Source organism: Flavobacterium sp. LK-23 (genome assembly GCF_058135255.1).
On sequence record NZ_JBYUVT010000009.1, the window covers coordinates 57,672 to 114,036 of the forward strand.

64 protein-coding genes (1 of these 64 running past the window's edge) are annotated in these 56,365 nt (G+C 33.3%); 55 read left to right on the forward strand and 9 right to left on the reverse strand.

All coding sequences use genetic code 11. The features are described from left to right. Positions 1 to 69: 69 nt before the first annotated feature. On the reverse strand, positions 70 to 600 hold the full coding sequence (locus AC3Y25_RS14605; RefSeq protein ID WP_489903226.1) for an outer membrane beta-barrel protein: 531 nt from the start codon (positions 598 to 600) through the stop codon (positions 70 to 72). Positions 601 to 914: 314 nt separating this feature from the next. Between AC3Y25_RS14605 and AC3Y25_RS14610 the strand changes: the two genes are divergently transcribed. Next, the gene (locus AC3Y25_RS14610) at positions 915 to 3,059 is read left to right on the forward strand and encodes a S46 family peptidase (protein ID WP_489903227.1); all 2,145 of its coding nucleotides are present in this window, start codon (positions 915 to 917) and stop codon (positions 3,057 to 3,059) included. Between the two features lie 200 nt (positions 3,060 to 3,259). Continuing rightward, positions 3,260 to 4,615, forward strand: a complete 1,356-nt coding sequence (locus AC3Y25_RS14615; RefSeq protein ID WP_489903228.1) for a UDP-N-acetylmuramate--L-alanine ligase — start codon at positions 3,260 to 3,262, stop codon at positions 4,613 to 4,615. A 92-nt stretch (positions 4,616 to 4,707) separates the two neighbouring features. Here AC3Y25_RS14615 and AC3Y25_RS14620 read toward each other — a convergent pair whose 3' ends face one another. Then, positions 4,708 to 5,337 (reverse strand): DUF1287 domain-containing protein, encoded by a 630-nt coding sequence (locus AC3Y25_RS14620; RefSeq protein WP_489903229.1) that lies wholly within the window; start codon positions 5,335 to 5,337, stop codon positions 4,708 to 4,710. 105 nt (positions 5,338 to 5,442) lie between these two features. On the opposite strand from AC3Y25_RS14620, the gene radC reads away from it, so the two are divergent. Genes radC through AC3Y25_RS14635 form a run of 3 tightly spaced genes read left to right on the forward strand, consistent with a single transcriptional unit; the run spans position 5,443 to position 7,574 of the window. Then, positions 5,443 to 6,132 carry a RadC family protein gene (gene radC, locus AC3Y25_RS14625; protein ID WP_428238888.1) on the forward strand — a complete coding sequence of 230 codons (690 nt, stop codon included), beginning with the start codon at positions 5,443 to 5,445 and terminating at the stop codon, positions 6,130 to 6,132. A 3-nt stretch (positions 6,133 to 6,135) separates the two neighbouring features. Continuing rightward, positions 6,136 to 6,822 carry a YjjG family noncanonical pyrimidine nucleotidase gene (locus AC3Y25_RS14630; RefSeq protein ID WP_489903230.1) on the forward strand — a complete coding sequence of 229 codons (687 nt, stop codon included), beginning with the start codon at positions 6,136 to 6,138 and terminating at the stop codon, positions 6,820 to 6,822. Next, complete coding sequence (locus AC3Y25_RS14635) at positions 6,822 to 7,574, forward strand: hypothetical protein (RefSeq protein WP_489903231.1); 753 nt, start codon at positions 6,822 to 6,824, stop codon at positions 7,572 to 7,574. The genes AC3Y25_RS14630 and AC3Y25_RS14635 overlap by 1 nt, the downstream gene beginning before the upstream one ends. Before the next feature lie 14 nt (positions 7,575 to 7,588). Here AC3Y25_RS14635 and AC3Y25_RS14640 read toward each other — a convergent pair whose 3' ends face one another. Continuing rightward, positions 7,589 to 8,866 (reverse strand): replication-associated recombination protein A, encoded by a 1,278-nt coding sequence (locus AC3Y25_RS14640; RefSeq protein ID WP_379798831.1) that lies wholly within the window; start codon positions 8,864 to 8,866, stop codon positions 7,589 to 7,591. Positions 8,867 to 9,042: 176 nt separating this feature from the next. On the opposite strand from AC3Y25_RS14640, the gene AC3Y25_RS14645 reads away from it, so the two are divergent. Both AC3Y25_RS14645 and AC3Y25_RS14650 read left to right on the forward strand, forming a co-directional pair. Then, on the forward strand, positions 9,043 to 9,807 hold the full coding sequence (locus AC3Y25_RS14645) for a rhomboid family intramembrane serine protease (RefSeq protein WP_489903232.1): 765 nt from the start codon (positions 9,043 to 9,045) through the stop codon (positions 9,805 to 9,807). Between the two features lie 57 nt (positions 9,808 to 9,864). Further along, positions 9,865 to 10,368, forward strand: a complete 504-nt coding sequence (locus tag AC3Y25_RS14650; RefSeq protein WP_489903233.1) for a hypothetical protein — start codon at positions 9,865 to 9,867, stop codon at positions 10,366 to 10,368. Here AC3Y25_RS14650 and AC3Y25_RS14655 read toward each other — a convergent pair whose 3' ends face one another. The 5 genes from AC3Y25_RS14655 to AC3Y25_RS14675 form a co-directional block, all read right to left on the reverse strand. Further along, entirely contained in the window at positions 10,369 to 11,172 is an 804-nt protein-coding gene (locus AC3Y25_RS14655; protein WP_489903234.1) for a DUF2490 domain-containing protein, read from the reverse strand. It lies immediately after the preceding gene. Positions 11,173 to 11,224: 52 nt separating this feature from the next. Further along, on the reverse strand, positions 11,225 to 11,959 hold the full coding sequence (gene rlmB, locus AC3Y25_RS14660) for a 23S rRNA (guanosine(2251)-2'-O)-methyltransferase RlmB (RefSeq protein WP_095931505.1): 735 nt from the start codon (positions 11,957 to 11,959) through the stop codon (positions 11,225 to 11,227). An 83-nt stretch (positions 11,960 to 12,042) separates the two neighbouring features. Continuing rightward, positions 12,043 to 13,482 carry a SusD/RagB family nutrient-binding outer membrane lipoprotein gene (locus AC3Y25_RS14665; RefSeq protein ID WP_489903235.1) on the reverse strand — a complete coding sequence of 480 codons (1,440 nt, stop codon included), beginning with the start codon at positions 13,480 to 13,482 and terminating at the stop codon, positions 12,043 to 12,045. A gap of 1 nt (position 13,483) precedes the next feature. Next, positions 13,484 to 16,714 (reverse strand): SusC/RagA family TonB-linked outer membrane protein, encoded by a 3,231-nt coding sequence (locus tag AC3Y25_RS14670; RefSeq protein WP_489903236.1) that lies wholly within the window; start codon positions 16,712 to 16,714, stop codon positions 13,484 to 13,486. An 84-nt stretch (positions 16,715 to 16,798) separates the two neighbouring features. Next, the gene (locus AC3Y25_RS14675; protein WP_489903237.1) at positions 16,799 to 18,499 is read right to left on the reverse strand and encodes a BamA/TamA family outer membrane protein; all 1,701 of its coding nucleotides are present in this window, start codon (positions 18,497 to 18,499) and stop codon (positions 16,799 to 16,801) included. A gap of 182 nt (positions 18,500 to 18,681) precedes the next feature. Between AC3Y25_RS14675 and rpsL the strand changes: the two genes are divergently transcribed. The 37 genes from rpsL to ctlX all read left to right on the forward strand — a co-directional run bounded on the left by rpsL (position 18,682) and on the right by ctlX (position 42,307). After that, positions 18,682 to 19,065, forward strand: coding sequence for a 30S ribosomal protein S12 (gene rpsL / locus AC3Y25_RS14680; protein WP_007136570.1), 384 nt, complete (start codon positions 18,682 to 18,684; stop codon positions 19,063 to 19,065). A gap of 24 nt (positions 19,066 to 19,089) precedes the next feature. Beyond that, positions 19,090 to 19,566, forward strand: coding sequence for a 30S ribosomal protein S7 (gene rpsG, locus AC3Y25_RS14685; RefSeq protein WP_026727879.1), 477 nt, complete (start codon positions 19,090 to 19,092; stop codon positions 19,564 to 19,566). A gap of 10 nt (positions 19,567 to 19,576) precedes the next feature. Further along, the gene (fusA, locus tag AC3Y25_RS14690) at positions 19,577 to 21,733 is read left to right on the forward strand and encodes an elongation factor G (RefSeq protein WP_111364460.1); all 2,157 of its coding nucleotides are present in this window, start codon (positions 19,577 to 19,579) and stop codon (positions 21,731 to 21,733) included. Between the two features lie 10 nt (positions 21,734 to 21,743). Then, a complete protein-coding gene (gene rpsJ / locus AC3Y25_RS14695) occupies positions 21,744 to 22,049 on the forward strand; it encodes a 30S ribosomal protein S10 (RefSeq protein ID WP_007803605.1) in 306 nt (101 codons plus the stop codon). A 404-nt stretch (positions 22,050 to 22,453) separates the two neighbouring features. Beyond that, positions 22,454 to 23,071 (forward strand): 50S ribosomal protein L3, encoded by a 618-nt coding sequence (gene rplC / locus AC3Y25_RS14700; RefSeq protein ID WP_095931500.1) that lies wholly within the window; start codon positions 22,454 to 22,456, stop codon positions 23,069 to 23,071. Continuing rightward, positions 23,071 to 23,700, forward strand: a complete 630-nt coding sequence (rplD, locus tag AC3Y25_RS14705; RefSeq protein ID WP_111379744.1) for a 50S ribosomal protein L4 — start codon at positions 23,071 to 23,073, stop codon at positions 23,698 to 23,700. Before rplC ends, rplD begins: the two co-directional genes overlap by 1 nt. A 7-nt stretch (positions 23,701 to 23,707) precedes the next feature. After that, positions 23,708 to 23,998 (forward strand): 50S ribosomal protein L23, encoded by a 291-nt coding sequence (gene rplW, locus AC3Y25_RS14710; protein WP_008464286.1) that lies wholly within the window; start codon positions 23,708 to 23,710, stop codon positions 23,996 to 23,998. A gap of 9 nt (positions 23,999 to 24,007) precedes the next feature. Next, a complete protein-coding gene (gene rplB, locus AC3Y25_RS14715) occupies positions 24,008 to 24,832 on the forward strand; it encodes a 50S ribosomal protein L2 (RefSeq protein ID WP_008464287.1) in 825 nt (274 codons plus the stop codon). A gap of 6 nt (positions 24,833 to 24,838) precedes the next feature. Beyond that, complete coding sequence (gene rpsS, locus AC3Y25_RS14720) at positions 24,839 to 25,117, forward strand: 30S ribosomal protein S19 (protein ID WP_008464288.1); 279 nt, start codon at positions 24,839 to 24,841, stop codon at positions 25,115 to 25,117. Positions 25,118 to 25,125: 8 nt separating this feature from the next. Next, a complete protein-coding gene (gene rplV, locus AC3Y25_RS14725; RefSeq protein ID WP_007803631.1) occupies positions 25,126 to 25,539 on the forward strand; it encodes a 50S ribosomal protein L22 in 414 nt (137 codons plus the stop codon). A gap of 5 nt (positions 25,540 to 25,544) precedes the next feature. Then, positions 25,545 to 26,303, forward strand: coding sequence for a 30S ribosomal protein S3 (gene rpsC, locus AC3Y25_RS14730; RefSeq protein ID WP_008464292.1), 759 nt, complete (start codon positions 25,545 to 25,547; stop codon positions 26,301 to 26,303). A gap of 19 nt (positions 26,304 to 26,322) precedes the next feature. Next, positions 26,323 to 26,748, forward strand: coding sequence for a 50S ribosomal protein L16 (gene rplP, locus AC3Y25_RS14735; protein ID WP_008464295.1), 426 nt, complete (start codon positions 26,323 to 26,325; stop codon positions 26,746 to 26,748). A gap of 12 nt (positions 26,749 to 26,760) precedes the next feature. Further along, entirely contained in the window at positions 26,761 to 26,952 is a 192-nt protein-coding gene (gene rpmC / locus AC3Y25_RS14740) for a 50S ribosomal protein L29 (RefSeq protein ID WP_008464297.1), read from the forward strand. Positions 26,953 to 26,969: 17 nt separating this feature from the next. Further along, positions 26,970 to 27,230, forward strand: a complete 261-nt coding sequence (gene rpsQ, locus AC3Y25_RS14745; protein ID WP_012022485.1) for a 30S ribosomal protein S17 — start codon at positions 26,970 to 26,972, stop codon at positions 27,228 to 27,230. A gap of 2 nt (positions 27,231 to 27,232) precedes the next feature. Next, positions 27,233 to 27,601: a 50S ribosomal protein L14 gene (gene rplN / locus AC3Y25_RS14750; protein ID WP_007803649.1), complete on the forward strand. Its 369-nt coding sequence runs from the start codon at positions 27,233 to 27,235 to the stop codon at positions 27,599 to 27,601. A gap of 11 nt (positions 27,602 to 27,612) precedes the next feature. Then, positions 27,613 to 27,927: a 50S ribosomal protein L24 gene (gene rplX, locus AC3Y25_RS14755; protein ID WP_026727873.1), complete on the forward strand. Its 315-nt coding sequence runs from the start codon at positions 27,613 to 27,615 to the stop codon at positions 27,925 to 27,927. 2 nt (positions 27,928 to 27,929) lie between these two features. Continuing rightward, positions 27,930 to 28,481, forward strand: coding sequence for a 50S ribosomal protein L5 (rplE, locus tag AC3Y25_RS14760; RefSeq protein ID WP_012022484.1), 552 nt, complete (start codon positions 27,930 to 27,932; stop codon positions 28,479 to 28,481). Positions 28,482 to 28,484: 3 nt separating this feature from the next. Next, entirely contained in the window at positions 28,485 to 28,754 is a 270-nt protein-coding gene (rpsN, locus tag AC3Y25_RS14765; RefSeq protein ID WP_489903238.1) for a 30S ribosomal protein S14, read from the forward strand. Between the two features lie 105 nt (positions 28,755 to 28,859). After that, positions 28,860 to 29,258, forward strand: coding sequence for a 30S ribosomal protein S8 (gene rpsH, locus AC3Y25_RS14770; RefSeq protein WP_008464306.1), 399 nt, complete (start codon positions 28,860 to 28,862; stop codon positions 29,256 to 29,258). Between the two features lie 19 nt (positions 29,259 to 29,277). Further along, entirely contained in the window at positions 29,278 to 29,820 is a 543-nt protein-coding gene (gene rplF, locus AC3Y25_RS14775) for a 50S ribosomal protein L6 (protein WP_248728271.1), read from the forward strand. Positions 29,821 to 29,831: 11 nt separating this feature from the next. Continuing rightward, positions 29,832 to 30,182, forward strand: coding sequence for a 50S ribosomal protein L18 (gene rplR / locus AC3Y25_RS14780; RefSeq protein ID WP_035650451.1), 351 nt, complete (start codon positions 29,832 to 29,834; stop codon positions 30,180 to 30,182). A 3-nt stretch (positions 30,183 to 30,185) separates the two neighbouring features. After that, entirely contained in the window at positions 30,186 to 30,710 is a 525-nt protein-coding gene (rpsE, locus tag AC3Y25_RS14785) for a 30S ribosomal protein S5 (RefSeq protein ID WP_085949269.1), read from the forward strand. Between the two features lie 11 nt (positions 30,711 to 30,721). Next, complete coding sequence (rpmD, locus tag AC3Y25_RS14790; protein WP_008464315.1) at positions 30,722 to 30,904, forward strand: 50S ribosomal protein L30; 183 nt, start codon at positions 30,722 to 30,724, stop codon at positions 30,902 to 30,904. An 11-nt stretch (positions 30,905 to 30,915) separates the two neighbouring features. Then, complete coding sequence (gene rplO / locus AC3Y25_RS14795; RefSeq protein WP_095931496.1) at positions 30,916 to 31,368, forward strand: 50S ribosomal protein L15; 453 nt, start codon at positions 30,916 to 30,918, stop codon at positions 31,366 to 31,368. 13 nt (positions 31,369 to 31,381) lie between these two features. Further along, positions 31,382 to 32,728 carry a preprotein translocase subunit SecY gene (gene secY / locus AC3Y25_RS14800; protein WP_007803669.1) on the forward strand — a complete coding sequence of 449 codons (1,347 nt, stop codon included), beginning with the start codon at positions 31,382 to 31,384 and terminating at the stop codon, positions 32,726 to 32,728. A 7-nt stretch (positions 32,729 to 32,735) separates the two neighbouring features. After that, a complete protein-coding gene (gene infA / locus AC3Y25_RS14805) occupies positions 32,736 to 32,951 on the forward strand; it encodes a translation initiation factor IF-1 (RefSeq protein WP_007136545.1) in 216 nt (71 codons plus the stop codon). A gap of 12 nt (positions 32,952 to 32,963) precedes the next feature. Next, a complete protein-coding gene (gene ykgO / locus AC3Y25_RS14810; protein WP_002987490.1) occupies positions 32,964 to 33,080 on the forward strand; it encodes a type B 50S ribosomal protein L36 in 117 nt (38 codons plus the stop codon). Between the two features lie 2 nt (positions 33,081 to 33,082). After that, on the forward strand, positions 33,083 to 33,457 hold the full coding sequence (gene rpsM / locus AC3Y25_RS14815; protein WP_008464322.1) for a 30S ribosomal protein S13: 375 nt from the start codon (positions 33,083 to 33,085) through the stop codon (positions 33,455 to 33,457). 8 nt (positions 33,458 to 33,465) lie between these two features. Next, a complete protein-coding gene (rpsK, locus tag AC3Y25_RS14820) occupies positions 33,466 to 33,849 on the forward strand; it encodes a 30S ribosomal protein S11 (protein ID WP_026727866.1) in 384 nt (127 codons plus the stop codon). Positions 33,850 to 33,940: 91 nt separating this feature from the next. Next, positions 33,941 to 34,546, forward strand: coding sequence for a 30S ribosomal protein S4 (gene rpsD / locus AC3Y25_RS14825; protein WP_008464326.1), 606 nt, complete (start codon positions 33,941 to 33,943; stop codon positions 34,544 to 34,546). A gap of 21 nt (positions 34,547 to 34,567) precedes the next feature. Then, the gene (locus AC3Y25_RS14830) at positions 34,568 to 35,560 is read left to right on the forward strand and encodes a DNA-directed RNA polymerase subunit alpha (protein ID WP_008464329.1); all 993 of its coding nucleotides are present in this window, start codon (positions 34,568 to 34,570) and stop codon (positions 35,558 to 35,560) included. Positions 35,561 to 35,622: 62 nt separating this feature from the next. Further along, complete coding sequence (gene rplQ / locus AC3Y25_RS14835; RefSeq protein WP_489903239.1) at positions 35,623 to 36,114, forward strand: 50S ribosomal protein L17; 492 nt, start codon at positions 35,623 to 35,625, stop codon at positions 36,112 to 36,114. 245 nt (positions 36,115 to 36,359) lie between these two features. Then, positions 36,360 to 37,469 carry a glutamine-hydrolyzing carbamoyl-phosphate synthase small subunit gene (gene carA, locus AC3Y25_RS14840; protein WP_489903240.1) on the forward strand — a complete coding sequence of 370 codons (1,110 nt, stop codon included), beginning with the start codon at positions 36,360 to 36,362 and terminating at the stop codon, positions 37,467 to 37,469. A 111-nt stretch (positions 37,470 to 37,580) separates the two neighbouring features. Beyond that, on the forward strand, positions 37,581 to 38,873 hold the full coding sequence (gene eno, locus AC3Y25_RS14845; protein ID WP_095931491.1) for a phosphopyruvate hydratase: 1,293 nt from the start codon (positions 37,581 to 37,583) through the stop codon (positions 38,871 to 38,873). A gap of 153 nt (positions 38,874 to 39,026) precedes the next feature. Further along, positions 39,027 to 40,304, forward strand: coding sequence for a citrate synthase (locus AC3Y25_RS14850; protein ID WP_095931490.1), 1,278 nt, complete (start codon positions 39,027 to 39,029; stop codon positions 40,302 to 40,304). A 62-nt stretch (positions 40,305 to 40,366) separates the two neighbouring features. Next, positions 40,367 to 41,281 (forward strand): dimethylarginine dimethylaminohydrolase family protein, encoded by a 915-nt coding sequence (locus AC3Y25_RS14855; RefSeq protein WP_489903241.1) that lies wholly within the window; start codon positions 40,367 to 40,369, stop codon positions 41,279 to 41,281. A 90-nt stretch (positions 41,282 to 41,371) separates the two neighbouring features. Then, positions 41,372 to 42,307, forward strand: a complete 936-nt coding sequence (ctlX, locus tag AC3Y25_RS14860) for a citrulline utilization hydrolase CtlX (protein WP_489903242.1) — start codon at positions 41,372 to 41,374, stop codon at positions 42,305 to 42,307. Positions 42,308 to 42,383: 76 nt separating this feature from the next. On the opposite strand, the gene AC3Y25_RS14865 is transcribed toward ctlX, so the two are convergent. Then, positions 42,384 to 43,010: a MarC family NAAT transporter gene (locus tag AC3Y25_RS14865; RefSeq protein ID WP_095931487.1), complete on the reverse strand. Its 627-nt coding sequence runs from the start codon at positions 43,008 to 43,010 to the stop codon at positions 42,384 to 42,386. Between the two features lie 153 nt (positions 43,011 to 43,163). On the opposite strand from AC3Y25_RS14865, the gene AC3Y25_RS14870 reads away from it, so the two are divergent. The 11 genes from AC3Y25_RS14870 to AC3Y25_RS14920 all read left to right on the forward strand — a co-directional run. Then, on the forward strand, positions 43,164 to 43,529 hold the full coding sequence (locus AC3Y25_RS14870) for a CoA-binding protein (RefSeq protein ID WP_379798809.1): 366 nt from the start codon (positions 43,164 to 43,166) through the stop codon (positions 43,527 to 43,529). A gap of 130 nt (positions 43,530 to 43,659) precedes the next feature. Further along, the gene (gene recR, locus AC3Y25_RS14875; RefSeq protein WP_489903243.1) at positions 43,660 to 44,280 is read left to right on the forward strand and encodes a recombination mediator RecR; all 621 of its coding nucleotides are present in this window, start codon (positions 43,660 to 43,662) and stop codon (positions 44,278 to 44,280) included. 71 nt (positions 44,281 to 44,351) lie between these two features. Next, entirely contained in the window at positions 44,352 to 45,143 is a 792-nt protein-coding gene (locus AC3Y25_RS14880) for a polysaccharide biosynthesis/export family protein (RefSeq protein WP_489903244.1), read from the forward strand. Positions 45,144 to 45,159: 16 nt separating this feature from the next. Continuing rightward, the gene (locus AC3Y25_RS14885; protein ID WP_489903245.1) at positions 45,160 to 47,607 is read left to right on the forward strand and encodes a polysaccharide biosynthesis tyrosine autokinase; all 2,448 of its coding nucleotides are present in this window, start codon (positions 45,160 to 45,162) and stop codon (positions 47,605 to 47,607) included. A gap of 9 nt (positions 47,608 to 47,616) precedes the next feature. After that, positions 47,617 to 48,600 (forward strand): SDR family oxidoreductase, encoded by a 984-nt coding sequence (locus tag AC3Y25_RS14890; protein ID WP_489903246.1) that lies wholly within the window; start codon positions 47,617 to 47,619, stop codon positions 48,598 to 48,600. 27 nt (positions 48,601 to 48,627) lie between these two features. Next, positions 48,628 to 50,019: a UDP-glucose 6-dehydrogenase gene (locus tag AC3Y25_RS14895; RefSeq protein WP_489903247.1), complete on the forward strand. Its 1,392-nt coding sequence runs from the start codon at positions 48,628 to 48,630 to the stop codon at positions 50,017 to 50,019. A 65-nt stretch (positions 50,020 to 50,084) separates the two neighbouring features. Continuing rightward, a complete protein-coding gene (locus AC3Y25_RS14900; RefSeq protein WP_489903248.1) occupies positions 50,085 to 50,549 on the forward strand; it encodes a UpxY family transcription antiterminator in 465 nt (154 codons plus the stop codon). Positions 50,550 to 50,835: 286 nt separating this feature from the next. After that, the gene (locus AC3Y25_RS14905; protein ID WP_489903249.1) at positions 50,836 to 52,122 is read left to right on the forward strand and encodes a nucleotide sugar dehydrogenase; all 1,287 of its coding nucleotides are present in this window, start codon (positions 50,836 to 50,838) and stop codon (positions 52,120 to 52,122) included. A 32-nt stretch (positions 52,123 to 52,154) separates the two neighbouring features. After that, positions 52,155 to 53,162 carry a mannose-1-phosphate guanylyltransferase gene (locus AC3Y25_RS14910; RefSeq protein ID WP_489903250.1) on the forward strand — a complete coding sequence of 336 codons (1,008 nt, stop codon included), beginning with the start codon at positions 52,155 to 52,157 and terminating at the stop codon, positions 53,160 to 53,162. Positions 53,163 to 53,178: 16 nt separating this feature from the next. Next, a complete protein-coding gene (rfbB, locus tag AC3Y25_RS14915) occupies positions 53,179 to 54,225 on the forward strand; it encodes a dTDP-glucose 4,6-dehydratase (protein ID WP_489903251.1) in 1,047 nt (348 codons plus the stop codon). A gap of 31 nt (positions 54,226 to 54,256) precedes the next feature. Further along, positions 54,257 to 56,365, forward strand: partial view of an SLBB domain-containing protein gene (locus AC3Y25_RS14920; protein ID WP_489903252.1) — the 5' portion only. Its footprint extends 387 nt past the window's final position; 2,109 of the gene's 2,496 nt are visible here — the first part of the coding sequence; it begins with the start codon at positions 54,257 to 54,259; its stop codon lies off the right edge, out of view.

Below are 56,365 nucleotides of genomic sequence, written 5' to 3' on the forward strand. Positions count from 1 at the left end.
TATTGTCGGGTTTTTACTTTTTGCACGAAAAAACAAAAAGTATTAAGATGGCTAAATCTTTACTTTTAATTATAATCCGAAGTTTTTAGAAATTCCGATGTTTAGAGTTTTTCCAAAGTTAAAACCAAAACGTTCTTGTCTTGGATCATTTTTTCCGTCAAGATTATCGTAATTGATTCCTCCAATAGAGAAATTCAAACCAAAACCATTTTTCATATTAATAAATAATCCTGGATCAAAACTTGCATACATTCCTTTTGCATTGTTTAGTGAAGTGTTTTGATATCCTGCACCTAAGTCTACATAAACAGAGAATAGTTCAGAAAGCGGAGTCGAGTAACGTACAAAACCACCAATTTTATATTTTTCAGTTGTGTCTGTCCCTTTTGTTTTTACGTTTGCAATAGAACCTTCAACTCCTGCTGTCCATTGGTCAGCAAACTGATATCCAACTTTTGGAGAAAATTCAAAATTTTCAAGTTTTGATTCTCCAATTTTCTCTGAGGAGAATCCAACATTTCCGCCTAATAGGATAGAGTTTTTCTGTGCACTTGCGATAGTTGTAAGTAATATTACAACTGCTACTAATAATTTTTTCATTTTAATTTCATTTTTATTTGGATGGCAAATGTAGGAGAAAACAATTTGTAAGAAAAGATTTAATTTATAATTTTAATTTTGAAAGTTTATTTTTATAAATAATGGTTTTAATTAAAGTTTAAAATCATTTTATCTAATCTTTTTATTATTTTTTGTGAAGTAACTTTTAAAATTTAAAGGTTATTCTTGTTTTGCTAAAATTGTGAATTTCGCAAAATCACCTTTTTGTTTTGTTTGTTATGTTTAGTTTAAGATTGTTTAGCTTATTTTTTTTGCGAAAATGAGTTATATTCGCATCACTTAAACAAAATAACATGAAAAAAGTAATTTTATTCTTGACCATGTGCCTTATGGCTTTCCCAATGAGAGCCGATGAAGGAATGTGGTTTTTGATGTTTATCGAAAGATTGAACCATAGAGATATGGAAAAAATGGGCTTGCAATTGACAGCCGAAGAAATTTACAGTATCAACAATCATAGCTTAAAAGATGCGATTGTACAATTCAATGGAGGCTGTACAGCTGAAATCGTTTCAAACAGCGGATTGGTATTGACTAATCACCACTGTGGATATAGCGCGATTGCAGAACTTTCAACTGCAGAACAAAATCATTTGAAAAATGGTTTTTGGGCAAAAAATCGTTCAGAAGAACTAAAGCCTAAATCTTTATACGTTCGTTTCTTTGTTCGTATGGATGATGTTTCAAAAAGAATCTTGTCTAAAGTAAATGATACTATGACAGAAACTGAAAGAAACAAAATCATTCAGCAAGAAATCGCTTTAATTGAAAAAGAAAACAGCGAAAACGGAAAATACACTGTTTCTGTTCGTCCTTTCTTTCAAGGAAATGAATATTACTATTTTGTTTATCAAGATTACACAGATGTACGTTTAGTTGGAACTCCTCCTGAAAGTGTTGGTAAATTTGGTGGAGATACAGACAACTGGGAATGGCCTCGTCAAACTGGAGATTTCTCTATGTTTAGAGTTTATGCAGATAAAGATGGAAATCCTGCAGCATATTCTAAAGACAATGTGCCATTGCAACCTAAACACCATTTGCCTGTAAGTTTAAAAGGAGTAAAAGAAAATGATTTTGCAATGATCTTAGGTTATCCAGGAAGAACAAACCGTTGGATGCCAGCTGGAGGAATTGAGCAAAACATTAAATATGCTTATCCTGCTTGGGTTGAAGGTGCAAAAACCGGAATGGATGTAATGAAAAAGTATATGGATAAAGATGCAACTGTTCGTTTACAGTATGCTTCTAAATATGCTTCAACTGCAAACTACTGGAAAAACCGTCAAGGTATGATCGATGCTTTAACAAAAGCTGGAACTGTTGATACAAAAGCAGAACAAGAAGATAAATTCTACGAGTGGGCAAGTAAACCTGCAAACAAAGAGAAATACGAAAATGTAATTCCGACTATAAACGATTATTACAGAGAAACAAACTTAAAAGCACGTCACGATAATTATTTGATGCAACTTTTACGTACTTCTAGTTATGCAACTGGACCTGCTAATTTAGGAAATGCATTAATTGCTTACTATAAAGAAAATGATGCTAAGAAAGCAGAAATGCTTCCTAAAATCAATGCAATGGTTGAAAGTATCTATGGTGAGTTTAATGCTCCGTTAGAAAAAGACATTTTGACAGCTCAATTGAATTTATACGCTTCAAAAGGTGCTGAATATGGTATTGCTTCAGAAATTGCAAAAATGAAAACAGCTAATAATGGTGACTTTACTGCAGATGTAGCAAAAGCAACTGAGATTAGTTATTTTACTAATAAAGAAAAAGTATTAGCATTTTTAGCTGATCCAAAACCATTAGCAATTGTGCACGATCCATTGTATATTATTTCTAATGATTTATTGACAAAATACCGTTCTAAAACAGACGATCAAGCAAAAGCAGATGATGGTTTTGCAACTGCTTACCGTAAATTGGTTGAAGGTTTAAGAGAATCTAAATTAAACGCAATTAAATATCCAGATGCAAACTCTACGTTGAGATTAACTTACGGAAAAGTTCGTGCTTTACCTGCAGATCCTCGTAACGATGCTAAAATCAATAACTATACTACAATGGAAAGTATGGTTAAAAAATACAAAGCAGGAGATCAGGAATTTGACTTGCCAGCTCGTTTATTAGAATTGAACAAGAAAAAAGATTTCGGACAGTATGCTGATAAAGCTGGTTATATGCCAGTAAACTTCTTAACTGATAATGATATCACTGGAGGAAATTCTGGTTCACCAGTTCTTAACGGAAAAGGAGAATTAATTGGAATTGCTTTTGACGGAAACATCGAAGCAATGGCTGGAGACGTAATTTTTGATCCTAAATTACAAAGAACGATCAACGTTGATATTCGTTACGTACTTTGGATTATTGACAAGTACGCTGGTGCTAAAAACATTATTGACGAATTGACGATTGCTAAATAATCTTTAGTTCTGATTTAAATATCAAACCCGACAGGATTTAAAAAACTTGTCGGGTTTTTTGTTGTCTTCTAATTAATTTATCTTTAAAACCAAATGATGGAATCTATAATTCCTTATTTTTGAAGAATAATTACACCGTTTTATTAGTTATTTGCTATTTCGATTAACCGATGAAACAGTTTAACGATTAAACATTTTAAATGAGAACACATTTCATCGCCATTGGCGGAAGCGCAATGCACAATCTGGCATTAGCATTACATAATAAAGGATATCAAGTTACGGGAAGTGACGATGCTATTTTTGAACCTTCAAAATCAAGATTAGAGAAAAAAGGAATTCTTCCTGCAGAATTGGGCTGGTTTCCAGAAAAAATCACTTCAGATATTGATGCGATTATTTTAGGAATGCACGCAAAAGCGGATAATCCTGAATTATTAAAAGCGCAAGAATTAGGATTAAAAATCTACTCTTATCCTGAATTTTTATACGAGCAATCTAAAAATAAAACGCGTGTTGTAATTGGTGGTTCTCATGGTAAAACAACGATTACTTCGATGATTTTGCATGTAATGCATTACCACAACATTGCGGTTGATTATATGGTAGGAGCACAATTGGAAGGTTTTGACACCATGGTGCATTTAACAGAAGAAAATGATTTTGTTGTTTTGGAAGGAGATGAATATTTATCTTCTCCAATTGACAGACGTCCGAAATTTCATTTATATCAGCCAAACATTGCTTTGATTTCTGGAATTGCTTGGGATCATATTAATGTTTTTCCAACGTATGAAAACTATGTCGAGCAGTTTGAGATCTTCATCGAAAAAATTACAAATGGTGGAATTTTAGTTTACAACGAAAATGATCCAGAAGTAAAACGCGTTTCTGAAGCAGCAACAAATCCGATTAGAAAAATCGCTTACTCAACTCCAGAATATGCTGTGAGTGATGGAGTGACTTTATTAAAAACTCCAGAGGGCGATATGCCGATTGAAGTTTTTGGTGCGCATAATTTAAATAACTTGGCAGGAGCAAAATGGATTTGCCAAAACATGGGTGTTGATGAAGCAGATTTCTACGAAGCAATTGCAAGCTTTAAAGGCGCTTCTAAGCGTTTAGAAAAAATTGCCGAAGGAAAAGGAAAAGTAGCTTATAAAGATTTTGCGCATTCGCCAAGTAAAGTGGCTGCGACAACAAAAGCGGTAAAAGAGCAATATCCAAATAGAACTTTAGTAGCTTGTTTAGAGTTGCATACGTATAGCAGTTTAAATGCTGAGTTCTTAAAAGAATATGAAGGCGCTCTAGAATATGCAGATGTTGCGGTTGTTTTTTATTCGCCAGATGCGGTGAAAATTAAACAACTGGAAGAAGTAACTTATGAGCAAATTGCAACTGCATTTAATAGAAAAGATTTAATTATTTATACCAATCCAGCTGAATTTAAAGAATACTTATTCGACTTAAATTTAGATAATTCTGCACTTTTATTAATGAGTTCAGGAAATTACGGAGGTTTAAATTTTGACGAAGTAAAAGGTTTGATTAATTAGAGAATTAGTCAATTTGAAAATTAGATAATGTGCCAATGCTTTTGTAGTTGGCACATTTTTTTTGAGTTTTAATAATCAAATTGGCACATTATCTAATTAGATTTCTCATATTTAAAATGTCCAACGATTTTATATTCGAATAAACAATCCTCTAAAACTTGTCCGCCGCCGACGTTATGAACAATTAAATTACGTTTTCCGTCAGCTGATTTTTTATTAGTTACAATTCCAATATGTGGCAATTTATCATTAATCATCCAGGTTACTAATTCACCAGTTTTATAGTCTTTTGCATTTTGTGTAACGGGTAATTTTGTGCCTTTTCTTTCAAAAAACACCTCTAAATTCGGAACTCTTCTATGATCAATATTAGTATCTGTTTTTGTCATTCCCCATTTTTGAAGATTTGGATAGAGTGAAAAATTTTCGATCATATCTTCATGAACTTCTTTTTGCAAATCGATATTTAGAACTCGATACGAGCGTATTACAACATCTGTACAAACTCCCTTGTCTTTTGGAACATCGCCATTTGGATAATCAATTTTGAAGTAAGATGGGTCATAATCTATTGATGGATCAATTATTGAAATTGCTGCTTGTGATAATTTTTCGCCAAAAGTTTTAGGTTCGGTAGAATTTGAAACAGCTACACTTTTGTTTTCTTTTTGGTGGCATGATAGAAAAAACAATAAAATAAAGCAGGAGATTAATGATTTCATTTTCAGATAATTTAGTTTTAAAGATACTAAAATTTAAAAACGTCCGACATTAATTGAGAGATTTTTCTTCTTTTTTAAATATCTTCGCTTCTTAAAATTATAATTATGGAAGTGGGACATTTTGCTATAAAAAATTGGTCTGATGATGACAAACCTCGCGAAAAATTAATGCTCAAAGGAAAAGAGGCTTTGAGTGATGCTGAATTATTAGCAATTTTAATTGGTTCAGGAAGTCGTAATGAATCTGCGGTTGCATTAAGTCAGCGTATTTTAGCTAGTGTTGGCGGATTAAATTCATTAGCAAAATTATCTATTGCTCAATTAATGAAATTTAAAGGAATAGGAGAGGCAAAGGCTGTTACAATTGTTGCTTCTTTAGAGCTATGCGCGCGTAGGAGATCAGAAAAAGCAGTTGAAATGACTAAAATTACTTCGAGTAAAAAGGTTTTCGATTTAATGCAGCCAGTAATAGGAGATTTGTCTCATGAAGAATTTTGGGTACTTTTTCTTAATAATTCCAACAACGTGATTTCAAAGGCTCAACTGAGTAAAGGGGGCATTGGCGGTACAACTGTTGATGTCAGATTGATTTTTAAATTGGCGTTTGAGAAATATGCTACAGCCTTGATTTTGTGCCACAATCATCCTTCTGGAAGTTTGATTCCTAGTGATGCCGATAAACAAATTACAAGAAAAATTCGCGAGGCAGGAAACAAGTTAGATGTTAAAGTTTTAGACCATATTATTATAACTGAATCAAAATATTATAGTTTTGTAGATGAAGGAATTTTTTAATACATGAACACCAATATTACCGACATCTTTTTTGATTTAGATCATACGCTTTGGGATTTTGATAAAAATTCAGAAATGGCTTTTGATCGAATTTTCAAAACTAAGTATCAAGAAATCGTTACTCAAGATTTTATTAAAGAATATATTCCGATCAATCAAGAATGTTGGAGATTGTATCAGAATGATAAAATTACACATCAGGAGCTTCGTTATAATCGTTTGAAGTTTTCATTTGATGCTTTGAATTATGTAATTTCAGAAGAGAATATTTTGGAAATTGCTAATGACTATATCGAGTTTCTTACCGACAACAATTATCTTTTTGATGGGGCAATTGAAGTTTTGGAATATTTAAAGCCTAAGTACAAACTTCATATTATAACAAACGGATTTGCTCAGGTTCAAGAAAAGAAAATCAATAATGCGTCACTTGGAGGATATTTCAGTACCATTACAAATTCGGAATTAGCTGGGGTTAAAAAGCCAAATAGTATTATATTTGATTATGCATTAAAATTAGCCAATACATCTAAAGAAAGCAGTATCATGATCGGAGATGATTTTGAAGCTGATGTAAATGGTGCTTTAAATGCTGGTATAGATGCTATTTTCTTTAATGAAAAGCGAGTAGACGTTTCCGAAAATTATAAACAAATTAACCATTTATTAGAACTAAAAAAATATTTATAATGATGAGAATTAAAATTTTACTTACTGCAATTTTATGTTCAGTTGTTGGATTTGCACAGTCTATTAATGATTACAAAGCTGTAATTATTCCTCTGAAATATGAGTTTATGAAGACGGATAATCAATATCGTTTGGCAACTTTAAGTAAACAAAATTTGACTAAAGGTGGTTTCGAAGCTTTTTATTCAAATGAACAACTTCCTGAGGGATATACAGACCGTTGCCAGGTTTTATATATGGATGTAATAAGAGATAATGCTTTCTTGGTAACTAAACTTATTATACAATTCAAGGATTGTTTTGGACAAGTAGTTTTTACTTCAGAAGCTGGAAAAAGTAGAGAGAAAGAATATGAAATAGCTTATAAAGAAGCATTAGACAATGCCTTTAAATCAGTTTATGCTTTGCACTATAAATATAGTGGAAATCCAGTTGCAAATTCAAAAACATCTGCTCCTGTAAAAGCTGCTTTGGCAACAACTGTAATTGCAACTCCAGTTGCTACTGCATCTTCGCCAGATTTGAAAGATCCAAATTTATTATATGCGCAACCAACAGAATCTGGTTACCAATTAATTGATAAAACACCAAAGGTAGTTATGAAGCTTCTTAAAACTTCTCAGCCAAATGTTTATATTGCTATAAAAGATAACGTTCAGGGTTCTTTAATCTTAAAAGAAGATGGACAATGGTACTTTGAATCTTATCAGAATGATAAATTAGTTTCAGAAAAAATTGTAGTTAAATTCTAAATACAAAATGCGGCTTAATAACCGTATTTATCTTTCCAACGGTTCTTTAAAAATTCGCGGGTACTGTTCTCTCTAGAATTGTTTCCAGGATTATAAAGAACCGTTTCTTTTATAGCATCTGGAAGGAATTCTTGTTCGGCAAAATTATTAGCATAATCATGCGAGTATTTGTATTCATCTCCGTATCCTAATTCTTTCATCAATTTAGTAGGAGCATTTCGCAAATGAATTGGAACAGGCAAATCGCCAGTCTGTTTTACCAGCTGTTGCGCATTACCAATTGCCATATAAGAAGCATTGCTTTTTGGCGAAGTGGCCAAATAAATTGCACATTGACTTAAAATGATACGGCTTTCTGGGTATCCAATTGTTGTAACAGCCTGAAAAGTATTATTGGCCATTATAAGAGCAGTTGGGTTAGCATTGCCAATATCTTCACTTGCCAAAATAAGCATTCTTCGGGCAATAAATTTTACCTCTTCTCCGCCTTCGATCATTCTTGCCAACCAATAAACGGCTCCGTTAGGGTCGCTACCGCGAATAGATTTAATAAACGCAGAAACAATGTCGTAGTGCTGTTCGCCAGTTTTGTCATAAAGAACGGTGTTTTGCTGTACCAGTTCAAAAACACGATCGTTGGTAATGGTAATTTCATCACCAGCCGAAGCATTAACTACAAGTTCAAATACATTTAAGAGTTTTCTTCCATCACCGCCAGAAATACGTAATAAAGCTTCTGTTTCTTTTAGATTTATTTTTTTTGTCAGCAAATAGGAATCGGTTCTCATTGCACGCTGCAAAAGAGCTTCTAAATCGGCTTTTGTAAATGCATTTAGTATGTAAACCTGGCAACGTGACAATAATGCAGGAATCACTTCAAAACTTGGGTTTTCGGTTGTCGCACCGACCAAAGTTATCCAGCCTTTTTCTACAGCGGCTAAAAGCGAATCTTGCTGTGATTTGCTAAATCTATGAATCTCATCGATAAAAAGAATAGGGTTTTTAGCAGTAAAAAGTCCACCACTTTGTTTTGCTTTTTCTATAACATCGCGAATATCTTTTACGCCAGAATTTATAGCGCTCAAAATATAAAAAGGTCTTTTGGATTCCTGAGCAATAATTTGAGCCAATGTTGTTTTACCTGTACCAGGAGGTCCCCAGAAAATTAATGAAGGAATGATTCCTTTTGAAATTTGCTGTGTTAATGAACCAGTTGGTCCAACCAAATGGTGTTGGCTTATATAATCTTCTAATTTCTGCGGACGAATACGCTCTGCTAAAGGTGCTTCCATAAATACAAAATTACTATTTTAAGATTTAAATTTCATTCATTCAAAAGTTAAAACAGTTTGTAGAGAGAACGATTGTTCTGATTTGAGACAATTTTTTATTTTGGAGTATGACAAATTATCAGTAAAATATTTTTGGATAGTTTTTTGAGTCCTGTTAATTGTTATTTTCTAAAAATATGAACGACACTAATTTTAGGTTTTCAAATTCGGTTATTGGACTTCCGATGTTTTTTGTCCTCTTTTTATGGATAGTATATTGGCTTCAGATCCGTTTTGATTTTGATTTTTATCGATACGGAATTTATCCTCGAGACTTGATTGGTTTACGTGGCGTTTTGTTCAGTCCATTTATTCATGAAAATTTAGATCATTTGTATAACAATAGTATTCCGCTTGTAATACTATTGGCAGCGATGCAGTTTTTTTATCCAAAACAGACATTAGGTGTTATAGGCTACGGCATTTTATTTTCAGGATTAATTACTTGGGTTGTTGGAAGAGAAAATTTTCATATTGGTGCCAGCGGATTAATTTATGTTTTAGTTAGTTTTATTTTCTTTAAAGGTATTCAGACTAAATATTATAGATTGGTGGCATTGTCTTTAACTGTTATTTTGCTTTATGGCGGAATGATATGGTATGTTTTTCCAGATGTTGATCAATCTATTTCTTGGGAAGGTCATTTGGCAGGTCTTATAACTGGTTTTGTTTTGAGTTTGTTTTATAAAGCACCCGAATATGCAAAGCCAATTGTTTACGATTGGCAGCGTCCAGATTTTGATCCGAGCAGTGATTCTTTTATGAAGCATTTTGATGAAAATGGAAATTTCGTTACTTTTTCCCATGAGGAGGAAGAGGATCAGATAGATTATTTTTCGTCTAGTCATCCAGTAAATTATGTTGTAGTTAGAAAAGCAGATCAAGAAGAAACCGATGAATAATTTTCTTTGAAATAAAAAAAGTAAATTTGTTAGAGTAACAATTTAATCTTGAGCATTATGAAAATGAAGTTTCTACTTTTGTTTTTTAGTTTTGTTTTTACTGGGAAAGGAATTGCTCAATGTGAAATAAAAAATAGGGTACAGGCAGATGGTAGTATGATTTACTATTTTGAGCCTGCAGTATTTTATACTACAAAATCAAAATCGTTGAAAATTAATATTGTTACAGATAAAGAGAATTATTTTGTTGCACTGCAGCCCACACCATTTCCTGAAAAGAAAGTTGGAAAAAAGATCAAAGATGATTTGATAATTCATCTAGCCAATAACAAAACCTATAAGCTAGCACATTACGATACACAATATCGACGTAACGATTCTATAATGCAAGTTCTCTATTTGATAGACAATAAAGATCTTGATGCGTTTTCTAATTACGAAGCTATTACTGCTGAAATCAATATGGAAGGAACTGAATTTGTGAGAAGCTATAACTTTAAGCTTCATAAAGATGCTATCATCGAACAGCTTAAATGTTTTTTAAAGAAAGAAGAAAATTAATTATTCTTCATCCTTCATTTCAGGATGCTTTTTGGCTTCGATTTTCTTCTTAAGGTTCCTGATAAGATTATTGAATGTTAGAGTAAGCGAGGCTGCATTGGTTGTTTGATTTCCGCTGTTTCTGGGAAGATATTCATTGCAATAGGTTAGTTCAACCTGAATGTCATCTGAAAATAGATATCCAGCTCCAATATTTAAACGATTCCGATCAAAGAAACTTTCACCTGTAACTTTTGCTCCAGATTTGAGATAAATCTCATCTGATGCAATTGCATATACAACACCGCTTCTTAATATTTTACTATTGATTGGTTGTATATATTTAATTTGCTGCCTATATCGAAAAACATTTTCATAATCATCATCTTCATTTCTCATATGACGGAATTCAGCACGCATTCTTGTGCTTAAAGTATATCCGGTTTTATGAAAGTAATAAATACCTTGAAGAGCAAATCGTGTTTCTGGAGATTCGAACTGACCTATTTCGGGAACATCTCTATTGTTGAAATAGGCGATGAAAGCAGAGAACTTCCATCTTGGAGAAAAGTAATAATGTCCCCAGCCTCTAATAGATCTTTGTATTGTATTCTCAAATAAGTTTGATGAAGATTCTGTTCCACTGTAGGCTGCTGCAAAATCTATTTCTGTTGCCCATTTTTTGCTTAAAGTTTGGTTGAACTGAATTTCATTCCAAAATTGATTGTACGTAGTATTTTGTCCGTAGCTGTTTGTAATTAGTAAAATTACAAACAGGCAGCGGAATATTGTAACTTTTGATTTTGAATTAGATTTTGAAAGCATTAATTAAAGGTATTTAATTATTTCATTCGCATCTTAATCTCTCAATGTGTTTTTAGGTTCTTTGGCGAACAGCTTCGTATAGAAAAGCGCCGCAGGCTACAGATACGTTTAGTGATCCAATTGTACCGAACATTGGCAATTTGGCTTTTTCGTCAACTATTTTTAAAACAGAAGGGTTTATTCCTCGATCTTCAGATCCCATAATAATAGCCAATGGTTCTGTTAGTGATATGTCGTATATGTTTTGATCTGTTTTTTCGGTTGCAGCAACTGTTTTTACTCCAGAACCTTGCAAGTAAAAGATCGCATCTTTTATATGTTCAACTTTGCAAATAGGTACATTGAATACCGCTCCAGCAGAAGTCTTAACTGTATCTCCATTAACGGGAGCTGAACCTGCTTTTTGTATAATAATTCCGTTTACACCAGTACATTCAGCTGTTCTAATAATAGCACCAAAATTTCTAGCGTCTGATACCTGATCTAATATTAGAAAAAGAGGCTTTTGACCTGACTCAATCGTAGATTCAACTAAATGTTCTAAATCAATAAAACCAATAGGAGAGATGGTTGCTACTGCACCTTGGTGATTATTTGGAGTAAGGCGGTTTAATTTTTCTACAGGTACATAAGAGAAGTTAACGTTTGCACGTTTCATTACTTTCATTAAATCCTTCATAAGCTCACCAGAAATGTCTTTCTGTATGAAAACTTTATCTACTTCTTTTCCTGCTTGAATTGCCTCTATGATGGCTCTAATGCCAAATATTTGATGTTCTTTTTCCATTGGACAAATATAGGTAATATGTTTATATAAAAAAACCGCCCTGAATTAACAGAGCGGTTTGATATAATTGTTTTTAGAATAAATTAGAATTTATCCCAGAAAACGTGAACTTTAAGTTTGTTTCCTCCAATTGCAGTAGAAGCAGCAGCCCAATTTGCATTGTTTACTGTTTGCTCGTTGATTGGATAAGTATAACGTTTTGGAATTTCTCCTTCAGCAGCAGCAACAGCGTTAGCAGGTGCAACTAAAGCAGGGAAATCTAATCTTCTGTAAGAGTTCCAAGATTCGAATGGTCTGTTGAAGAAAGCAATCCAAGCTTGTTTACCGATTTTTTCTTTGTAAGTTGCTCCTGGAGCAGTAGCATAAGCTACTTCTGGTTTAGCTAAGTAAGCAGCAGCTTCACTTGCAATTCCCCAGTTTTCGAAAGAAGCAGTGATCGCTCTGTTGTAGTAGTACTCAGCACTATTTCCAACAGCATATCCTCTTGCAGCAGCTTCAGCTAAGTAGAAGTTAGATTCAGTAGCCTCAGCTAACAGACCAGGAAAATTATCAGCTTTTAATTTGTCGCCAATAGCAGAGAAATTTTGGTAAATATTAGTTGGACCGTTAAGACCTCCTTTGTAAGATCCGTCAGGCATTGCATTGAAGTAGATAGCTCTTCTTGGATCTTGTAAAGTATTCATTGCATTAACAATAGTTTCAGAGGCAACGAAGTCATTACGATTACTAGCTACTAAGTTAGCGTAAATAGGATTAAACATTGGTGAGCCAGGGTAGTTGAATGATGCATTTTGAGTATTGTTTAAGATAACTCCTGCATTGTAAGCACTTTCTACAGTACTCTTAGAAAGAGCAGCATCAGCATCTGCTAAATTCAAACCAATTTTTAATTTCAAAGTATTAGCAAAAAGTTTCCATTTTGCTACATCACCTTTATAAATGAAGTCAGCTGCACCAAAAGAATCTGCGTTAGTATCTAAACTTGCAATTGCAGCATCTAATCTTGTGATTAATTTAGGGTAAATAGCAGCATCGTCTTCATATTTAGGCAATATTACTTCTTTTACCTTCAATGCGTCAGTGTAAGGAACATCTCCGTAAGTATCCACTAAAACTTGGAAAGTGTAAACTTGAAGAATCTCAATTAAAGCAATTTTATTTTTTTGTACAGCAGCATCACCACCTTCAGTTACAAGTACTTCTTTTGAAGTTTGTAAGTTACCTAATGTACTTCTGTATAGTGCATTCCAGTGTCCGTCTCCGATTCTTCTTGTTGTAATGTTGAATCTTGCTTCAGTGTTGTACTGAGTTGCAGCCCAATATTGAGATGCATATCTAAGAACGCTTAGGTTAACACTTGGAGTAACTAGTTGATCTGTCAGCTCTTTTTCAGCATTTGTGAAAAGCGTCTCAGAAGGTACGTCGTAAGATTTGTCCTTGTCATCATTATATGTAGGATCATCGCTTACACAGCTTGTCATAAATAATGACAATGCTGTTATTGAGAGGATTAATTTTTTCATCTTAGAAAGTCGCTTTAATATTAAATGAGTATACTTTTGTTGTTGGCATTACACCTGATTGAAAACCTTGAATGTTTCCAGATGATTGTCCAGCTTCTGGATCAGCATACGGTAAATTTTTGTGAATAATCCAAAGATTATTTCCTAATAAACTAAATGAGATTGATTTAGCCATTGTTTTGTCTAAGAATCTAGATGGTACATTATATGTGAAACCAACTTCTCTTAATTTTACGTAAGATGCATCGTAGATGAATTTTTTGTTTGGCTCAACTTCAACACCAAAACCAGCTCCTACCATGTTTGCAGGAATTCTATCTTGGTTTGGAGTACCATCTTCGTAAACACCGTCAAGGATAATACCACCACCATTAGCGATAGAGTTTCTTAATGGGTTTCCTAAGTCGTTAAGACCAGCGGTTTCTGGATAAAGACCTGTGTATTGTCCGTAAGCTTGATCTAGAGAGTAAACACTTCCTCCTTTTTTCATATCGATTAAGAAATTCAAAGAGAAATCTTTGTAATTAAATCTGTTAGAAAGACCTCCAATCCAGTCAGCTTGGATGTTTCCTATTACTTTATCAGTAGCGATTAAGTAGTAACCATCTTCGTCAACTGTTTTGTTTCCATTTGCATCATACACATAATCTGTTCCTCTCATTGTACCGTAAGGTTGACCAACAGTAGCATTTAAAGTAACTCCATTTTGCCATGAAGCTATTTGTAAGTTATCTCTTCCTTGGTTCAAAGAAACAACTTCGTTTCTGTTTCTAGACCAGTTTACACCAACTTGCCATTCGAAATCTTTAGTTTTAACTGGAGATCCGAATAAAGATACCTCGATACCTTTGTTTTGCATTTCTCCAGCATTAATTTGTGAAGTTGCATATCCTGTAGCTGTAGATTGTGGTACGTTGAAAATTTGATCTGTAGTGTTAGATTGATACAAAGAGACGTCAAAACTTAATCTGTTTTTGAACATTGCTGCCTCAACACCAAATTCCCAGCTTTTTAATTTTTCTGATCTTAAATTTTTAAAGTCAACAAAAGTAGAACTGTTTGCGAACATTAAGTTCCCACCAATTAATCCGTTATTAATTTTGGATCCAAGTAAACCAGGAGTAGGGTCATTACCTACAACTGCGTAGTTAGCTCTTAATTTCAAGTTGTTTAACCAATCTTGTTTGATTAACTCAGATACAATGAAACTTGTTCCAAGTGACCAGTAATCGTATTTATTATTGTTTTGTGGTAAAGCAGTAGATTGATCTCTTCTGTAAGACCCTTCAATAAACACAGTTCTGTTGTAATCAATAGATGCTTGTGTATAAAGACCTAATTTGTTGTAGTTAATTTCTTGCTCAATTGGGGCAAAAAATGACATAGAGTTAGCTAATGTAAACAATCCAGGAGCTACTAAACCACCAGTTGTTGATCCGTCAAATGAATCTGTATGTGATTTAATAAACGTTGATCCTCCTAAAATTTTTCCTGAAAATTTCTCAGAAATTTTTAAATCATAAGTTGCGATGAAATCGTAAGTTGTTTGTAAGAAACTTCTTGTGTATAATGAGTATCCAGAAGTTTCATCAAAAGCCTGTAAACCAAACTCTTCAGCGTGGCTTCCTTTTTCTTTTCTTAATTCTTGTCTGTCGTTAGAAGTATCTACAGTAACACGTCCTAAAACATTAAAGTTTTTTGTTATATCATAAGAGATATTAGCACCTGCAAGAACTCTAGTTCTGTCATCAGAAGAGAAGTTTTTGTAACGGTCAAAGTATGGGTTGTTCCAGTAAGCTGGGGAGAAATTTCCATTTAATGGATCATTCATGTTCCAAGTAACGTTTTGTCCGTTTACATTGTATGCGTCTTTTAATTCTCTAACATCAACGTTAGTTTGCCACCATTGTCTGAAACCAGTTAAGATGTTATCTCCATAACCTGTACTGTTTCTACCTACTGTAGATTGATCAGAGAATGTAAAGAATGCAGACGTTTTAATTTTGTCTGATAAGTTTCTTGTGAAACTACCATTAATAATGTTTCTGTTTAATCTACTGTTTGGTAAAATTCCAGATTCATTGTTGTTAGTGTAGCTAAAGTTGTAAGATCCTTTTTCATCACCACCGCTTAATCCGATATTGTTAACTGTGCTGAAAGATTTTTGGAAGAATTTACCAGGATCATTAGCAGCAGCAACCCATGGAGTAGCTTTACCATAATTAGCGTTACCTGGAGCAAAAGCAGTCCATTGGAACACGTTTAAACTTGGGTCGAAAGCATTACCGAAAGAAGAATCGGCTGTCATGTCAACAATTTGGTCTGGAATACCATCTCCGTTTACATCTGCTGTATAGAAACTATCATTTGGTGCAGCATAACCATTAGCTCCGTAACCTTTTTGGTATTTAATGAAAGTGTCTTTATCATAAGAACCCATAGAAGTTGTAGAACTGAAGCTTACTCCTAAAGCGCTGTTTTTCTTACCTTTTTTAGTAGTAATCATAATCGCACCATTCGCAGCCTGGCTACCATACAATGCAGTCGCAGCAGCACCTTTAAGTACTGTAATCGATTCGATGTTGTTTGGGTCAATATCAGAAGCAGAGTTACCAAAGTCAAAACCTTGTCTTCCGCTTTTTGCTGATGCTGAGTTTAAGTTATCATTGCTAATAGCAACACCATCAACAACCATTAATGCTTGGTTGTTTCCAGTTAAACTTTTTGATCCACGTAGTACGATGTTAGTAGATCCACCAAAGTTAGAGTTAGTTTTAACCTCTAAACCTGCAACTTTACCAGATAAGTTGTTTAGGAAGTTGTTTGTTGGTGTTGAGTTAACTGTTTTTTCATCCAGTTTTTGTGATGAGTAACCTAAAGATTTTTTCTCTCTTTTGATACCTAAAGCTGTTGTTACTACAACTGCTTCAAGTTCTTGTGCGTCACCTGATAATTTAACATTAACTACAGATGAGCTTGCAGCTACTTCTTGGGTTTTCATTCCAATGTAGCTAAATACCAAAACTTGGCTTGAAGATGCTTTAATAGAATATTTTCCATCAAAATCAGTTTGTGTTCCAGTTTTGCTTCCTTTCACTAATACACTTACCCCCGGTAAAGGCATACCTGTATTATCGGAAACTGTTCCTGAAACAGCTCTTTCTTGCGCAAATGTCAATTGCGCAACTAGTACTAATAAAAGCACTAAGAATCCATTGAACTTTAGTTTCATTTTTAAATATTTTGAATTAGTATCGCAAAACTCTTAATAATTTGTTAACTTTCCTAATAAAAAAAATATTTTTTTTGGTAAACCCTAAAATTTAACATTATAACATATGTTTACGATAGTGTTATATAATTGTATTTCCTGTTGATTTTGTTGTCCATTCGTGAGAATAATTCGTAAAATTCCGTTTTTTGTTTCTATTCCTACACCTATGCCGATTCCTATTAAATTCTTAATTTTTTTAGGATTTGAAATATTGGTTAAGTCTTGATATATAGCATAATCAGCTATAGAATGGATATATGCGCTTTTTGAAAACATATATCTGTATTCTGTAAGAAATGCAGAATAAAAATTTGCCTGTAGACTGTTTTCTGAAAATCCTCTGATTGAATTCATGCCTCCAAATCGAAATAATTCATTGGTAATATAATTTTTGCTGTCTAAATAGCAACTTTGAGAATTTATGTTAATGAAATTCTTGTTATTAAGTTCGAAATTGTACGCGGCATTTACATTTATATAAAATTGTTTGCTAGGATCTGCTGTTTCAAGATCATTATTTGTTTCTCTTTTTCCAAGGCCTATTATCGAACTTAAAAATGCTTTTCCAGGCATGAGGCTGTTATTGGAGTCCGTTTTTTTGTATTCGTATGTTGAAGTGAAGTAGGAATTGTTGAAATCACTAATAGTAGAATTATTGATGTTTTGAATATCGCTTGATTCGGTAGATTGGTAACCAAGGTAGATCTTGGAATTGTAATTTAAATAGTAGCCAAGATTGATGTCTGTTTTAGTGTTCTGAAATGTGCTGTCTTGTTTGAAGATGTTTAATTGTGCTTTTATTCCAAGTGGAGATTGAAACAGATAGGGGATTTCAAGTTTTGTGTTGAAGGTTTTTTGTTGGTTTCCGTCGCTTTTCCAATAAAGAGAAAATTTTTCGCCAGCTCGTAATATGTTTGTTAGTGAAATGTCCAAATAACCATTTAGAATTAACTTTTTGTTTTCGTCATTTGAAAAACCAATATATCCATCAAAATTGTTCGCTTTTCTTTTGTCAAGATAAATGTAGATTTTGGTCGAATCTGAAGTGAATAAGATTTCGGGATACTTGTGCTGTGAAACAAATTCAAAACTATTAATATCGTCATAAAGTTTTTTGACAGTTTCTTGATTAAAAGTTTTGTTTAGGTATTTTTTGTTTAATTGTTTAAGCGCTCCTTTTGGAAAATAGTCTTTCAGAGAAGGGTTTGTGTAATTTACAATAATTGAATTTAAGGTTCTTTTTTTTTCGGAATCGAAATTTAAATCAGCGTAAATTATTGAATTCTTTTTTTTAATGTTTTCAAGTTTGATTTTAGAAAATGCAAATCCTGCTTTTTCGTTGTCTGATATTTTTTGATTTAAGAAATTTTCAAGTTCTGTATAGGGTATTATTATGCTGTCTTTTGTTGTTGTTTTTGAGTGGTAAAAAAAACTATTTATACCTATATATATATGTATCTCTTTTATTCTAGTTTGCAAGTCTATTAAAACAGCATAAGTGCTGTCGTTTACCTTTTTGTTTTCTAATGTTTTAGCGTCTATATAGCCTTGTTTTGCTAGTTTGTTTGTTACTGTTGAAATTTCATTGTTTAGTGATTTTATGTTTGGATGTTTTTTTATGTAAAAAATGGAGTCAATAGTTTGATCTTGTTTTTTGTTTATTCCATTTATATTAAGGTAGAAAGATTGCGCAAAACAATTTGATGATAGGAGTAAAATGAGTATGTAATATAATTGTTTCAAAAGCAATTGTTTTGTTAGTTAAATGTAAAGCAAATATCTAATGTTTCTTTGTGAAATCATAGATATAAATAATGTTGTTGAAAATTAATGATTTAACGTTTGTATAGTGAAAATTATTTTATACATTTGCAACCCCGTAAAAAGCGGGAATTTAATAAACATAATAATTTTTAGTATTAATTATGCCAACAATTCAACAATTAGTAAGAACAGGAAGAACTCAGATCACTAAGAAGAGTAAATCGGTTGCTTTAGATTCTTGTCCTCAAAGAAGAGGGGTTTGTACGCGTGTTTACACTACTACACCAAAAAAACCAAACTCTGCAATGCGTAAAGTTGCGCGTGTACGTTTGACAAATGGTAATGAGGTGAATGCTTACATCCCAGGTGAAGGACATAACCTACAAGAGCACTCGATAGTATTAGTGCGAGGTGGAAGGGTAAAAGATTTACCAGGTGTTAGATATCATATCGTTCGTGGAGCTCTTGATACGTCAGGTGTTGCAGGAAGAACGCAAAGAAGATCTAAGTACGGTGCTAAACGCCCAAAAGAAGCAAAAAAGTAATTTAAAAACTTTTAAGAAAAAGACATGAGAAAAAGAGCGGCAAAGAAAAGACCACTTTTACCAGATCCAAGGTTTAATGACCAATTAGTTACACGTTTTGTGAACAACTTAATGTGGGATGGTAAGAAATCTACAGCTTTTAAAGTATTTTATGATGCAATTGATATCATCGAAACTAAAAAGCAAAATGATGAGAAAACTTCATTAGAGATCTGGAAAGATGCTTTAACTAACGTTATGCCTCACGTAGAAGTACGTAGCCGTAGAGTTGGTGGAGCTACATTCCAAATTCCAATGCAGATTCGTCCAGACAGAAAAATTTCTATGGCAATGAAGTGGTTAATACTTTATTCTAGAAGAAGAAATGAAAAATCTATGGCACAACGTTTAGCTTCTGAGTGTTTAGCTGCTGCTAAAGAAGAAGGTGCTGCGGTTAAGAAAAGAATGGATACTCACAAAATGGCAGAAGCTAATAAAGCATTCTCTCACTTTAGATTTTAATTCGTAAGAAATGGCTAGAGATTTAAAATATACAAGAAATATCGGAATCGCTGCTCACATTGATGCTGGTAAAACAACAACAACTGAGCGTATTCTTTTTTATACTGGAAAGTCACACAAAATTGGTGAGGTGCACGATGGTGCTGCAACAATGGACTGGATGGCTCAAGAGCAAGAAAGAGGTATTACAATTACTTCTGCTGCTACAACTTGTACTTGGAATTTTCCAACTGTACAAGGTAAGGTTATTCCAGAATCATTACCGTACCACTTTAATATTATTGATACTCCTGGGCACGTTGACTTTACTGTAGAGGTAAACCGTTCTTTACGTGTACTTGATGGTTTAGTTTTCTTATTTAGTGCGGTTGATGGTGTTGAGCCTCAATCAGAAACTAACTGGAGACTTGCTGATCAATATAGAGTTCCTCGTATGGGATTCGTAAATAAAATGGACCGTCAAGGTGCTAACTTCTTAGCTGTATGCGGACAGGTTAAAGATATGTTGAAATCGAATGCGGTTGCAATTACTTTGCCTATTGGTGATGAAGCAGATTTCAAAGGGATTGTTGACTTAGTTAAAAATCAAGCTATTGTATGGCATGATGAAACTCAAGGGGCTACTTTTGATATTGTTGACATTCCAGCTGATATGGTTGATGATGTAAAACATTACCGTTCTATCCTTATCGAAGAGATTGCAACTTATGATGAAAATCTTTTGGATAAATACATGGAAGATGAAAACTCTATTACAGAGGAAGAAATCAACAATGCTTTAAGAGCTGCAACTATCGATATGGCAATCATTCCTATGCTTGCTGGTTCTTCTTTCAAAAACAAAGGAGTTCAATTTATGTTAGATGCTGTTTGTAAGTATTTACCATCTCCATTAGATAAAGAAGGTATTGAAGGAATTCACCCTGACGATGCTGAATTATTAGAAGAAGATCAAACTAAAATCTTACGTCGTCCAGATGTAAAAGAGCCGTTTGCTGCTTTGGCATTTAAAATTGCTACAGATCCATTCGTAGGTCGTTTAGCTTTCTTCCGTGCTTACTCTGGGCGTTTAGATGCTGGTTCTTATGTTTTAAATACTCGTTCTGGTAACAAAGAGAGAATTTCTCGTATTTACCAAATGCACGCTAACAAACAAAATCCAATCGAATTTATTGAGGCTGGAGATATTGGAGCTGCTGTAGGATTTAAAGATATCAAAACAGGAGATACTTTGTGTGATGAAAAGAGTCCAATTATCTTGGAATCTATGAAATTCCCAGAGCCAGTAATTGGTATTGCTATTGAGCCTAAGACTAAAGCTGATGTTGATAAAATGGGTATGGCTTTGGCTAAATTAGCTGAGGAAGATCCGACGTTTACAGTAAGAACTGATGAGGCTTCAGGTCAAACTATTATTTCTGGTATGGGTGAGCTTCACTTAGATATCTTAGTTGATCGTATGAAACGTGAGTTTAAAGTAGAGGTTAACCAAGGTGAGCCACAAGTAGAATATAAAGAGGCGTTTACTAAATCTGCTCAACATAGAGAAACTTACAAAAAACAATCTGGAGGTCGTGGTAAATTCGGTGATATCGTATTTAGAATCGAGCCTGCTGATGAAGTTGATGGTAAAGTTCCTGTAGGATTGCAGTTTGTTAATGAGGTAAAAGGTGGTAACGTTCCTAAAGAATATATCCCTGCTGTTGAAAAAGGTTTCCGTGAGGCTATGAAAACAGGTCCATTAGCTGGATATGCTGTTGATAGTTTGAAGGTAACTTTATTAGATGGATCTTTCCACCCTGTGGATTCTGATGCTCTTTCTTTTGAATTAGCTGCTAGAATGGGTTATAAAGAGTCAGGACGTGCTGCTGGAGCTGTTATTCTTGAGCCAATCATGAAAATCGAGGTTATTACTCCAGAAGAAAACATGGGTGATATCGTAGGTGATTTGAACCGTCGTAGAGGTCAAGTTAATGACATGGGTGATAGAAATGGTGCTAAGACTATCAAAGCTGACGTGCCTTTATCAGAAATGTTTGGTTATGTAACTACATTAAGAACATTATCTTCTGGTAGAGCAACTTCAACAATGGAGTTTTCTCACTATGCAGAAACACCTTCTAATATTTCAGAAGAGGTAATCAAAAAAGCAAAAGGTAACGCTTAATTTTAAGAAAATGAGTCAAAAAATCAGAATAAAACTAAAATCTTACGATCACATGTTGGTGGATAAATCTGCTGAAAAGATCGTAAAAACAGTAAAAACTACTGGAGCGGTTGTAACAGGTCCAATTCCGTTGCCAACTCACAAAAAACTTTTCACTGTATTACGTTCTCCGCACGTTAATAAAAAAGCGAGAGAGCAATTTGAAGTAATGTCATACAAGAGATTGATTGATATTTATTCATCTTCATCTAAAACTATTGATGCTTTAATGAAACTTGAATTGCCAAGTGGAGTTGAAGTAGAGATTAAGGTATAATTTTTTTATATTTTTTTATATAAAAAGCGAGGCATTTTTTGTCTCGCTTTTTTTGTTTTAAAAAGTTGTTTTTAGGTTGTGAAATTTATTTATTTTTTATTTATAAAAATTTTTGCTTTTTTGTAAAAGCCTTTGTTTTAAAGGGATGCGAGTTTTTTTTGTTGTGATTTTATTAATTAATTGTTATGATTGGGTTGCTTGAAGATTGAAAAAATAGACTCAAATTTTGTTATAATTAAGGTCGGTTTTGGTATTGTTTTGGAGCTTGGATTTTGATTATGAGCGATTTAATTTTTGCAACTGTTTGGTATATTCGTTTTTAATGTCTACTTTTGCACTCCCTGTTTGGAAATTTCTGTTATTTTCAAATTGAAGGGAATTTTAGTAATTAATAATTAATATTTATGTCTGGGTTAATTGGTAAGAAAATCGGCATGACTAGTATCTTTGATGAAAACGGGAAAAACATTCCTTGTACAGTAATCGAAGCTGGCCCATGCGTTGTTACCCAAGTCAGAACCAAAGAGGTTGACGGGTATGAAGCGTTGCAACTTGGTTTCGATGACAAAAACGAGAAACATTCTACTAAAGCTGCTTTAGGGCACTTTAAAAAAGCTGGAACTGTTGCTAAGAAAAAAGTCGTTGAATTTCAGGATTTTGCAACTGAACAAAAATTAGGAGATCTTGTAGATGTTACTATTTTTGCAGAAGGAGAATTTGTGGATGTACAAGGTGTGTCTAAAGGTAAAGGTTTTCAGGGTGTTGTTAAGCGTCACGGTTTTGGTGGTGTTGGACAAGCTACTCATGGTCAGCACAACCGTTTAAGAGCGCCAGGTTCTGTAGGAGCTTCTTCTTATCCATCTAGAGTGTTCAAAGGAATGCGTATGGCTGGAAGAATGGGAGGAGAAAATGTAAAAATTCAAAACCTTAGAGTTTTAAAAGTAGTTGCTGATAAGAATCTACTTGTTGTTAAAGGATGCGTTCCTGGGCACAAAAACTCTTATGTAATCATTCAGAAGTAATGGAAGTAAAAGTATTAGATTTCAACGGAAAAGATACTGGTAGAAAAGTTCAACTTTCTGATTCAGTATTCGCAATTGAGCCAAACAATCACGCAGTATATCTTGATGTTAAGCAATATCTTGCTAATCAAAGACAAGGTACTCACAAAGCTAAAGAAAGAGCTGAAGTAACTGGAAGTACGCGTAAGATTAAAAAACAAAAAGGAACTGGTACTGCACGTGCAGGAAGTGTTAAGAATCCATTGTTTAAAGGTGGTGGAACAGTTTTTGGGCCAAGACCAAGAAGTTATTCATTCAAATTGAATAAAGGCTTAAAGAGATTAGCTAGAAAATCAGCGTTCTCAATCAAAGCAAAAGAGTCAAATATCGTAGTTTTAGAAGACTTTAATTTTGAAGCGCCAAACACTAAAAATTTCATTAACGTTTTGAAAGCTTTAGGGTTAGAGAATAAAAAATCTTTATTTGTGTTGGGCGAGTCAAATAAAAATGTATATTTGTCGTCACGTAATTTAAAGGCTTCAAACGTCGTAACTAGCTCAGAATTAAGCACTTACGCAATATTAAACGCTAATAATTTAGTGCTTTTGGAAGGTTCTTTAGAGTTAATTGAAGAAAATTTAAGTAAATAATAGGAATATGAGCATTATTATTAGACCTATAGTAACGGAAAAAGTAACCAAAGAAAGTGAAGTTCTAAACCGCTTCGGATTCGTTGTTAACAAAAAAGCAAACAAAGTTGAGATTAAGAAAGCTGTTGAAGCTGCTTATGGAGTAACTATCGTTTCTGTTAACACAATGAATGTGAGACCAGATAGATCTACTAAATACACTAAAAGTGGTTTAATCAGTGGAAAGACAAATGCTTATAAAAAAGCAATTGTACAAGTACAAGAAGGAGAAACAATTGATTTTTACAACAATATCTAAGATAGAAAAATGTCAGTAAGAAAATTAAAACCTATTACCCCGGGTCAGCGATTTAGAGTTGTGAATGGTTATGACGCTATTACAACTGATAAGCCGGAACGCTCATTGATAGCGCCGATAAAAAACTCAGGAGGTAGAAATAGTCAAGGAAAGATGACCATGCGTTATACGGGTGGTGGTCACAAGCAGAGATATCGTATTATTGATTTCAAAAGAACTAAAGATGGAATTCCAGCTACAGTGAAATCAATTGAATATGATCCAAATCGTACTGCATTTATCGCTTTATTAGCTTACGCTGATGGAGAGAAAACTTATATTATCGCACAAAATGGATTGAAAGTTGGTCAGAAATTAGTTTCTGGACCAGAGTCTCAACCAGAAATCGGTAATACATTACCTTTAAGCAGAATTCCTCTTGGAACTGTTATATCTTGTATTGAGTTACGTCCAGGACAAGGAGCGGTTATCGCTCGTTCAGCTGGAACTTTTGCTCAGTTAATGGCAAGAGACGGGAAATATGCAACAATTAAAATGCCTTCTGGTGAGACAAGATTAATCTTGTTAACTTGTTCGGCTACAATTGGAGCTGTTTCTAACTCTGACCACCAATTAGTTGTATCTGGAAAAGCAGGTAGAACAAGATGGTTAGGAAGAAGACCTAGAACTAGACCAGTAGCGATGAACCCAGTTGATCACCCTATGGGAGGTGGTGAAGGACGTTCTTCTGGAGGGCACCCACGTTCAAGAAACGGATTGCCAGCTAAAGGTTACAGAACTCGTTCTAAGAAAAACCCGAGTAACAAGTATATCGTAGAACGTAGAAAGAAATAATAAGATATGGCACGTTCATTAAAAAAAGGACCTTTCGTTCATTATAAATTAGACAAGAAAGTTCAAGAAAACGTAGAAAGTGGTAAAAATGCAGTTGTTAAGACTTGGTCTAGAGCTTCAATGATTACTCCAGATTTCGTTGGACAAACTATCGCAGTTCATAACGGTCGTCAATTTGTACCAGTTTACGTAACAGAAAACATGGTAGGTCACAAATTAGGAGAGTTTTCGCCAACTAGATCTTTTAGAGGTCATGCTGGAGCAAAAAATAAAGGTAAAAAATAAAAGAAGCAATGGGAGTTCGTAAAAGAGAAACAGCAGATGCGAGAAAAGAGGCTAATAAGTCTATCGCTTTCGCAAAATTGAATAACTGCCCTACTTCACCTAGAAAAATGCGCTTAGTAGCGGACTTGGTAAGAGGTCAGAAGGTAGAAAGAGCACTTAACATTTTAAGATTCAGTTCTAAAGAAGCTTCAAGAAAATTAGAAAAACTATTATTATCTGCAATCAATAACTGGGAGCAAAAAAATAGTGAAGGTAATTTAGAAGAGGCTGGATTATTTGTTAAAGAGATCAGAGTAGATGGTGGAATGATGTTAAAAAGACTTCGTCCAGCTCCACAAGGTCGTGCACACAGAATAAGAAAACGTTCTAATCACGTAACAATCGTGCTTGGAGCTATCAATAACACACAAAGCAATTCTTAAGCAGCATGGGACAAAAGACAAATCCAATTGGAAATAGACTTGGTATCATCAGAGGATGGGACTCAAACTGGTATGGTGGAAATGATTACGGTGATAAACTTGCCGAAGATCACAAAATCAGAAAGTATATCCACGCTCGTTTATCAAAAGCTAGTGTATCAAAAGTAATCATCGAGAGAACTTTGAAACTTGTAACCGTTACTATCACTACTGCTAGACCTGGTATCATTATCGGAAAAGGTGGACAAGAGGTAGACAAGTTAAAAGAAGAACTTAAGAAAGTTACTGACAAAGAGGTTCAAATCAACATCTTTGAAATTAAAAGACCTGAGTTAGATGCTTATCTTGTGGCGACAAGCATCGCTCGTCAAATCGAAAGCCGTATTTCTTACAGACGTGCAATCAAAATGGCTATTGCTGCTTCTATGCGTATGAACGCTGAAGGTATCAAAGTTTTGATTTCTGGTCGTTTGAATGGTGCTGAGATGGCGCGTTCGGAAGGTTTCAAAGAAGGTAGAATTCCTCTATCAACTTTCAGAGCTGACATTGATTATGCACTTGCTGAAGCTCACACTACTTACGGTAGAATGGGGATCAAAGTGTGGATCATGAAAGGTGAAGTTTACGGTAAGAGAGAACTTTCTCCACTTGCTGGAATGGATAAAAAACAATCTGGTACAGGTGGTGGAAAAGGTGGAGATGCTCCTAGAGGCAAATCTAACTTTAACAAAGGTGGAAAACCAGACGCTCGTAAAAGAAAGTAAATTTTTAAACTAAAGAAAAATGTTACAGCCTAAAAGAACAAAATACCGTAAGGTACAAAAAGGTAGAATGAAAGGTAACTCTCAAAGAGGGCATGAACTTTCAAATGGAATGTTTGGTATTAAATCTGTACATGAAGATGGAATGTTCTTAACTTCTCGTCAAATCGAAGCTGCACGTATCGCTGCAACTCGTTACATGAAAAGAGAGGGACAATTATGGATTAAAATTTTCCCAGACAAACCTATTACTAAGAAACCTCTTGAAGTACGTATGGGTAAAGGTAAAGGAGCAGTTGAGTATTGGGCTGCTGTTGTTAAACCAGGAAGAATTATGTTTGAAGTTGGAGGAGTTCCATTGTCAGTTGCAAAAGAGGCTTTACGTCTTGCAGCTCAAAAACTTCCAGTAAAAACTAAGTTCGTCGTTGCTAGAGATTTCGAAGCATAATTTATATTTATTATGAAACAATCAGAAATAAAAGATCTTTCTGCAGCGGAGTTGCAAGAAAAGCTTAGTCAAACTAAGAAAGTATATGCTGACCTAAAAATGGCTCACGCAATCTCTCCAATTGCTAACCCACTTCAAATTAGAAGCGTTAGAAGAACAGTTGCAAGATTAGCTACAGAGTTAACTAAAAGAGAGTTACAATAATTGTATTCTGCTGAAAGATGGAAGAAAAAAGAAATTTAAGAAAAGAAAGAATAGGTGTTGTTACTTCAAATAAGATGGATAAATCTATCGTTATTTCGGAAGTAAGAAAAGTAAAACACCCATTATACGGTAAGTTCGTGTTGAAAACTAAGAAATATGTTGCACACGACGAAACAAACGACTGTAACATTGGAGATACTGTAAGAATTAGCGAAACGCGTCCTTTAAGTAAAACAAAATGTTGGAGATTAGTTGAAATCTTAGAAAGAGCTAAATAATTATGGTACAACAAGAATCAAGACTAAAAGTAGCAGATAACACGGGAGCTAAAGAAGTTTTAACTATTCGTGTTTTAGGAGGTACTAAAAGAAGATATGCCTCTGTTGGTGACAAAATTGTAGTTTCTATCAAAGATGCAACTCCAAACGGAAACGTGAAAAAAGGAGCTGTTTCAACTGCAGTTGTTGTGCGTACTAAAAAAGAAGTGAGAAGAGCTGATGGTTCTTATATCCGTTTCGATGACAATGCATGTGTTCTTTTGAACGCTGCAGGGGAAATGAGAGGAACTCGTGTTTTTGGTCCGGTAGCAAGAGAACTTCGTGAAAAACAATTCATGAAAATTGTATCATTAGCACCAGAAGTGCTTTAATTCGTTTTAAGATGATAAAGCTAAAAATAAAATCAGGAGATATCGTAAGAGTTATTGCTGGAGACCATAAAGGGGCTGAAGGTAAAGTTTTACGTGTTTACCGTGAAAAAAACAAAGCGATCGTTGAAGGTGTAAACATGGTTTCTAAACATACTAAACCAAGTGCTAAAAACCCTCAAGGTGGTATCGTTAAGAAAGAAGCTTCTATTCAAATTTCTAACATTGCTTTAATTGATCCTAAAACTAAGGAGACAACTAGAGTAGGTATTAGAGTAGAAGGAGATAAGAAAGTAAGATTTTCAAAAAAATCTAATCAAGTACTATAGTAATGGCATATACACCTAGACTAAAAGAAGAATATAAGAGTAGAGTAATCTCTGCTCTTAAAGAAGAGTTCGGATATACAAACGTGATGCAAGTTCCTAAACTTGAGAAAATCGTTTTGAGCCGTGGAGTTGGTGCAGCTGTATCTGATAAAAAACTTATTGACTATGCAGTTGATGAGTTAACAAAGATCACTGGACAAAAAGCAGTTTCTACAATCTCTAAGAAAGACGTTGCGTCTTTCAAATTGAGAAAAGGAATGCCTATTGGAGCAAAAGTTACTTTACGTGGAGAAAGAATGTATGAGTTTTTAGATAGACTTATCACTTCTGCTTTACCACGTGTTAGAGATTTTGGTGGTATTAAAGCTACTGGATTCGACGGAAGAGGTAACTACAATCTTGGAGTTTTAGAGCAAATCATTTTCCCAGAAATTGATATTGACAAAGTAAACAAAATTTCAGGAATGGATATTACTTTTGTTACTACTGCAAAAACAGACAAGGAAGCAAAGTCATTATTGGCTGAATTAGGATTACCTTTTAAAAAGAATTAAGACATGGCTAAAGAATCAATGAAAGCCCGCGAGGTGAAAAGAGAGAAAACGGTAGCTAAGTACGCTGAAAAGAGAAAAGCTTTATTAGAAGCTGGAGACTATGAAGGTTTACAAAGATTACCTAAAAATGCTTCACCAGTTCGTTTACACAACCGTTGTAAGTTAACAGGTAGACCTAGAGGTTACATCCGTCAATTCGGTATTTCACGTGTAACTTTCCGTGAAATGGCTAACAATGGATTAATTCCTGGTATTAAAAAAGCATCTTGGTAATCTGGCAATAAGTTATTACTTTTGCAAACCAAAAAATAATTTTTAATTGATTAAAGGTTCGGGAGATGAGTATCTCCCGAAAACCATAATCGCAATCAAATACATATGTATACAGATCCTATTGCAGATTATTTGACTAGAGTTCGTAACGCTGTGGCTGCAAACCACAAAGTTGTTGAAATTCCAGCATCTAATCTTAAAAAAGAGATAACTAAGATCTTATTTGATCAAGGTTATATCTTAAGTTACAAATTTGAGCAGAACACAGTTCAAGGTTCTATCAAAATTGCTTTGAAGTATGATAAAGATACTAAAGAGCCTGTAATCAAAGATATCCAAAGAATTAGTAAACCTGGTTTACGTAAGTACGCAGGTGCTGCCAAATTACCTAGAATCCTTAACGGATTAGGAATTGCTATTGTTTCTACATCAAAAGGTTTGATGACAGGAAAACAAGCTAAGCAATTAAATGTAGGTGGTGAAGTAATTTGTTACGTATACTAATTTTAAACACTAGATAAAGATGTCAAGAATAGGTAAAAGCCCAATTGTAATCCCTGCTGGTGTAACTGTTGAAGTTAAAGACGGTATTATTACAGTAAAAGGAAAAAGAGGTCAACTAGTACAAGAGTTTTCGGACGTAAATGTAACTGTTGAAGGCGATCAAGTTTTAGTTGAAAGATCGTCTGATCATAAAGACCATAGAGCAAAACACGGATTATTTAGATCTTTGATCAATAATATGATTGTTGGTGTATCTGAAGGTTTCACAAAAGAACTAGAATTAGTTGGAGTAGGTTATAGAGCTTCAAACCAAGGTCAAAAATTAGATTTAGCTCTTGGATATTCTCACAATATTGTTTTAGAAATTGCTCCAGAAGTATCTTTAGAAACAGTATCTGAAAAAGGTAAGAACCCTATCGTAAAATTAACATCGTTTGATAAACAACTTTTAGGTCAAGTAGCTGCGAAAATCAGAGGTTTCCGTAAGCCTGAGCCATACAAAGGAAAAGGTGTTAAATTTGTGGGTGAAGTATTAAGAAGAAAAGCAGGTAAATCAGCTTAAAATATAAGATTATGTCATTAACAAAATCTGAAAGAAGACAGAGAATTAAATTCAGAATTAGAAAATCGGTTAGTGGTTCTGCTGCAAGACCTAGACTTTCTGTTTTTAGAAGTAATAAAGAAATTTACGCTCAAATTATTGATGATGTAAATGGAGTTACTATCTTAGCTGCATCTTCTAGAGAAAAAGAAATAGGAAAAGGTACTAACGTTGAAGTAGCTGCTGCTGTTGGAAAACTAGTTGCGGAGAAAGCGTTAAAAGCTGGGATTGATACCATCACTTTTGATAGAGGTGGATATTTATATCACGGGCGTATTAAATCATTAGCAGAAGGCGCAAGAGCCGCTGGACTTAAATTCTAATATATTATGTCTAAATACAAAAATGTAGAATTGGTAAAACCTAGTGGTCTTGAATTAAAAGATCGTCTAGTTAGTGTTAATCGTGTTACTAAAGTTACAAAAGGTGGTAGAGCTTTCGGTTTTTCTGCTATTGTAGTTGTAGGTGATGAAAATGGAGTAGTTGGTCATGGATTAGGAAAATCTAAAGACGTTTCTGAAGCAATTGCGAAAGCAGTAGAAGATGCTAAGAAAAATTTAGTTAGAATTCCTTTGAATGGACAATCTGTTCCTCACGAACAAAAAGGTAAATTTGGTGGTGCACGCGTATTCTTAATTCCAGCGTCTCATGGTACTGGAGTTATTGCTGGTGGAGCTGTTCGTTCAGTTCTTGAGTCAGTAGGTATTCACGATGTATTGTCTAAATCTCAAGGATCATCAAATCCACATAACGTAGTAAAAGCAACTTTTGATGCTTTATTGCAAATGAGAAGCGCTCATACTGTTGCAAAACAAAGAGGTGTTTCTTTAGAGAAAGTTTTTAAAGGTTAATTCAGGAAATTATGGCTAAATTATTAGTAAAACAAGTAAGAAGCAAAATCAACTGTCCTCTTTCTCAAAAGAGAGGGTTGGAAGCTTTAGGTCTACGTAAAATTGGACAAGTTGTGGAGCATGAGTCAAATCCTGCTATCCTTGGGATGATAAACAAAGTTAAACACTTAGTTTCTGTTGAAGAAGCTAAATAACAAATACTGTTATGAATTTAAGTAACTTACAACCTGCTGAGGGATCTACACACAATCAAAATAAAAGATTAGGTAGAGGAGAAGGTTCTGGAAAAGGTGGTACCGCTGCACGTGGACACAAAGGAGCAAAATCTCGTTCTGGTTATTCTAAAAAGATTGGTTTTGAAGGAGGGCAGATGCCACTTCAAAGACGTGTACCTAAGTTTGGTTTCAAAAACATCAATCGTAAAGAATACGAAGGTGTTAATTTAGATACTCTTCAATTATTAGTTGATAACGGTGCAATTACTGATTCTGTATCTATGACAGAGTTCGTGGCAAATCGTCTAGCTACTAAAAATGAGATCGTTAAGATTTTAGGTAGAGGAGAATTGAAAGCAAAATTAAAAGTAACTGCCCACAAATTTACTGCTACTGCAAAAGCTGCTATTGAAGCTGCTGGTGGAGAAGCTGTAACTATATAACTTATCTATTAAGATGAAGAAATTTATTGAATCAATAAGTAATGTTTGGAAAATCGAAGAACTTAAGAATAGAATCTTAATTACATTAGGATTGCTTTTAGTATATCGTTTTGGAGCACACGTTACGCTTCCTGGAATTGACGCAACGCAATTGACTGGTTTAGCGGGACAAACTAAAAATGGTTTAGGATCTATCCTAGACATGTTCACCGGGGGTGCTTTCTCTAAGGCTTCAGTTTTTGCTTTAGGTATCATGCCTTATATTTCTGCGTCTATTGTTGTTCAGTTGATGGGGATTGCGATTCCATATTTACAAAAACTTCAAAATGATGGGGAAAGTGGTAGAAAAAAGATTAATCAAATCACTCGTTGGTTGACAATCGCTATCACATTGGTTCAAGGTCCAACTTATATCTATAATTTATACAGAACATTGCCTAGTAATGCATTTTTGCTAGGCTTTAATTCTCCTGAATTTTTGTTCTCGTCTGTTATCATTTTGGTTACTGGTACAATTTTTGCTATGTGGCTTGGTGAGAAAATTACAGATAAAGGTATTGGAAATGGTATTTCATTGTTAATTATGGTTGGTATTTTAGCTCGTTTACCGCAAGCTTTTATCCAAGAGTTTACAACTCGTGTTACCAATAACAATGGAGGTCCAATGTTATTAGTTATTGAAATTATTGTGTGGTTATTAGTTATCATCTCTTGTGTATTGCTTACAATGGCAGTACGTAGAATCCCTGTTCAGTATGCTCGTCGTACAACTACAGGAGATTACGAGCAAGATTTGGCAGGAGGTAATAGACAATGGATTCCTCTAAAGCTTAATGCTTCTGGAGTTATGCCAATTATTTTTGCTCAGGCAATTATGTTTATTCCTGCGGCTGTAGCTGGATTGTCTAAATCAGATACATCACAATCTATTGTTGGTGCATTTAGTAATATGTTTGGTTTCTGGTATAATTTTGTTTTTGCAACTTTAATTATTGTATTTACATTCTTTTATACTGCGATCACTGTACCTACTAACAAAATGGCTGATGATTTAAAGAGAAGCGGCGGTTTTATTCCTGGAGTTCGTCCTGGAGCGGAAACTTCTGATTTCCTTGATAAAGTGATGTCTTTAATAACTTTCCCAGGATCTTTATTCCTTGCTTTGATTGCTGTGTTCCCAGCTATTGTTGTAAGTATTATGGATGTACAACAATCTTGGGCGATGTTTTTTGGAGGTACCTCATTAATAATTATGGTTGGTGTTGCAATAGATACTATTCAACAAATCAATTCATACTTGTTAAACAAACATTATGATGGTTTAATGAAGACTGGTAAAAATAGAAAAGCGGTAGCTTAATATATTTATGGCAAAACAATCAGCAATAGAACAAGACGGATCAATCATTGAAGCATTGTCAAATGCGATGTTCCGTGTAGAGTTAGAAAATGGACATATCGTAATTGCTCATATTTCTGGAAAAATGCGTATGCATTACATCAAGTTATTACCTGGTGATAAAGTGAAACTAGAAATGAGTCCATACGATTTGTCAAAAGCAAGAATTACTTATCGATATTAAAGGATATTCACTATGAAAGTTAGAGCATCAGTAAAAAAGAGAAGTGCCGAGTGCATTATCGTGCGTAGAAAAGGGAGACTGTACGTAATAAACAAAAAGAATCCTAGATTTAAACAAAGACAAGGATAATTATGGCAAGAATAGCAGGGGTAGATATCCCAAAAAACAAAAGAGGTGTTATTGCACTTACCTACATCTTCGGATTAGGAAAAAGTAGAGCTATCGAGATTTTGGAAAAAGCTCAAGTTAGCCAAGATAAAAAAGTTCAAGATTGGAATGATGATGAAATCGGAGCGATTCGTGAAGCTGTTTCATTTTACAAAATTGAAGGAGAATTACGTTCTGAAATATCTTTAAACATTAAGCGTTTAATGGATATCGGATGTTACAGAGGTATTCGTCATAGATCTGGTCTTCCATTAAGAGGGCAAAGAACTAAAAACAACTCAAGAACAAGAAAAGGTAAAAGAAAAACTGTTGCTAACAAGAAAAAAGCAACTAAATAATAAGTAATATGGCTAAAGCAACTGCAAAAAAACGTAAAGTTATCGTTGAATCAACGGGTGAGGCTCATATTTCTGCCACTTTTAATAACATTATTATTTCTTTGACTAATAAGAAAGGTGAAGTTATCTCTTGGTCTTCAGCTGGTAAAATGGGTTTCAGAGGTTCTAAAAAGAACACTCCTTACGCAGCTCAAATGGCAGCAGAAGATTGCGCTAAAGTAGCACTTGAGGCAGGACTTAAAAAAGTGAAAGTTTATGTAAAAGGACCAGGAAACGGACGTGAGTCTGCTATCCGTTCTATTCATAACGGTGGAATTGAAGTTACAGAGATTATCGATGTTACTCCAATGCCGCACAACGGATGTCGTCCTCCAAAAAGACGTAGAGTTTAATTTTTTATTTTTATAGTATAAACAAGGTAGAACATAGATTATCGAAGGATTAGACCTGAATTCATAATTTCTACCTTAAATTTTTTTTAAAATGGCAAGATATACTGGTCCTAAAACCAAAATCGCTCGTAAATTTGGCGAGGCAATCTTCGGAGATGATAAATCTTTCGAAAAAAGAAATTACCCACCTGGACAACACGGGATGGCTAAAAAAAGAGGAAAAAAATCTGAGTATGCTGTTCAGTTAATGGAAAAGCAAAAAGCTAAATATTCTTATGGAATTTTAGAAAAACAATTCAGAAATTTATTCGAAAAAGCATCAGCGACTAAAGGAGTAACTGGTGAAGTTTTATTACAATTATGCGAAGCAAGATTAGATAATGTTGTTTTTAGAATGGGAATTGCTCCATCTAGAAGAGGTGCGCGTCAAATCGTTTCTCACAGACACATTACTGTAAATGGAGAGGTTGTTAATATTCCTTCTTACCACCTTAAGCCTGGTGATAAAGTTGCAGTTCGTGAAAAATCTAAATCTTTAGAAGCTATCGAACGTTCTTTATCAAATTCAAGTCATGTTTATGAATGGATTACTTGGAATAATGATCTTAAAGAAGGAACTTTCGTTTCTGTACCTGCGAGACTTCAAATTCCAGAAAACATTAAAGAACAATTAATCGTAGAGTTGTACAACAAATAATAATTGACTTAGTCGAAATTTATGGCAATATTTAATTTTCAAAAGCCCGATAAAGTTATCATGATCGATTCAACCGATTTTGAAGGTAAATTTGAGTTTAGACCTTTAGAACCTGGTTACGGATTGACAGTTGGTAATGCACTTAGAAGAGTTTTGCTTTCAGCGTTAGAAGGTTATGCAATTACATCTGTTCGTATCGAAGGTGTAGATCATGAGTTTTCTACTATTTCAGGTGTTGTTGAGGATGTTACCGAAATTATCCTTAATCTTAAACAAGTACGTTTCAAACGTCAGATTGAAGATATCGATAATGAATCAGTTACTATTTCTGTTTCTGGTAAAGATCAATTAACAGCAGGTGATTTTCAAAAATTTATCTCAGGTTTTCAAGTTTTGAATCCAGACCTTGTTATCTGTAATTTAGATTCTAAAATCAAATTGAACTTCGATTTAACAATCGAGAAAGGTAGAGGATACGTTCCTGCTGAAGAGAACAAAAAACAGAATGCTGCAATTGGAACAATTTTTACAGATTCTATTTTTACTCCGGTAAAAAATGTAAAATATGCAATCGAAAATTTCCGTGTAGAGCAAAAAACAGATTACGAAAAATTAGTTTTTGAAATTAAAACTGATGGATCTATTAATCCAAAAGATGCTCTTACTGAAGCTGCTAAAGTTTTAATTCACCATTTCATGTTGTTTTCTGATGAAAGAATTACACTTGAGGCTGACGAAATTGCACAAACAGAATCGTATGATGAAGAGTCATTGCATATGAGACAATTGCTTAAAACTAAGCTTGTTGATATGGATTTATCTGTGAGAGCATTAAATTGCTTGAAAGCGGCTGAAGTTGATACACTTGGTGATTTAGTATCGTTCAATAAAAATGACCTAATGAAATTCCGTAATTTTGGTAAAAAATCTTTAACTGAACTTGATGAACTTGTTGCAGTGAAGAATTTAACTTTCGGAATGGATTTAGCTAAATACAAATTAGATAAAGAATAATTTACTTCATATTTTGCTCTCCATAGCGGATTGTAGCAAGATGAAGATAAAAAAAACACGTCATGAGACACGGAAAAAAATTCAACCACTTAAGCAGACAGACTGGACATAGAAAAGCTATGTTGGCTAATATGGCTTGTTCTCTTATTGAGCACAAACGTATTAACACTACTGTTGCTAAAGCTAAAGCGCTTAAACAATTCGTTGAGCCTTTAATCACTAAATCAAAAGAAGATACGACTCACAATCGTCGTATTGTTTTTGCTTACCTACGTAGCAAATATGCTGTAACTGACTTGTTCAGAGATGTGGCTGCTAAAGTTGGTGACCGTCCAGGTGGATACACTCGTATCATTAAAGTTGGAAATCGTTTGGGAGATAATGCTGATATGGCAATGATCGAACTTGTAGATTTCAATGAACTTTACAACGGAGGTAAAAAAGAAGTTAAAAAAGCGAAAAGCCGTCGTGGTGGTAAAGCTAAAAAAGCTGAAACTGCTGCTCCAGAAGTTCCTGCTGCTGAAACAGAAACGACTACTGAAGCTTCTGAATAATTATGAAAGTAATCATTCTATAGAAATCAAGGATAAACTAATTTTTAGTTTATCCTTTTTTTTTGATTTTTTTGAAACCATAAAAATGTAACTTTTTTAAAATGATAGGTTTTATTTTTACGGATGAAAGTTTTAAAAAATCTTGGAGGGGCTATTTTAAAGAAGTAAATTTGCAAAATTCTAATTACACTTAAAACCTATATTTTGGTTTTATAACTTGATTAAAAAACAATACAAATTAAATAATGAAATACACAACACGACAAAGCGCCATTTTATTACTTAGTGACGGAACAATCTTTCACGGAAAATCTATCGGGATTAGCGGTAAAACTTTTGGTGAAGTTTGTTTTAACACAGGGATGACTGGGTATCAGGAAATTTTTACTGATCCTTCTTATTTTGGGCAAATAATGGTTGCTACAAATACACATATCGGAAACTATGGTGTTAATGATTCTGAGGTTGAATCTGATAGTATTAAAATTGCCGGTTTAGTTTGTAAAAACTTTAGTTTTAATTATTCTAGAGAAAATGCTTCGGGAAGTTTAGAGGATTATTTTGCTAAACAAAATTTAATCTGTATTTCTGATGTTGATACGCGTGCACTTGTAAGCTACATTCGAGATAATGGTGCTATGAATGCAGTAATTTGTACAGATGGAACTTCAATAGAGGATTTGAAAAAAGAGTTGGCTAATGTTCCTAATATGGAAGGTTTGGAGTTGGCTTCTAAAGTTTCAACTAAAGAGCCATATTTCTTTGGCGACGAAAATGCTACTTATAAAATATCAGCTTTAGATCTTGGTATCAAAAAGAATATTTTGAGAAATCTTGCTAAAAGAGATTGTTATATTAAAGTGTATCCGTTTGATTCAACTTATAAAGATATGTCTGAGTTTAATCCTGATGGATATTTCTTATCAAACGGCCCTGGAGATCCAGATCCGTTGTTTGGAGCAATTCAGGTTGCTAAGGAGATTTTGGCAGATAATAAGCCATTGTTCGGTATTTGTTTAGGGCATCAAGTAATTGGTTTGGCTAATGGTGTTGAAACTTATAAGATGTTTAATGGGCACAGAGGAATTAACCATCCAGTAAAAAATATCCTTACAGGTAAAGGTGAAATAACATCTCAAAACCACGGTTTTGCTGTTAAGAGAGAGCAATTGGAAAATCATCCAGAATTAGAAATTACGCATGTTCACTTGAATGATGGCACTGTTGCAGGAATGAGAATGAAGAATAAAAATTGTTTCTCAGTTCAGTATCATCCAGAGGCTAGTCCGGGACCACACGATTCGTCATATTTGTTTGACCAATTTGTAGAGAATATTAAAAGCGGCAAAGCCTAAAACGATGTAGTTAATAAATAAAGGTGTTTAATGACTACAATGCGTTTATAGTATTAAATATTTTTATAATTTCGAAAAAAAAATATAATTTATTAATAAAAAACAAAAATAATGAGTATTATAATTAAAGTTCACGCAAGACAAATTCTTGATTCTAGAGGTAATCCTACTATTGAAGTAGATGTAGTAACTGAAAATGGAGTTTTAGGTAGAGCTGCTGTTCCATCTGGAGCATCAACTGGAGAACACGAAGCTGTTGAATTACGTGATGGAGGTAAAGCTTATCTAGGTAAAGGTGTTTTGAATGCAGTGAACAATGTAAATACTGTTATTGCTGAAGAATTAGTAGGAACTTCTGTTTTCGAACAAAACACAATTGACCAATTAATGATCGATTTAGATGGAACTCCAAATAAATCTAAATTAGGAGCTAATGCTATTTTAGGAGTTTCTTTAGCTGCTGCAAAAGCTGCTGCTAACGAACTTGGTTTGCCATTATACAGATACGTAGGTGGTGTTTCTGCTAATACGTTACCAGTTCCAATGATGAACATCATCAACGGTGGTTCTCACTCTGATGCACCTATCGCGTTCCAAGAGTTTATGATTTTCCCAGTAAAAGCAACTTCTTTTACACATTCGATGCAAATGGGAACTGAAATTTTCCACAGTTTGAAAAAAGTTTTACACGATAGAGGTTTGAGTACTGCTGTAGGTGACGAAGGTGGTTTTGCTCCAAACTTAGCTGGTGGTACTGAAGATGCGTTAGATACAATTAAATTGGCTGTTGAAAAAGCAGGTTATTCTTTCGGTGACGAAATTATGATCGCTCTTGACTGTGCTGCTTCTGAGTTTTATGTAAACGGTAAATACGATTATACTAAATTTGAAGGTGAAACTGGAAAAATCAGAACTTCTGAGGAGCAGGCTGATTACTTAGCTGAACTTGCAGCTAAATATCCAATCATTTCTATCGAAGATGGTATGTACGAAGATGATTGGAATGGATGGAAATATTTGACTGAAAAAATTGGTGATAAAGTCCAATTAGTTGGTGATGATTTGTTTGTTACTAATGTTGAGCGTTTGTCTACAGGAATCCAAAAAGGAATTGCTAACTCTATCTTGGTAAAAGTAAATCAAATTGGAACTTTAACTGAAACTATTGCTGCTGTAAACATGGCAAAAAATGCTGGTTACACATCTGTAATGTCTCACCGTTCTGGAGAAACTGAAGATAATACAATTGCTGACCTAGCTGTAGCTTTAAACTGTGGTCAAATTAAAACTGGTTCTGCTTCTCGTTCAGATCGTATGGCAAAATACAATCAATTATTAAGAATTGAGGAAGAATTAGGAAGCACTGCTTATTTCCCAGGTTTAAATGCTTTCAAGATTAAATAATCATAAGAGATATATTAAGATAAACCATTCATTTTTTAATGAATGGTTTTTTTTTGGAGTTTTAACAAATTCATAGCAGTATTCTTTTTTTAATTAGTCTTAAATTCATTAGATTTGATAAATTATTATTTAAAGAATTATTTCCAGTATATTATGTCAAAAATAGCTACATTAGAAATAGATGGTAAAAAGATTGAACTTCCAGTAATCACAGGAAGCGAAAACGAATCAGCTATCGATATTAACAAATTACGTGATTTAACAGGTTTTATTACACTTGATCCAGGTTATAAAAATTCAGGGTCTTGTACAAGCGAAATCACTTTCCTAGATGGAGAAGAAGGAATTTTACGTTACAGAGGATACTCAATCGAAGATCTTGCAGAAAAAGCTAATTTCTTAGAAGTATCTTATCTTTTGATTTTTGGTGAATTGCCTACAGCTTCACAATTAGAAGATTTTGAAAATGGTATCAAAAAGCATTCTTTGGTAAACGAAGAAATGAAAAATATCATTGACGGTTTTCCTAAAACGGCTCACCCAATGGGAGTGCTATCTGCTTTAACAAGTGCTTTAACAGCATTTAACCCTAAAGCAGTTAATGTTGATAATGAAAAAGAAATGTACGAGGCTATTTGTAAAACAATGGCAAAATTTCTTGTAATTGCTACATGGACTTATAGAAAATCTATGGGTTATCCTTTAAACTACTACGATAATACAAAAGGATATGTAGAAAGCTTTATGCAATTAATGTTTAAATTGCCTACTGGTCCTTATGCTGCAAATCCAGTAATCGTAAATGCTTTAGATAAATTATTTATTCTTCACGCAGATCATGAGCAAAACTGTTCTACATCTACTGTTAGAATGGTAGGTTCTTCTCACGCAGGTTTATTTGCTTCAGTTTCTGCAGGAGTTTCAGCTTTATGGGGGCCACTTCACGGTGGAGCAAACCAAGCTGTACTTGAAATGCTTGAAGAGATTAATAAAGATGGCGGAGATACAGATAAATTCTTAGCAAAAGCAAAAGACAAAAATGATCCTTTCCGTTTAATGGGATTCGGACACAGAGTTTATAAAAACTTTGATCCAAGAGCTAAAATTATAAAAAAAGCAGCAACAGAAGTATTAGAGACTTTAGGTGTTGAAGATCCGATTTTAGATATTGCAAGAAAATTAGAAAAAGCTGCTCTTGAAGATGAATACTTCAAAGCAAGAAACTTATATCCAAACGTTGATTTCTACTCTGGAATTATCTACAGAGCTTTAGGAATTCCAACAGATATGTTTACTGTTATGTTTGCAATTGGAAGATTGCCAGGTTGGATTGCGCAATGGAAAGAAATGCGTGAAAACAAAGAGCCAATTGGAAGACCAAGACAAATTTATACAGGACATCCTCTACGAGAGTTTAAGTCTAATAAATAAAAAACGAAAGCTTCACTTAACTGTGAAGCTTTTTTTATATTTGCTCAAAATACAATAAAGTTATGTTGCAATTAAATGTAAAGAACGAAACGTCTCGACTTCGTGCTGTAGTTCTGGGTTCTGCTGTTCATAATGGGCCAACTCCAACTATAGAAGAGGCTTATGATCCTAAATCATTGGAACATATTAAGGCGGGAACTTATCCTTTAGAAAAAGATATGGTTGCTGAAATGGATGCTTTTAATGCTGTTTTTCAGAAATATGATGTAACAGTTTATCGTCCGGAAATGATTGAAAACTACAATCAGATTTTTGCAAGAGATATTGGGTTCGTAATTGATGATGTCTTTGTGAAATCAAATATTCTTCCAGATAGAGAACGTGAATTGGATGCTATTCAATATGTAATTGATCAGATAGATCCATTAAAAGTAGTTCGTCCTCCAGAAGAAGTTCATATCGAAGGAGGAGATGTAATGCTTTGGAATGATCACATTTTTATCGGAACTTATAAAGGAAGTGATTATAAAGACTACATTACAGCAAGAACCAATATGCATGGTGTGAACTATATCAAATCGTTATTTCCTAATAAGATTGTAAAAGAATTTGATTTGGTAAAATCTAAATTAGAAGCAAGAGATAATGCGTTGCATTTAGATTGTTGTTTTCAGCCTGTAGGAAAAAATAAAGGTATTATTTATAAAAGAGGTTTTCGTGAAGAAGCAGATTATCTTTATTTAGTGAAGCTTTTTGGAAAAGAAAATCTTTTTCATATTGAAAGAAACGAAATGTATAATATGTTTTCGAATGTATTTTCAATTGATGAAAATGTGGTGGTTTCTGAAAAGAATTTTACGAGATTGAATAATTGGCTTCGTGAAAATGGTTTTATTGTTGAAGAAATTCCATATGCTGAAATTTCAAAGCAAGAAGGTTTGTTGAGATGTTCAACGCTTCCATTAATTAGAGACTAAAAACAGTTTTTTGTTTCAAGTTTCAGGTTTCAAGTTTTTGCAAGACGTGAAACCTGAAACTTGAAACTTGAAACAAAAAAAATATAAAAAATGAGACAAACAACAAACGCAATAGTAATGATTCGACCAGTTGCTTTCAGAATGAATGAACAGACAGCTGTAAATAATTATTATCAAAAAGTATTAGATGGACTTTTACCAAGTACCGTTAATGCTAAAGCACAACAGGAATTTGATGCTTTTGTTGAAAAATTAAGGGCAGTCGGAGTAGATGTTACTGTTGTTGATGACAATTTGGAGACTGATACTCCTGATAGTATTTTTCCAAACAATTGGGTTTCATTTCATGAAAATGGAGATGTAGTACTTTATCCGATGTTTGCTGAAAATCGTCGTCAAGAACGTCGTGAAGATATTTTGGATACTTTGGAAGAAAAAGGATTCGAAATTGCAAATATCATGGATTACACTTCAGCAGAAGAAGATGGCATTTTTTTAGAAGGAACGGGGAGTTTGTTATTAGATAGAGCTAATGGAAAAGCATATTGCGCATTGTCTCCAAGAGCAGATGAAGAGCTTTTTATAGAATTCTGTGAAGATTTTGATTATGCTCCTGTTATTTTTGAAGCTTTTCAAACGGTTGATGGCGAGCGTAAACTAATTTATCATACTAATGTAATGATGTGTTTAGGTGAAACTTTTGCTGTTATTTGTGCAGATTCTATCGATGATAAGAAAGAGCGAAAAATGGTTCTGGATAATTTAAAAGATGATAAAAAAGAAATTATTTTAATTACAGAAGACCAAGTGAATAATTTTGCAGGAAATATGTTGGAAGTTCGCGGAAAAGATGATAAGAGATATATTGTTATGAGTGCTTCTGCGTATCAGAGCTTAACTCCAAAACAGATTGCTCAATTGGAAAATCATGCAGAAATCTTAAGCTCAAGCCTTGATACAATTGAAGCTTGTGGAGGAGGAAGTGCAAGATGTATGATGGCTGAAGTTTTCTTGCCAAGAAGTTAAAATAAAAGATCTAATAAAAAGAAAGGGATAAAATCAAGTAAGATTTTATCCCTTTCTTTTTAAGAATACTTTGGAGTTAAAAATTTCCTTTTATAATATTCACTATAGCACTTACTATGTATTGAATTCCAATAGAAATAACGATAAAACCAACAATTCTTGAAATAGCAACAATTCCAGATGCACCTAAAATTCTAGCTAGATAATGAGCGCTTTTTAAAATGGCAAAAATCGCTACAGCAATTGCAAGAATGGCTAATGAAGAAATGATAATTTCGTTTATTTCATGATGTTCTTGATAAAAAGCAATTAAAAGAGACATCGATCCAGGGCCAGCAAGCATTGGTATTGCTAAAGGTGTTAATGCGATATCATTTCTGTGTTGTGCTTCATTTTCAATTTTTTTATTGATTCCTCTTTTCTTGTTGAATTTTCCAGAAAGTAAAGAAAAGCCAGAATTTACAATTACAATTCCGCCCGCAATTCTTAAGGCGTCTATGCTTATTCCGAAAAAAGTTAGAACATATTGGCCAATGAAATAAGAAACCAATAATATGATGAAAACATTGATTGCGGTCCAAAGAGAGATTCGGGATCTTTCTTTTTGAGAGTCGTGTTGTGTTAATCCGACAAAAATAGGTACGGTTCCAATTGGGTTAAGGACGGAGAACAAGGCGGCAAATAAGTAAATAAATAATTCCATATTGTATTGGTTGGTTGAAGTAAATGTAGTTATTTTTTGATGTTTTTATGTAGAATTATGTTATAATAATGTTTTTTATTGCTGTTTATTCTGGGTCAAAGAGATAAAGTTAAATCGTTCTTTTTGATTACTTTTGCATTCTAAACAAAAAAAATGAAAAATAAAAAAACATTAGTTATAGGAGCGTCTACAAATCCAGAACGTTATTCTTATAAAGCAGTAAATATGCTGATAGGAAAAGGACATTCTGTTTTAGCAATCGGACAAAAAGCTGGAGAAGTTGCTGGAGTAAAAATTCAAACTAAAGCGATACCAGTTAAAAATATTGATACTATCACTTTGTATTTAAATCCTATTCGTCAGAGAGATTATTATAATTATATTATTGAGTCACATCCTAAACGAGTAATTTTTAATCCAGGAACCGAAAATCCAGAGTTGTACCAATTACTAGAATTAAATGATATTCAAGTAGAGGTAGCTTGTACGTTAGTTTTGTTGGCTACAAATCAATACTAAAACATTGTTTGTTATCTTCATTTGAGCTAAGAAAAGAAAGGGGTTTCGTAATAAATTATCGTTAGTGTTAAGCTTTGAATTTAATGGCTGTAATGTAGGCTAAACCATTAAAAGTATTACTTTTGTCGTCATGGAATTTTCATCAAAATTAATTGAAAAAGCGGTAAACGAAATGTCGCAATTACCTGGTATAGGTAAGCGTACGGCACTTCGATTGGTTCTTCATTTGTTAAAGCAACCTAAAGAACAAACAGCTTTTTTGTCTCAAGCATTATTGAAAATGCGTGAGGATATTAAGTTTTGTGAAAGTTGCCATAATATTTCTGACACTAAAATGTGTGAGATTTGCGCTAATCCAGTTAGAAATCATGAAACAATATGTATTGTAGAAGATATTAGAGATGTTATGGCTATAGAAAATACTGGACAATTTAAAGGAATATATCATGTACTTGGTGGGAAAATTTCACCTATTGAAGGAGTTGGTCCAAATCAGTTAAATATTTCTAGTTTAGTAACAAAAGTAAAATCTGGAAATGTAGCGGAGATTATTTTTGCTTTAAGCTCAACTATGGAAGGAGATACAACGAATTTTTATATCTATAAACAAATTGCAGATTCTGATATTATAATTTCGACAATTGCGAGAGGAATATCGGTTGGAGATGAATTAGAATATGCAGACGAAATAACACTTGGGCGCAGTATCTTGCATAGAGTGCCTTTCGAAAAAACATTTAAAAACAATTAACTAAACCCCAATAGCGATTAGGTTTTTCTTAATATTAAAAAGAAACGATCTTTGCGAAAAACATTGAACGAATGACAAAAAATAGCTTTCTTCTATTCTTATTAGTCTCTACATTATTTACTTCGTGCATTCCAATTAAAGATTTGGTTTACCTTCAAGATAAAAATGATTCAGGAGAACAAGCGGCGATTGTAGCAGTAGAATCAAAACCATATAGATTGCAGGTACATGATGTTTTAAAAGTTAATATAAAAGCAATTGATCCTAAATTAGTCTCTATTTTTAATACAACAGAAGGTGAAAGTGGTCAGGCAGGGAAAAGTGAATCTAGTCTATACTTTGATGGATTTACAGTTGACGATCACGGAAATATAAGAATGCCAATTCTTGGAGAAATTAATGTAATTGGATATACTCTCGAAGAGACAAGAATAAAAATTGAAAAGAAATTACTGGAAGAATATTTTAAAAGCGAAGCAAATATTTTTGTAACAGTAAAATTAGCTGGCTTTAGATATACCATAAATGGAGAAGTTGGAAGTACAGGTACAAAAGTATTATTTAAAGACAATGTAAATATTTTAGAAGCTGTTGCAAATGCAGGAGATATTACAACAGTTGGTAATAGAAGAGAAGTAACCATAATTCGTCAGAGTCCAACTGGTGTTCAAATGCATGATATTGATCTTACAGATGTAAACGTAATGAAATCACCATACTATTATTTGCAACCGAATGATTATATATACGTAAAGCCATTGAGACAAAAAACTTGGGGAACTGGGCAAACGGGAATACAGTCTATAGGAACAATAATTACATTGTTATCTTTGGCAACAACAGTTTATTTAATTATAAAGTAAAAAATAGATTTTTAAAATGTTAGATATTAAAGATTTCGCCATTTTTGAAAATCATTCTCATTTTGATTTTAAAGGGTTTCTGTTGAAAATTGTAAGTTACTGGAAATGGTTTCTTGTAAGTTTGATTATTACATTCACTATTGCTTACCAGATAAATATTCGTAAAGAAAAAATTTACGGAATGCAAACCATGATTTCTATTAAAGAAGAAAGCAATCCTTTTTTTACATCAAACACCAGTTTGGTATTCAATTGGGGAGGAGTTTCGGATCAGGTAAACGGTATTTCTACGATTTTGCAATCGAGATCTCATAATGAACTAGTAGTAGATAAACTACAATTTTATATTAATTATTTAGAGCAGGGAAAATACAACTTAATTGATTCTTATGGAGCGGTACCATTTTATGTTGATATTGACAAAACAAAAGGACAGCTTGCAAATGCATTAATTAATATAAAATTTTTAAGCGAAAATGAGTATCAAATTCAGATACCGTTTGAAGTTAATTCTGTTTCGTTAATTACTTATAGCAATAATTCTTATGACAAGACGTCAGTACAACCCACAACTTTTATTAAAAAATACAAAGTAGGAGAACGTGTTAATCTTCCATTTTTAAATTGGAAACTTCAAATTGTAGATAATCCAGGTTTTTATAAAGGTAAAGAATACTTTGTCAGATTTAATGATTTTGATGGAACTGTATCTCAGTACAAGGGCATAAATGTAGATGCTGGAAAAAGTGCGGGATCGTTGTTGACTTTGTCTATGCAGGGAACAAATAAAGCACGAATGGTTGACTATCTGAATGCTACTGTAAGGATGCTTATGAAATTGCAATTAGATGGTAAAAACCAATTTGCAACAAACACCATTAGATTCATTGATAGTACTCTTGTTGCAATGGAATTTCAGCTTAAAGAGACCGGTAACGAATTAAAGTCTTTTCAGAAAGATAAAAATATTTACCAAATAGAAGATGGTGGCTCAAGGGTTTCAGAGAAGATAATGAATTTTGATGTTGAAAAAGATCAAGTTACTAGAAAAATAGCTTATTATAATTCTTTAAGATCATATTTAAATAGTAGCGATGACTATTCTAGATTACCCGCACCTTCTGTTGCTGGAATTGAAGATCCTAACGTTGTTGCTAATGTTTCTAGACTTATAGCCCTTTCTACTCAAAGATCTGAGATGGCTTATGCTGTAAAAAGTGAAAAAATATTTAAAGATTTTGATAATCAAATGGCTGCGGTAAAAAATGTTCTTCAGGAGAATATTGCTACTGCAAAGTCTTCTTTAATTTATGATTTATCTTTGTTAAATGCCAAAATTGGCCAAGCAGAAAGCACTGTTAAAAAACTTCCTGCTGAACAACAGGAACTACTGAAGATTAAAAGAAAATATGATTTAAATGACAATATCTATACAGAATTCCTTCAAAAGAGAAATGAAGCAGAAATTGTAAGAGCATCTAATCTGTCAGATATTCATTTTATTGATCCTGCAAAAGATATTGGCGGAGGTTTAATTGGGCCTAAGACTTCTGTAAACTATGTAATGGCTTTGTTCTTAGGGATTTTAATTCCTTTGTTGTTTGTTTTGTTAATCTTCTTTATTAATAATTCAATTCAGAATGGTGATGATATTAGTAAACTAACTCAAATTCCATTGCTTGGGGTAATTGGGATTAATAAAGACTTAGGAAGCTTAGCTGTTTTTGATAAACCAAAATCTGCTCTATCAGAATCATTTAGGGGCTTACGTTCTTCACTTCAGTTTTTATATAAAAAACAAAAAGTTGACGGATCAAAAACCTTGATGATTACTTCTTCAATTAGTGGAGAGGGGAAAACATTCTGTTCTATAAATATTGCAACAGTTTTTGCTTTAAGTGAGAAAAAAACAGTAATAGTAGGTCTGGATTTAAGAAAGCCAAGACTGGCAGATGAATTTCAATTGAAATCATCTCTAGGAGTTGTCAATTATTTAATAAGACAAAATAATTTAGAAGAAATTACTAATCAGACGCCAATCCCTAATTTAGATATAATACTTTCAGGGCCAATTCCTCCAAATCCTTCTGAGTTAATTTTAAGTGATGCAATGAAAGAATTGATTGATGAACTAAAGCAAAAATATGATTATATAGTTTTGGATACTCCACCAGTTGGTTTAGTGGCAGATTCGTTAGAATTAGTTCAGTTTGCAGATGTAATATTGTACATTGTAAGACAAAATTATACTAAGAAAGATATGATAACGTTGTTGAATACTAGACTTAAACGTGGAGAGTTGAGCAACGTGAGTATTGTATTAAATGGTTATGAAAATAAAGCAAAATACGGTAGTGGTTATGGATATGGTTACGGCTACGGAGCTTATTCGAATGGTTATCATGAGGAGGAAGTTAAAGATGGATTTTGGAAAACATTTTTAAATCGAATTAGAAAAAAATAAACTTGACAAATGGAAATCAGGGTAAAGAATACAATTTTGATTACTGGAGGAGCTGGATTTATAGGTTCAAATTTGACTGAGTATTTTTTAGGCTTAGGCTATAAAGTCGTTTGTTTGGATAATTTTTCTACAGGACATCGTTACAATTTAAAAGATTTTTTAAATAACCCTGATTTTAAGTTGATTGAAGGTGATATTCGAAATTTAACTGATTGTAATTTAGCTGTTGCAGGAGCAGATTATGTTTTGCATCAAGCAGCTTTAGGTTCTGTTCCTAGGTCAATAAAAGATCCAATTACGACTAATGACGTAAATGTTTCGGGTTTTTTAAATATGCTTACAGCAGCGCGCGATGCTAAAGTAAAACGATTTGTTTATGCAGCGAGTTCTTCTACTTATGGAGATTCTCAAGGATTGCCAAAAGTAGAGGATGTTATCGGAAAACCATTGTCTCCTTATGCAATTACAAAATATGTGAATGAACTTTATGCTGAAATTTTTAGCAAGACATACGGATTAGAAACAATCGGACTTCGTTATTTTAATGTTTTTGGAAGAAAGCAAGACCCTAATGGAGCTTATGCGGCTGTAATTCCAAAGTTTGTAAAGCAATTTATGAGCCACGAGAGTCCAATAATTAATGGAGACGGAAATTATTCTCGTGATTTTACATATATAGACAATGTAATTCAAATGAATGAGTTGGCTATGACTTGTCAAAATTTAGAAGCAATTAATACTATTTATAATACTGCATTTGGAGACAGAAATACTTTAAATGACTTAGTTGGATATTTAAAAGAATATTTATCAGACTTTGATCCAAAAATAAAGGATGTTCCAGTTATTTATGGCGAAAATCGAGCAGGAGACATTCCGCATTCTCTAGCAAGTATCGAAAAAGCAAAAAGAAATCTCGGTTATAATCCAAAGTATTCTTTGCAAGACGGGTTAAAAGAAGCTGTTGAGTGGTATTGGAATAATTTAAAATAAATTTAAGATCAAGATAAAATAGATCAAATGAAAATTACAAAAATTTGCTGCATTGGTGCAGGATATGTTGGAGGGCCAACAATGGCAGTGATTGCTCAAAAATGTCCTCATATTCAGGTTACGGTTGTTGATTTAAATGAACAAAGAATAGCAGATTGGAATGATCCGAATCCTGAAAATATTCCAATATATGAACCTGGACTTTCTGAAATTGTAGCAGAAGCAAGGGGCAGGAATTTGTTTTTTTCTACTGATGTTGATAAAGCAATAGATGAAGCTGAAATGATATTTATTTCTGTAAACACACCAACCAAGACTTATGGGAAAGGAAAAGGAATGGCAGCAGATTTAAAATATATCGAATTATGTGCTAGACAAATTGCAAGGGTCGCAAAACAGAATAAAATTGTAGTCGAAAAGTCGACTTTACCAGTGAGAACTGCTGAGGCAATTAAAAGTATATTGGATAATACTGGAAATGGTGTTCAATTTCAAATTTTATCTAATCCAGAGTTTTTAGCAGAAGGAACTGCGGTTACAGATTTGTTAAACCCCGATCGAATTTTGATTGGTGGAGATACAACACAAGAAGGAGAAGAAGCGATTAATTCCTTAGTAGAAGTTTATTCGAATTGGGTAAGCAAAGATAGAATTTTGACAACAAACGTGTGGTCGTCTGAATTGTCTAAACTAACCGCAAATGCATTTTTAGCACAACGTATTTCTTCAATAAACGCGATGTCAGAGCTTTGCGAGAAAACAGGCGCAAATGTAAATGAAGTGGCTAAAGCGATCGGTATGGATAGTAGAATTGGTCCTAAATTTTTGAAAGCTTCTGTAGGATTTGGTGGTTCTTGTTTCCAAAAAGACATATTAAATTTAGTATATATAGCAAAATCATACGGATTAAATGAGGTTGCAGATTATTGGGAGCAAGTTATTATTATGAATGATCATCAAAAAAGAAGATTTTCAAATAAAATTGTTCAGGTCTTATATAACACAGTAGCCGATAAAAAAATTACTTTCTTGGGCTGGGCTTTTAAAAAAGACACAAACGATACAAGAGAGTCTGCAGCAATTTATGTTGCTGATGATTTAATAAATGAACAGGCTAAAATCTCAGTTTTTGATCCGAAGGTTTCTAAAACTAAAATGCTAAGTGACTTAGATTATTTGGAAACGAGAGAAAATAAAAATAATCTTGATGCGTTAAGTGTTTTTGATAATGCTTACGATGCATGTAAAGACGCACACGCAATTGCAATCTTAACAGAATGGGATGAGTTTACAACTTACGATTGGAAAAAGATTTATGATTCTATGCATAAGCCAGCTTTTATTTTTGATGGGAGAAATATTCTTGATGCTAAACAATTAGAAAAAATCGGATTCGTTTACAGAGGTATTGGATCATAAACTGATTTTTGTGTTTATAAATTAAATGGAGCAAAATGTCTTGCTTCATACTAAATGAAAAAGGGATGAATTGGTACGTAGTTTATACAAAACCGAAATGGGAAAAGAAAGTAGCCGATAAACTTAATCAGCTTGGTATAGAATGCTATTGTCCATTGATTACTCAAATAAAGCAGTGGTCAGATCGCAAGAAGAAAATTGAAACGCCTCTTTTTAATTCCTACGTTTTTGTCCAGTTACCTGATTCAGATCGTAATTTAGTTTTTCAAGCACAAGGAGTAGTTAGGTATTTATTTTGGTTAGGAAAGCCTGCAATTGTAAAAGATCAAGAAATTGAAATTATTAGGACAAGTTTAAAATCTCCAAATCTGAAGGATGTTTCAGTTACGGCTATTCAGGTTGGAGATAAAATTAAATTAGAGTCAGGTGCATTTGTCAATCAAGATGCAATTGTTCAGGAAGTTTCTAATAATTATTATGTATTAGTATTAGAAGCTTTGGGGTGTACATTAAAGATAAAATATAAGTAATTGTAGATTTTAAAGTAATTCAAACAGGAGAAAAAGTCTTTTAAAGAAATATTTTCTTCTGTTTTTTTTATAAAGTATTTATTTACAGTCTGATTAGTAGACTGTTGTAAGGGTTTAGTTTTTTTGCGTTTAACAGTTTTTTGAGTATTACGGGAAACCGTATTGAATAACTAGAGTTATTGTACTATATTTGCGCGAAAATCATTATTTTAGGTATCTGAGTCAGAGTTATGTGACTGAGAACGGCGAAGCCGTGAATTGTAGTGACCAGATTAAATTAAAAAATATGAAGTTGGAAAATAATGTAAAGATTGCGGTTATAGGTTTAGGTTATGTAGGATTGCCTTTAGCTAGACTATTTGCTACAAAATATCCAGTTATTGGTTTTGATATAAATGAATCGAGAGTTAGTTCTTTAAAATCGGGAACAGATGCTACTTTAGAAGTAGAGGATGATGTTTTACAAAGTGTTTTAGTAGATAAATCAAATGAAAAAGGGTTATATTGTACTACCTCTATAAATGATATTGCTGAGTGTAACTATTATATAGTCACCGTTCCTACTCCCGTAGACAAAAATAATAGGCCAGATTTAACGCCTCTTTATAAATCAAGTGAAACAGTTGGGAAAGTTTTAAAAAGAGGAGATATAGTTATTTACGAATCTACGGTTTATCCTGGAGTGACAGAAGAACAATGTGTACCAGTTCTAGAGCAGGTTTCAGGATTGAAATTCAATGAAGATTTTTTCGCAGGATATTCGCCAGAAAGGATTAATCCAGGTGATAAAGAGCATACAGTTGAAAAAATTCTAAAAGTAACATCAGGCTCAACTCCAGAAATAGGTTTAAAAGTTGATGCTTTATATAAGTCTGTAATTACTGCTGGAACTCATTTGGCTCCAACAATAAAAGTAGCGGAAGCAGCGAAAGTTATTGAGAACTCTCAACGAGATATTAATATCGCTTTTGTTAACGAATTAGCTAAGATCTTCAATTTAATGAATATCGATACTCAGGAAGTATTAACAGCGGCATCTACAAAATGGAATTTTTTGCCATTTAAACCAGGTCTTGTCGGTGGACATTGTATTGGTGTGGATCCGTACTACTTAGCACAAAGGGCACAAGAATTTGGTTATCACCCTGAAATAATTTTAGCAGGAAGACGTTTAAACGATAGCATGGGCGAATATGTAGCTTCACAAATAGTGAAGTTAATGATAAAAAAAGGTATTTCGGTTAATGGAGCTGAATTGTTAATGCTTGGTATTACTTTCAAAGAAAATTGCCCAGACGTAAGAAATACTAAAATTGTGGATGTTGTTAAGGCTCTAAAGGAATATGGAATTTTAGTTACCATATTTGATCCCCTTGCAAATGCACATGATGTAATAAAAGAATATAATTTAGTAACATTAGACTCTATTCCAAACAATAAATTTGATGCAATAGTTCTTGGAGTTTCACATGCTGAATTTTTAGAATTAGATTTCGCTAAATTGCAAAAATCAAATAGTTTATTGTATGATGTAAAAGGAGTTTTAGGGGCAATAGCTGATAATAGATTATAGCGCTAAAAAACCTTTTTTTATTTTTAGAGAAAATGGAAAAAAATAATTCAATAATACATGTGGTTTTAACAGGAGGGGTAGGCAGTAGATTATGGCCTCTTTCCCGCAAAAGCCAACCTAAACAATATTTAGAAATATTTGAAGGGAAATCTTTATTCGAAATGACTGTAGAACGTAATAGTCATTTAGCTGATAAGGTAATGGTAGTAGGAAATATAGACAATCATCATTTAAGTGGAAAGGTGATGAATAAAACTCAAACTTCTTATACCAACATCGTAGAAGCAACACCTCGAAATACGGCTGCGGCAATTGCTTTTGCAGCTTTTGCTTCAAAACCAGACGATATATTAATTGTTACTCCTTCTGATCATATAATTGATAAAATAGAAGATTACGATAATGCAATTAATGAGGCAATTTCTAAAGCAAAAGAAGGTTTCATAGTCACTTTTGGAATTATCCCAACAAAGCCAGAAACAGGTTATGGGTATATTGAATCAAAAGGAGATAAAGTATTGTCATTTCGAGAAAAACCAAATGAAACTACAGCTAAAGAGTTTATTGCAAGAGGAAATTTTTTATGGAATAGCGGTATGTTTTGCTTTAAAGCAAATGTGCTTTTAGAGGAGTTAAAGCAATTTCAACCAGATATTTATGAAAAATCTAAAATAGCATGGGAAGCTTCTAAGGAAGGGTTTTTAAATTTAGAATTATCTCTGCAAATTCCATCAATAAGTATTGATTATGCTGTAATGGAAAGAAGCAAAAAGATTAAGGTAGTTCCAGCATCTTTTTCTTGGTCAGACTTAGGCTCTTTCGAATCGGTATACGAATATTTAGTTTCAAAAGGACATCCTATAGATTCGAATGGGAATATGGTAATAGGATGCGATAGTCATACTACTTTTTTAGGATTACGAAATACTATTTTTGTACACACAGATACTGCTAATTTGATTTTACAGAAAGAAAATTCGCAAGATGTGAAGGATATATATAACGAATTGGAAAAACAAAAATCAGATTTATTAAATTAATTAAAAGCATTTAAAAATGAAAAAAATTCTAATAACTGGCGGTGCTGGTTTTATTGGGTCTCATGTAGTAAGACGTTTTGTAAATAAATATTCACAATATCAGATTTTTAATTTAGATGCTTTAACATATGCCGGAAATCTGGAAAATATAAAAGATATTGAGAGTAATTCAAATTATACTTTTGTAAAAGGGGATATTGTTGATGAAGGTTTTATAAACGAACTTTTTAAACTTCATAACTTCGATGGTGTTTTACATTTAGCAGCAGAATCTCATGTCGATCGTTCAATTGAAGATCCATTAGCATTTGTTAAAACCAATGTTATTGGAACAATGAATCTATTAAACGCAGCTAAAAATCAATGGAAAGGTAATTTTGAAGATAAAAGATTTTATCATATAAGTACTGATGAAGTTTACGGTTCTTTAGGCTCTACAGGTCTATTTACAGAGAATACGCCTTACGATCCAAATTCTCCTTACTCGGCTTCAAAAGCAAGTTCTGACCATTTTGTTAGAGCTTATGGCGAAACTTATGGGGTACCATATGTTGTAACAAACTGTTCAAACAATTATGGGTCATATCATTTTCCTGAAAAATTAATTCCACTTTTTATAAATAATATTATTAATAGTAAACCTTTGCCGGTATATGGAGATGGAAATTATACAAGAGATTGGTTGTTTGTAGAAGATCATGCAATAGCAATAGATTTAGTTTTTCATGAAGGTAAAAATAATGAAACTTATAATATTGGTGGATTTAATGAATGGAAAAATATAGATCTGGTTAAGTTACTATGTAAAATAATGGATGGGAAATTAGGACGTGTAGAAGGTACTTCTCAAGAATTAATTACATACGTAAAAGATAGACCAGGTCATGATTTGCGTTATGCTATTGATGCCTCGAAAATTAATAAAGAATTAGGCTGGAAACCTTCAGTAACTTTTGAAGAAGGATTAGAAAAGACTATAAATTGGTACCTTAATAATCAGGAATGGCTTGAAAGTGTTACTTCGGGATCTTATAAGGATTATTATCAAAAACAATACTCATAAAAAATATCTTTAAAATAATTTTTCCTTTAGTATGAAAAAAATATTATACGTTCTTACCCTGTTTTTTGCATTAATTACTTTTGATGCTACAGCACAAGATATTATGAAATCTAAAGATTTAAGTACAGTAAAAGTTGATTACTTATCTGATGATGATTTAGCAAAAATTAGTGCTCAGCTAAAAAGTAATAATGCAACTATTGATCAAGTTGAATCGATGGTGCTTTCGAAAGGGATGAGTCAGACAGAGTTTAATAAACTTAAAATTAAGCTTAATGATTATGAAAAGAAAAATGTAAAAGACGGTGGAAAAGATAAAAATAAGGATAGTAAATTAAAAGCTGGTGATAAGGATTCAGAGTTTGGCAGAAAACAAGAAAAAATTAGAAACGAAAAGATTAAGGATTCTCTAAATGCATTGATTTTTGGATCGGAGCTATTTGATAATCCTACTTTAAATTTCGAACCAGATTTAAACGTTGCCACTCCTATGAACTATATTCTTGGGCCTGGCGATGAATTGCAGGTGAGTGTTTATGGTGTTCAAGAGTATAATGCCAATGTTCCTGTAAGTGTTGAAGGAAAAATTACAATTGATTATGTAGGACAGATTTCAGTTTCAGGAATGTCTATTGAGGCAGTAACACAAAAAGTAAAAGCTGCAATTGCTAAAGTTTATAGTACAGTTCGTTCAGGACAATCTCAGGTAAGCATTAGTTTAGGAAAAATACGTACTATTAAAGTAACAATTGTAGGAGGCAAACAACCAGGGAATTATTCAATTTCTTCATTATCAACGGTATATAATGCTTTGCATTTAGCTGGGGGACCAGGTAAAAATGGAAGTTATAGAAATATTGAATTAATACGAAATAATAAGGTTTATAAAAATATTGACATTTATAGATTTTTAGTTAAAGGGGACCAATCTGATAATGTGGCCTTAAAAGAAAATGATGTAATCAGAATTCCTGCCTATAGTCAAAGAGTTACTGTTGAAGGAGAGGTGAAGAGGCCTGGGCTTTTTGAGATGAGAAAAGGGGAAAAGTTTTCTGATTTATTGAATTTTGCTTCGGGGTTTAATGAATTTGCTTATACAGCTTCTGTAAATGTTTTGCAAAAAACAGGAAAAGAATTTAAGGTAAATGACATAAATGAAAGTCAATATGATATATATGAACCTAAATCAGGTGACGTTTTCAGAGTTACTAAGATTTTAAATCGATTTGAAAATCGTATTAAAATTGAAGGAGCTGTTTTTAGACCAGATTACTACTCTTTTAATGAAGGGATGAGGATTTCGGATCTTGTTACAAGAGCAGAAGGATTAAAAGAAGACGCATATAGTAAGCGGGCAAGAATTATTCGTTTGAAAACAGACTTAACTACAGAAATTGTTAATGTAGATTTAGGAGCTGCTTTATCTGGCGATTTAAATGCTGACATCGAATTAAAAAGAGAAGATGTGGTTACAGTGTATTCTATTTTAGATTTTAGAGAAGAATACAAAATTACAATAGATGGAGAAGTAAAAAATCCTGGAGAGTACGAGTACTTTGAGAATCTTACTTTAAATGATTTAGTAATTCAAGTTGGAGGATTAACAGGTTCAGCTTCAAAAAGAGTTGAAGTTGCCAGAATGATAAAATCGGATGCTATAGATGATGCAGATCCAAAACGCATAGAACTGGTTGAACTAGAGATAACATCAGATAATAATGAACAAATTAAAAATTTTGTTCTAAGACCGTTTGATGTTATCAATATTCGTCGAATGGCAGTTTATGAAAAACCTGAGATGGTTAAAGTAAGTGGAGCTGTTACTTATCCTGGAAAATACGTATTAGCCAATAAAAAGGAGAAGGTCTATAATGTAGTAATGAGAGCAGGAGGATTAACATCTATTGCAAATTTGGATGGTATGAAAATAAAAAGACCAATTAAGGAAGAACAATTAGAGCAATTGGAAAGTGTAAATCTTAATTTAGAGAAAAAAGAAACATCTGAGAAAAAAGAAGGAATTGTAGAAGAATCAAATATTAAAACTAAAGATACACTTAAATCTAAATTATCAAAAAAGTTAAGAGACGAGTTAAAGTATACTACTATACCTGTTAATTGGGAAAAAATTGTAAAAGAT

What these genes read in the sequence shown, in the direction of transcription:
- AC3Y25_RS14605 (WP_489903226.1), bottom strand. Translation starts at nt 600, where the DNA reads ATGAAAAAATTATTAGTAGCAGTTGTAATATTACTTACAACTATCGCA.
- carA (WP_489903240.1), top strand. Translation starts at nt 36,360, where the DNA reads ATGAAATACACAACACGACAAAGCGCCATTTTATTACTTAGTGACGGA.
- AC3Y25_RS14910 (WP_489903250.1), top strand. Translation starts at nt 52,155, where the DNA reads ATGGAAAAAAATAATTCAATAATACATGTGGTTTTAACAGGAGGGGTA.
- AC3Y25_RS14645 (WP_489903232.1), top strand. Translation starts at nt 9,043, where the DNA reads ATGAACGACACTAATTTTAGGTTTTCAAATTCGGTTATTGGACTTCCG.
- rplX (WP_026727873.1), top strand. Translation starts at nt 27,613, where the DNA reads ATGATAAAGCTAAAAATAAAATCAGGAGATATCGTAAGAGTTATTGCT.
- rpsM (WP_008464322.1), top strand. Translation starts at nt 33,083, where the DNA reads ATGGCAAGAATAGCAGGGGTAGATATCCCAAAAAACAAAAGAGGTGTT.
- rplF (WP_248728271.1), top strand. Translation starts at nt 29,278, where the DNA reads ATGTCAAGAATAGGTAAAAGCCCAATTGTAATCCCTGCTGGTGTAACT.
- AC3Y25_RS14655 (WP_489903234.1), bottom strand. Translation starts at nt 11,172, where the DNA reads ATGCTTTCAAAATCTAATTCAAAATCAAAAGTTACAATATTCCGCTGC.
- rpsS (WP_008464288.1), top strand. Translation starts at nt 24,839, where the DNA reads ATGGCACGTTCATTAAAAAAAGGACCTTTCGTTCATTATAAATTAGAC.
- rplO (WP_095931496.1), top strand. Translation starts at nt 30,916, where the DNA reads ATGAATTTAAGTAACTTACAACCTGCTGAGGGATCTACACACAATCAA.
- infA (WP_007136545.1), top strand. Translation starts at nt 32,736, where the DNA reads ATGGCAAAACAATCAGCAATAGAACAAGACGGATCAATCATTGAAGCA.
- rfbB (WP_489903251.1), top strand. Translation starts at nt 53,179, where the DNA reads ATGAAAAAAATTCTAATAACTGGCGGTGCTGGTTTTATTGGGTCTCAT.
- eno (WP_095931491.1), top strand. Translation starts at nt 37,581, where the DNA reads ATGAGTATTATAATTAAAGTTCACGCAAGACAAATTCTTGATTCTAGA.
- AC3Y25_RS14665 (WP_489903235.1), bottom strand. Translation starts at nt 13,482, where the DNA reads ATGAAAAAATTAATCCTCTCAATAACAGCATTGTCATTATTTATGACA.
- rpmD (WP_008464315.1), top strand. Translation starts at nt 30,722, where the DNA reads ATGGCTAAATTATTAGTAAAACAAGTAAGAAGCAAAATCAACTGTCCT.
- rlmB (WP_095931505.1), bottom strand. Translation starts at nt 11,959, where the DNA reads ATGGAAAAAGAACATCAAATATTTGGCATTAGAGCCATCATAGAGGCA.
- rpsG (WP_026727879.1), top strand. Translation starts at nt 19,090, where the DNA reads ATGAGAAAAAGAGCGGCAAAGAAAAGACCACTTTTACCAGATCCAAGG.
- rpsD (WP_008464326.1), top strand. Translation starts at nt 33,941, where the DNA reads ATGGCAAGATATACTGGTCCTAAAACCAAAATCGCTCGTAAATTTGGC.
- AC3Y25_RS14895 (WP_489903247.1), top strand. Translation starts at nt 48,628, where the DNA reads ATGAAAATTACAAAAATTTGCTGCATTGGTGCAGGATATGTTGGAGGG.
- AC3Y25_RS14650 (WP_489903233.1), top strand. Translation starts at nt 9,865, where the DNA reads ATGAAAATGAAGTTTCTACTTTTGTTTTTTAGTTTTGTTTTTACTGGG.
- AC3Y25_RS14880 (WP_489903244.1), top strand. Translation starts at nt 44,352, where the DNA reads ATGACAAAAAATAGCTTTCTTCTATTCTTATTAGTCTCTACATTATTT.
- AC3Y25_RS14900 (WP_489903248.1), top strand. Translation starts at nt 50,085, where the DNA reads ATGAATTGGTACGTAGTTTATACAAAACCGAAATGGGAAAAGAAAGTA.
- ctlX (WP_489903242.1), top strand. Translation starts at nt 41,372, where the DNA reads ATGAGACAAACAACAAACGCAATAGTAATGATTCGACCAGTTGCTTTC.
- rplC (WP_095931500.1), top strand. Translation starts at nt 22,454, where the DNA reads ATGTCTGGGTTAATTGGTAAGAAAATCGGCATGACTAGTATCTTTGAT.
- rpsC (WP_008464292.1), top strand. Translation starts at nt 25,545, where the DNA reads ATGGGACAAAAGACAAATCCAATTGGAAATAGACTTGGTATCATCAGA.
- rpsH (WP_008464306.1), top strand. Translation starts at nt 28,860, where the DNA reads ATGTATACAGATCCTATTGCAGATTATTTGACTAGAGTTCGTAACGCT.
- rplW (WP_008464286.1), top strand. Translation starts at nt 23,708, where the DNA reads ATGAGCATTATTATTAGACCTATAGTAACGGAAAAAGTAACCAAAGAA.
- rpsK (WP_026727866.1), top strand. Translation starts at nt 33,466, where the DNA reads ATGGCTAAAGCAACTGCAAAAAAACGTAAAGTTATCGTTGAATCAACG.
- AC3Y25_RS14905 (WP_489903249.1), top strand. Translation starts at nt 50,836, where the DNA reads ATGAAGTTGGAAAATAATGTAAAGATTGCGGTTATAGGTTTAGGTTAT.
- rplR (WP_035650451.1), top strand. Translation starts at nt 29,832, where the DNA reads ATGTCATTAACAAAATCTGAAAGAAGACAGAGAATTAAATTCAGAATT.
- rplB (WP_008464287.1), top strand. Translation starts at nt 24,008, where the DNA reads ATGTCAGTAAGAAAATTAAAACCTATTACCCCGGGTCAGCGATTTAGA.
- AC3Y25_RS14610 (WP_489903227.1), top strand. Translation starts at nt 915, where the DNA reads ATGAAAAAAGTAATTTTATTCTTGACCATGTGCCTTATGGCTTTCCCA.
- AC3Y25_RS14630 (WP_489903230.1), top strand. Translation starts at nt 6,136, where the DNA reads ATGAACACCAATATTACCGACATCTTTTTTGATTTAGATCATACGCTT.
- secY (WP_007803669.1), top strand. Translation starts at nt 31,382, where the DNA reads ATGAAGAAATTTATTGAATCAATAAGTAATGTTTGGAAAATCGAAGAA.
- rpmC (WP_008464297.1), top strand. Translation starts at nt 26,761, where the DNA reads ATGAAACAATCAGAAATAAAAGATCTTTCTGCAGCGGAGTTGCAAGAA.
- AC3Y25_RS14830 (WP_008464329.1), top strand. Translation starts at nt 34,568, where the DNA reads ATGGCAATATTTAATTTTCAAAAGCCCGATAAAGTTATCATGATCGAT.
- AC3Y25_RS14890 (WP_489903246.1), top strand. Translation starts at nt 47,617, where the DNA reads ATGGAAATCAGGGTAAAGAATACAATTTTGATTACTGGAGGAGCTGGA.
- AC3Y25_RS14640 (WP_379798831.1), bottom strand. Translation starts at nt 8,866, where the DNA reads ATGGAAGCACCTTTAGCAGAGCGTATTCGTCCGCAGAAATTAGAAGAT.
- rplV (WP_007803631.1), top strand. Translation starts at nt 25,126, where the DNA reads ATGGGAGTTCGTAAAAGAGAAACAGCAGATGCGAGAAAAGAGGCTAAT.
- AC3Y25_RS14635 (WP_489903231.1), top strand. Translation starts at nt 6,822, where the DNA reads ATGATGAGAATTAAAATTTTACTTACTGCAATTTTATGTTCAGTTGTT.
- AC3Y25_RS14615 (WP_489903228.1), top strand. Translation starts at nt 3,260, where the DNA reads ATGAGAACACATTTCATCGCCATTGGCGGAAGCGCAATGCACAATCTG.
- rplN (WP_007803649.1), top strand. Translation starts at nt 27,233, where the DNA reads ATGGTACAACAAGAATCAAGACTAAAAGTAGCAGATAACACGGGAGCT.
- rpsL (WP_007136570.1), top strand. Translation starts at nt 18,682, where the DNA reads ATGCCAACAATTCAACAATTAGTAAGAACAGGAAGAACTCAGATCACT.
- recR (WP_489903243.1), top strand. Translation starts at nt 43,660, where the DNA reads ATGGAATTTTCATCAAAATTAATTGAAAAAGCGGTAAACGAAATGTCG.
- rpsJ (WP_007803605.1), top strand. Translation starts at nt 21,744, where the DNA reads ATGAGTCAAAAAATCAGAATAAAACTAAAATCTTACGATCACATGTTG.
- rplE (WP_012022484.1), top strand. Translation starts at nt 27,930, where the DNA reads ATGGCATATACACCTAGACTAAAAGAAGAATATAAGAGTAGAGTAATC.
- ykgO (WP_002987490.1), top strand. Translation starts at nt 32,964, where the DNA reads ATGAAAGTTAGAGCATCAGTAAAAAAGAGAAGTGCCGAGTGCATTATC.
- AC3Y25_RS14865 (WP_095931487.1), bottom strand. Translation starts at nt 43,010, where the DNA reads ATGGAATTATTTATTTACTTATTTGCCGCCTTGTTCTCCGTCCTTAAC.
- rpsN (WP_489903238.1), top strand. Translation starts at nt 28,485, where the DNA reads ATGGCTAAAGAATCAATGAAAGCCCGCGAGGTGAAAAGAGAGAAAACG.
- AC3Y25_RS14855 (WP_489903241.1), top strand. Translation starts at nt 40,367, where the DNA reads ATGTTGCAATTAAATGTAAAGAACGAAACGTCTCGACTTCGTGCTGTA.
- rplP (WP_008464295.1), top strand. Translation starts at nt 26,323, where the DNA reads ATGTTACAGCCTAAAAGAACAAAATACCGTAAGGTACAAAAAGGTAGA.
- rplD (WP_111379744.1), top strand. Translation starts at nt 23,071, where the DNA reads ATGGAAGTAAAAGTATTAGATTTCAACGGAAAAGATACTGGTAGAAAA.
- AC3Y25_RS14870 (WP_379798809.1), top strand. Translation starts at nt 43,164, where the DNA reads ATGAAAAATAAAAAAACATTAGTTATAGGAGCGTCTACAAATCCAGAA.
- AC3Y25_RS14885 (WP_489903245.1), top strand. Translation starts at nt 45,160, where the DNA reads ATGTTAGATATTAAAGATTTCGCCATTTTTGAAAATCATTCTCATTTT.
- AC3Y25_RS14620 (WP_489903229.1), bottom strand. Translation starts at nt 5,337, where the DNA reads ATGAAATCATTAATCTCCTGCTTTATTTTATTGTTTTTTCTATCATGC.
- radC (WP_428238888.1), top strand. Translation starts at nt 5,443, where the DNA reads ATGGAAGTGGGACATTTTGCTATAAAAAATTGGTCTGATGATGACAAA.
- AC3Y25_RS14850 (WP_095931490.1), top strand. Translation starts at nt 39,027, where the DNA reads ATGTCAAAAATAGCTACATTAGAAATAGATGGTAAAAAGATTGAACTT.
- fusA (WP_111364460.1), top strand. Translation starts at nt 19,577, where the DNA reads ATGGCTAGAGATTTAAAATATACAAGAAATATCGGAATCGCTGCTCAC.
- rplQ (WP_489903239.1), top strand. Translation starts at nt 35,623, where the DNA reads ATGAGACACGGAAAAAAATTCAACCACTTAAGCAGACAGACTGGACAT.
- rpsQ (WP_012022485.1), top strand. Translation starts at nt 26,970, where the DNA reads ATGGAAGAAAAAAGAAATTTAAGAAAAGAAAGAATAGGTGTTGTTACT.
- AC3Y25_RS14670 (WP_489903236.1), bottom strand. Translation starts at nt 16,714, where the DNA reads ATGAAACTAAAGTTCAATGGATTCTTAGTGCTTTTATTAGTACTAGTT.